This is a genomic window from Pseudomonas sp. Kh14 (assembly GCF_900291005.1).
GTDB lineage: Bacteria > Pseudomonadota > Gammaproteobacteria > Pseudomonadales > Pseudomonadaceae > Aquipseudomonas > Aquipseudomonas alloputida.
Window position 1 is genome coordinate 1 of sequence record NZ_OLKJ01000007.1, and the last position, 53,222, is coordinate 53,222.

At 60.3% G+C, this 53,222-nt stretch carries 64 protein-coding genes and 1 tRNA gene (1 of these 65 running past the window's edge); 49 read left to right on the plus strand and 16 right to left on the minus strand.

What is annotated here, in order from left to right; all coding sequences use genetic code 11:
- The 31 genes from tuf to bfr all read left to right on the plus strand — a co-directional run.
- A partial coding sequence (gene tuf, locus FQ668_RS01595) for an elongation factor Tu (protein ID WP_144179853.1) occupies window positions 1–1,142 on the plus strand: 1,142 nt, incomplete at its 5' end.
- Between the two features lie 141 nt (window positions 1,143–1,283).
- Window positions 1,284–1,595 (plus strand): 30S ribosomal protein S10, encoded by a 312-nt coding sequence (gene rpsJ / locus FQ668_RS01600; RefSeq protein ID WP_003186070.1) that lies wholly within the window; start codon window positions 1,284–1,286, stop codon window positions 1,593–1,595.
- An 80-nt stretch (window positions 1,596–1,675) separates the two neighbouring features.
- Window positions 1,676–2,311 carry a 50S ribosomal protein L3 gene (gene rplC, locus FQ668_RS01605; protein ID WP_003255486.1) on the plus strand — a complete coding sequence of 212 codons (636 nt, stop codon included), beginning with the start codon at window positions 1,676–1,678 and terminating at the stop codon, window positions 2,309–2,311.
- Window positions 2,312–2,323: 12 nt separating this feature from the next.
- The gene (gene rplD / locus FQ668_RS01610) at window positions 2,324–2,926 is read left to right on the plus strand and encodes a 50S ribosomal protein L4 (RefSeq protein ID WP_003255485.1); all 603 of its coding nucleotides are present in this window, start codon (window positions 2,324–2,326) and stop codon (window positions 2,924–2,926) included.
- Window positions 2,923–3,222 carry a 50S ribosomal protein L23 gene (gene rplW, locus FQ668_RS01615; RefSeq protein WP_003255484.1) on the plus strand — a complete coding sequence of 100 codons (300 nt, stop codon included), beginning with the start codon at window positions 2,923–2,925 and terminating at the stop codon, window positions 3,220–3,222. The genes rplD and rplW overlap by 4 nt, the downstream gene beginning before the upstream one ends.
- 14 nt (window positions 3,223–3,236) lie before the next feature.
- Window positions 3,237–4,061: a 50S ribosomal protein L2 gene (rplB, locus tag FQ668_RS01620; protein ID WP_003255483.1), complete on the plus strand. Its 825-nt coding sequence runs from the start codon at window positions 3,237–3,239 to the stop codon at window positions 4,059–4,061.
- Between the two features lie 16 nt (window positions 4,062–4,077).
- A complete protein-coding gene (gene rpsS / locus FQ668_RS01625) occupies window positions 4,078–4,353 on the plus strand; it encodes a 30S ribosomal protein S19 (protein ID WP_003255482.1) in 276 nt (91 codons plus the stop codon).
- A gap of 11 nt (window positions 4,354–4,364) precedes the next feature.
- A complete protein-coding gene (rplV, locus tag FQ668_RS01630) occupies window positions 4,365–4,697 on the plus strand; it encodes a 50S ribosomal protein L22 (RefSeq protein WP_003103908.1) in 333 nt (110 codons plus the stop codon).
- A gap of 13 nt (window positions 4,698–4,710) precedes the next feature.
- Window positions 4,711–5,397 carry a 30S ribosomal protein S3 gene (gene rpsC / locus FQ668_RS01635; RefSeq protein ID WP_003255481.1) on the plus strand — a complete coding sequence of 229 codons (687 nt, stop codon included), beginning with the start codon at window positions 4,711–4,713 and terminating at the stop codon, window positions 5,395–5,397.
- 12 nt (window positions 5,398–5,409) lie between these two features.
- Window positions 5,410–5,823: a 50S ribosomal protein L16 gene (rplP, locus tag FQ668_RS01640; protein ID WP_003255479.1), complete on the plus strand. Its 414-nt coding sequence runs from the start codon at window positions 5,410–5,412 to the stop codon at window positions 5,821–5,823.
- Entirely contained in the window at window positions 5,823–6,014 is a 192-nt protein-coding gene (gene rpmC / locus FQ668_RS01645; RefSeq protein ID WP_002555481.1) for a 50S ribosomal protein L29, read from the plus strand. The genes rplP and rpmC overlap by 1 nt, the downstream gene beginning before the upstream one ends.
- A 2-nt stretch (window positions 6,015–6,016) precedes the next feature.
- Entirely contained in the window at window positions 6,017–6,283 is a 267-nt protein-coding gene (rpsQ, locus tag FQ668_RS01650; protein WP_003255478.1) for a 30S ribosomal protein S17, read from the plus strand.
- A gap of 23 nt (window positions 6,284–6,306) precedes the next feature.
- A complete protein-coding gene (rplN, locus tag FQ668_RS01655) occupies window positions 6,307–6,675 on the plus strand; it encodes a 50S ribosomal protein L14 (RefSeq protein WP_002555479.1) in 369 nt (122 codons plus the stop codon).
- 11 nt (window positions 6,676–6,686) lie between these two features.
- Window positions 6,687–7,001 carry a 50S ribosomal protein L24 gene (gene rplX / locus FQ668_RS01660; RefSeq protein WP_003255476.1) on the plus strand — a complete coding sequence of 105 codons (315 nt, stop codon included), beginning with the start codon at window positions 6,687–6,689 and terminating at the stop codon, window positions 6,999–7,001.
- A 20-nt stretch (window positions 7,002–7,021) separates the two neighbouring features.
- Entirely contained in the window at window positions 7,022–7,561 is a 540-nt protein-coding gene (gene rplE, locus FQ668_RS01665) for a 50S ribosomal protein L5 (protein WP_003255474.1), read from the plus strand.
- Between the two features lie 13 nt (window positions 7,562–7,574).
- Complete coding sequence (gene rpsN, locus FQ668_RS01670) at window positions 7,575–7,880, plus strand: 30S ribosomal protein S14 (RefSeq protein WP_003255472.1); 306 nt, start codon at window positions 7,575–7,577, stop codon at window positions 7,878–7,880.
- A 208-nt stretch (window positions 7,881–8,088) separates the two neighbouring features.
- Complete coding sequence (gene rpsH, locus FQ668_RS01675; protein ID WP_003255471.1) at window positions 8,089–8,481, plus strand: 30S ribosomal protein S8; 393 nt, start codon at window positions 8,089–8,091, stop codon at window positions 8,479–8,481.
- Window positions 8,482–8,493: 12 nt separating this feature from the next.
- Complete coding sequence (gene rplF, locus FQ668_RS01680; protein WP_003255469.1) at window positions 8,494–9,027, plus strand: 50S ribosomal protein L6; 534 nt, start codon at window positions 8,494–8,496, stop codon at window positions 9,025–9,027.
- Window positions 9,028–9,037: 10 nt separating this feature from the next.
- Window positions 9,038–9,388, plus strand: a complete 351-nt coding sequence (rplR, locus tag FQ668_RS01685) for a 50S ribosomal protein L18 (protein ID WP_003255467.1) — start codon at window positions 9,038–9,040, stop codon at window positions 9,386–9,388.
- 3 nt (window positions 9,389–9,391) lie between these two features.
- Entirely contained in the window at window positions 9,392–9,892 is a 501-nt protein-coding gene (rpsE, locus tag FQ668_RS01690; RefSeq protein ID WP_003255465.1) for a 30S ribosomal protein S5, read from the plus strand.
- 2 nt (window positions 9,893–9,894) lie between these two features.
- Window positions 9,895–10,071 carry a 50S ribosomal protein L30 gene (gene rpmD / locus FQ668_RS01695; RefSeq protein ID WP_003255463.1) on the plus strand — a complete coding sequence of 59 codons (177 nt, stop codon included), beginning with the start codon at window positions 9,895–9,897 and terminating at the stop codon, window positions 10,069–10,071.
- Window positions 10,072–10,074: 3 nt separating this feature from the next.
- Window positions 10,075–10,509, plus strand: coding sequence for a 50S ribosomal protein L15 (gene rplO, locus FQ668_RS01700; RefSeq protein ID WP_003255461.1), 435 nt, complete (start codon window positions 10,075–10,077; stop codon window positions 10,507–10,509).
- Complete coding sequence (secY, locus tag FQ668_RS01705) at window positions 10,510–11,841, plus strand: preprotein translocase subunit SecY (protein WP_003257108.1); 1,332 nt, start codon at window positions 10,510–10,512, stop codon at window positions 11,839–11,841.
- A gap of 28 nt (window positions 11,842–11,869) precedes the next feature.
- A complete protein-coding gene (gene rpmJ / locus FQ668_RS01710) occupies window positions 11,870–11,986 on the plus strand; it encodes a 50S ribosomal protein L36 (RefSeq protein ID WP_002555468.1) in 117 nt (38 codons plus the stop codon).
- A 131-nt stretch (window positions 11,987–12,117) separates the two neighbouring features.
- Complete coding sequence (rpsM, locus tag FQ668_RS01715) at window positions 12,118–12,474, plus strand: 30S ribosomal protein S13 (protein WP_003255457.1); 357 nt, start codon at window positions 12,118–12,120, stop codon at window positions 12,472–12,474.
- An 18-nt stretch (window positions 12,475–12,492) separates the two neighbouring features.
- Window positions 12,493–12,882 (plus strand): 30S ribosomal protein S11, encoded by a 390-nt coding sequence (gene rpsK, locus FQ668_RS01720; RefSeq protein ID WP_003255454.1) that lies wholly within the window; start codon window positions 12,493–12,495, stop codon window positions 12,880–12,882.
- Between the two features lie 15 nt (window positions 12,883–12,897).
- On the plus strand, window positions 12,898–13,518 hold the full coding sequence (rpsD, locus tag FQ668_RS01725) for a 30S ribosomal protein S4 (RefSeq protein WP_003255453.1): 621 nt from the start codon (window positions 12,898–12,900) through the stop codon (window positions 13,516–13,518).
- A 22-nt stretch (window positions 13,519–13,540) separates the two neighbouring features.
- Window positions 13,541–14,542 carry a DNA-directed RNA polymerase subunit alpha gene (gene rpoA, locus FQ668_RS01730; RefSeq protein ID WP_003255452.1) on the plus strand — a complete coding sequence of 334 codons (1,002 nt, stop codon included), beginning with the start codon at window positions 13,541–13,543 and terminating at the stop codon, window positions 14,540–14,542.
- A 42-nt stretch (window positions 14,543–14,584) separates the two neighbouring features.
- Entirely contained in the window at window positions 14,585–14,971 is a 387-nt protein-coding gene (gene rplQ / locus FQ668_RS01735; protein ID WP_003255451.1) for a 50S ribosomal protein L17, read from the plus strand.
- Between the two features lie 172 nt (window positions 14,972–15,143).
- Entirely contained in the window at window positions 15,144–16,583 is a 1,440-nt protein-coding gene (locus tag FQ668_RS01740) for a catalase (protein WP_014589477.1), read from the plus strand.
- A gap of 163 nt (window positions 16,584–16,746) precedes the next feature.
- Window positions 16,747–17,211, plus strand: coding sequence for a bacterioferritin (gene bfr / locus FQ668_RS01745; protein WP_003255449.1), 465 nt, complete (start codon window positions 16,747–16,749; stop codon window positions 17,209–17,211).
- 72 nt (window positions 17,212–17,283) lie between these two features.
- Here the strand turns inward: bfr and uvrA are convergent, their stop codons facing one another.
- The gene (gene uvrA / locus FQ668_RS01750) at window positions 17,284–20,118 is read right to left on the minus strand and encodes an excinuclease ABC subunit UvrA (protein ID WP_178095657.1); all 2,835 of its coding nucleotides are present in this window, start codon (window positions 20,116–20,118) and stop codon (window positions 17,284–17,286) included.
- A 129-nt stretch (window positions 20,119–20,247) separates the two neighbouring features.
- On the opposite strand from uvrA, the gene FQ668_RS01755 reads away from it, so the two are divergent.
- Window positions 20,248–21,642, plus strand: a complete 1,395-nt coding sequence (locus FQ668_RS01755; RefSeq protein WP_019439162.1) for an MFS transporter — start codon at window positions 20,248–20,250, stop codon at window positions 21,640–21,642.
- A 9-nt stretch (window positions 21,643–21,651) separates the two neighbouring features.
- Window positions 21,652–22,197, plus strand: coding sequence for a single-stranded DNA-binding protein (locus FQ668_RS01760; protein ID WP_003255446.1), 546 nt, complete (start codon window positions 21,652–21,654; stop codon window positions 22,195–22,197).
- An 88-nt stretch (window positions 22,198–22,285) separates the two neighbouring features.
- Here the strand turns inward: FQ668_RS01760 and FQ668_RS01765 are convergent, their stop codons facing one another.
- Window positions 22,286–23,668: a PLP-dependent aminotransferase family protein gene (locus FQ668_RS01765; protein WP_019439163.1), complete on the minus strand. Its 1,383-nt coding sequence runs from the start codon at window positions 23,666–23,668 to the stop codon at window positions 22,286–22,288.
- Between the two features lie 200 nt (window positions 23,669–23,868).
- On the opposite strand from FQ668_RS01765, the gene FQ668_RS01770 reads away from it, so the two are divergent.
- From FQ668_RS01770 to FQ668_RS01810, 9 genes are all read left to right on the plus strand, one after another.
- Window positions 23,869–24,654 (plus strand): TSUP family transporter, encoded by a 786-nt coding sequence (locus tag FQ668_RS01770; protein WP_019439164.1) that lies wholly within the window; start codon window positions 23,869–23,871, stop codon window positions 24,652–24,654.
- A gap of 21 nt (window positions 24,655–24,675) precedes the next feature.
- A complete protein-coding gene (locus FQ668_RS01775; RefSeq protein WP_019439165.1) occupies window positions 24,676–25,437 on the plus strand; it encodes an SDR family NAD(P)-dependent oxidoreductase in 762 nt (253 codons plus the stop codon).
- 147 nt (window positions 25,438–25,584) lie between these two features.
- Window positions 25,585–28,653 (plus strand): formate dehydrogenase-N subunit alpha, encoded by a 3,069-nt coding sequence (gene fdnG / locus FQ668_RS01780; RefSeq protein WP_144179856.1) that lies wholly within the window; start codon window positions 25,585–25,587, stop codon window positions 28,651–28,653.
- A complete protein-coding gene (fdxH, locus tag FQ668_RS01785) occupies window positions 28,653–29,603 on the plus strand; it encodes a formate dehydrogenase subunit beta (protein WP_003255436.1) in 951 nt (316 codons plus the stop codon). The genes fdnG and fdxH overlap by 1 nt, the downstream gene beginning before the upstream one ends.
- Window positions 29,600–30,256 (plus strand): formate dehydrogenase subunit gamma, encoded by a 657-nt coding sequence (locus FQ668_RS01790; protein ID WP_011953329.1) that lies wholly within the window; start codon window positions 29,600–29,602, stop codon window positions 30,254–30,256. Before fdxH ends, FQ668_RS01790 begins: the two co-directional genes overlap by 4 nt.
- Window positions 30,257–30,260: 4 nt before the next feature.
- Window positions 30,261–31,187, plus strand: a complete 927-nt coding sequence (gene fdhE / locus FQ668_RS01795; RefSeq protein WP_014589485.1) for a formate dehydrogenase accessory protein FdhE — start codon at window positions 30,261–30,263, stop codon at window positions 31,185–31,187.
- A 139-nt stretch (window positions 31,188–31,326) separates the two neighbouring features.
- Window positions 31,327–32,754: an L-seryl-tRNA(Sec) selenium transferase gene (gene selA, locus FQ668_RS01800; RefSeq protein WP_019439166.1), complete on the plus strand. Its 1,428-nt coding sequence runs from the start codon at window positions 31,327–31,329 to the stop codon at window positions 32,752–32,754.
- Window positions 32,751–34,673 (plus strand): selenocysteine-specific translation elongation factor, encoded by a 1,923-nt coding sequence (gene selB / locus FQ668_RS01805; protein ID WP_119714300.1) that lies wholly within the window; start codon window positions 32,751–32,753, stop codon window positions 34,671–34,673. Before selA ends, selB begins: the two co-directional genes overlap by 4 nt.
- 6 nt (window positions 34,674–34,679) lie before the next feature.
- Window positions 34,680–34,775: transfer RNA gene (locus FQ668_RS01810), tRNA-Sec, on the plus strand.
- A 91-nt stretch (window positions 34,776–34,866) separates the two neighbouring features.
- Here FQ668_RS01810 and FQ668_RS01815 read toward each other — a convergent pair.
- Window positions 34,867–35,865: an asparaginase gene (locus FQ668_RS01815; RefSeq protein WP_119714199.1), complete on the minus strand. Its 999-nt coding sequence runs from the start codon at window positions 35,863–35,865 to the stop codon at window positions 34,867–34,869.
- Window positions 35,866–35,928: 63 nt separating this feature from the next.
- On the minus strand, window positions 35,929–37,371 hold the full coding sequence (locus FQ668_RS01820) for a sodium:alanine symporter family protein (protein ID WP_014589489.1): 1,443 nt from the start codon (window positions 37,369–37,371) through the stop codon (window positions 35,929–35,931).
- A 178-nt stretch (window positions 37,372–37,549) separates the two neighbouring features.
- Here FQ668_RS01820 and FQ668_RS01825 point away from each other — a divergent pair, with 178 nt between their 5' ends.
- Window positions 37,550–38,359: a helix-turn-helix transcriptional regulator gene (locus tag FQ668_RS01825; protein WP_014589490.1), complete on the plus strand. Its 810-nt coding sequence runs from the start codon at window positions 37,550–37,552 to the stop codon at window positions 38,357–38,359.
- Window positions 38,360–38,370: 11 nt separating this feature from the next.
- Here FQ668_RS01825 and FQ668_RS01830 read toward each other — a convergent pair whose 3' ends face one another.
- The 3 genes from FQ668_RS01830 to FQ668_RS01840 are packed head-to-tail and all read right to left on the minus strand — an operon-like array spanning window position 38,371 to window position 41,074.
- Window positions 38,371–39,216, minus strand: a complete 846-nt coding sequence (locus FQ668_RS01830) for an alpha/beta hydrolase (protein ID WP_014589491.1) — start codon at window positions 39,214–39,216, stop codon at window positions 38,371–38,373.
- 8 nt (window positions 39,217–39,224) lie between these two features.
- Window positions 39,225–40,016 carry a TSUP family transporter gene (locus FQ668_RS01835; protein ID WP_014589492.1) on the minus strand — a complete coding sequence of 264 codons (792 nt, stop codon included), beginning with the start codon at window positions 40,014–40,016 and terminating at the stop codon, window positions 39,225–39,227.
- Window positions 40,017–40,033: 17 nt separating this feature from the next.
- Window positions 40,034–41,074 (minus strand): TauD/TfdA family dioxygenase, encoded by a 1,041-nt coding sequence (locus tag FQ668_RS01840; RefSeq protein ID WP_076402483.1) that lies wholly within the window; start codon window positions 41,072–41,074, stop codon window positions 40,034–40,036.
- A gap of 258 nt (window positions 41,075–41,332) precedes the next feature.
- Here FQ668_RS01840 and FQ668_RS01845 point away from each other — a divergent pair, with 258 nt between their 5' ends.
- Window positions 41,333–42,217, plus strand: a complete 885-nt coding sequence (locus FQ668_RS01845) for a sugar nucleotide-binding protein (RefSeq protein ID WP_019439170.1) — start codon at window positions 41,333–41,335, stop codon at window positions 42,215–42,217.
- A complete protein-coding gene (locus FQ668_RS01850) occupies window positions 42,210–43,142 on the plus strand; it encodes an NAD-dependent epimerase/dehydratase family protein (RefSeq protein ID WP_014589495.1) in 933 nt (310 codons plus the stop codon). Before FQ668_RS01845 ends, FQ668_RS01850 begins: the two co-directional genes overlap by 8 nt.
- A 30-nt stretch (window positions 43,143–43,172) precedes the next feature.
- On the opposite strand, the gene FQ668_RS01855 is transcribed toward FQ668_RS01850, so the two are convergent.
- Window positions 43,173–43,616 (minus strand): helix-turn-helix domain-containing protein, encoded by a 444-nt coding sequence (locus FQ668_RS01855; RefSeq protein ID WP_014589496.1) that lies wholly within the window; start codon window positions 43,614–43,616, stop codon window positions 43,173–43,175.
- 103 nt (window positions 43,617–43,719) lie between these two features.
- Here FQ668_RS01855 and FQ668_RS01860 point away from each other — a divergent pair, with 103 nt between their 5' ends.
- Complete coding sequence (locus tag FQ668_RS01860; RefSeq protein WP_014589497.1) at window positions 43,720–44,925, plus strand: MFS transporter; 1,206 nt, start codon at window positions 43,720–43,722, stop codon at window positions 44,923–44,925.
- On the opposite strand, the gene FQ668_RS01865 is transcribed toward FQ668_RS01860, so the two are convergent.
- From FQ668_RS01865 to FQ668_RS01890, 5 genes are all read right to left on the minus strand, one after another.
- Entirely contained in the window at window positions 44,913–45,596 is a 684-nt protein-coding gene (locus FQ668_RS01865) for an OmpW family protein (RefSeq protein ID WP_014589498.1), read from the minus strand. The two genes, FQ668_RS01860 and FQ668_RS01865, sit on opposite strands and share 13 nt — an antisense overlap.
- 109 nt (window positions 45,597–45,705) lie before the next feature.
- Window positions 45,706–46,218 (minus strand): DUF3299 domain-containing protein, encoded by a 513-nt coding sequence (locus FQ668_RS01870; RefSeq protein WP_014589499.1) that lies wholly within the window; start codon window positions 46,216–46,218, stop codon window positions 45,706–45,708.
- Window positions 46,219–46,344: 126 nt separating this feature from the next.
- Complete coding sequence (locus FQ668_RS01880; RefSeq protein ID WP_019439172.1) at window positions 46,345–47,610, minus strand: ABC transporter permease; 1,266 nt, start codon at window positions 47,608–47,610, stop codon at window positions 46,345–46,347.
- On the minus strand, window positions 47,610–48,320 hold the full coding sequence (locus tag FQ668_RS01885; RefSeq protein ID WP_010951796.1) for an ABC transporter ATP-binding protein: 711 nt from the start codon (window positions 48,318–48,320) through the stop codon (window positions 47,610–47,612). The genes FQ668_RS01880 and FQ668_RS01885 overlap by 1 nt, the downstream gene beginning before the upstream one ends.
- Window positions 48,321–48,896, minus strand: coding sequence for a DUF2796 domain-containing protein (locus tag FQ668_RS01890; RefSeq protein WP_019439173.1), 576 nt, complete (start codon window positions 48,894–48,896; stop codon window positions 48,321–48,323).
- Between the two features lie 130 nt (window positions 48,897–49,026).
- Here FQ668_RS01890 and FQ668_RS01895 point away from each other — a divergent pair, with 130 nt between their 5' ends.
- Window positions 49,027–49,371 (plus strand): hypothetical protein, encoded by a 345-nt coding sequence (locus tag FQ668_RS01895; protein ID WP_003255407.1) that lies wholly within the window; start codon window positions 49,027–49,029, stop codon window positions 49,369–49,371.
- 317 nt (window positions 49,372–49,688) lie between these two features.
- On the opposite strand, the gene trxA is transcribed toward FQ668_RS01895, so the two are convergent.
- From trxA to FQ668_RS01910, 3 genes are read right to left on the minus strand one after another with little or no spacing between them, the layout of a single operon-like run.
- Window positions 49,689–50,561 (minus strand): thioredoxin, encoded by an 873-nt coding sequence (gene trxA, locus FQ668_RS01900; RefSeq protein WP_014589503.1) that lies wholly within the window; start codon window positions 50,559–50,561, stop codon window positions 49,689–49,691.
- A 31-nt stretch (window positions 50,562–50,592) separates the two neighbouring features.
- The gene (locus FQ668_RS01905; protein WP_014589504.1) at window positions 50,593–51,249 is read right to left on the minus strand and encodes a methyltransferase; all 657 of its coding nucleotides are present in this window, start codon (window positions 51,247–51,249) and stop codon (window positions 50,593–50,595) included.
- 3 nt (window positions 51,250–51,252) lie between these two features.
- Entirely contained in the window at window positions 51,253–51,699 is a 447-nt protein-coding gene (locus tag FQ668_RS01910) for a YbaY family lipoprotein (protein ID WP_014589505.1), read from the minus strand.
- A gap of 106 nt (window positions 51,700–51,805) precedes the next feature.
- On the opposite strand from FQ668_RS01910, the gene nrdR reads away from it, so the two are divergent.
- Complete coding sequence (nrdR, locus tag FQ668_RS01915; protein ID WP_003255402.1) at window positions 51,806–52,270, plus strand: transcriptional regulator NrdR; 465 nt, start codon at window positions 51,806–51,808, stop codon at window positions 52,268–52,270.
- Window positions 52,271–52,272: 2 nt separating this feature from the next.
- A protein-coding gene (gene ribD, locus FQ668_RS01920) for a bifunctional diaminohydroxyphosphoribosylaminopyrimidine deaminase/5-amino-6-(5-phosphoribosylamino)uracil reductase RibD (RefSeq protein ID WP_014589507.1) crosses the window boundary here: on the plus strand, window positions 52,273–53,222 show its 5' portion. The gene runs 181 nt beyond the window's last position; only the first 950 of its 1,131 coding nucleotides appear in the window; it begins with the start codon at window positions 52,273–52,275; the stop codon falls past the right edge of the window.

The window sequence follows — 53,222 nt, forward strand, 5'->3', positions numbered from 1 at the left end:
TCGTTGAGTTCGACAAGATCGACTCGGCTCCGGAAGAAAAAGCGCGCGGTATCACCATCAACACCGCTCACGTCGAGTACAACTCGAACATTCGTCACTACGCTCACGTTGACTGCCCAGGTCACGCTGACTACGTGAAGAACATGATCACCGGTGCTGCCCAGATGGACGGTGCTATCCTGGTTTGCTCGGCCGCCGATGGTCCGATGCCACAAACCCGTGAGCACATCCTGCTGTCCCGTCAGGTAGGCGTTCCGTACATCGTGGTCTTCCTGAACAAGGCTGACCTGGTAGACGACGCTGAGCTGCTGGAACTGGTCGAGATGGAAGTTCGCGACCTGCTGTCCACCTACGACTTCCCAGGCGACGACACTCCGATCATCATCGGTTCCGCTCGTATGGCCCTGGAAGGCAAAGACGACAACGAAATGGGCACTACCGCTGTCAAGAAGCTGGTAGANATCGGTTCCGCTCGTATGGCCCTGGAAGGCAAAGACGACAACGAAATGGGCACTACCGCTGTCAAGAAGCTGGTAGAAACTCTGGATGCCTACATCCCTGAGCCAGTTCGTGCCATCGACCAGCCGTTCCTGATGCCAATCGAAGACGTGTTCTCGATCTCGGGTCGTGGTACCGTTGTTACCGGTCGTATCGAGCGTGGTATCGTCCGCGTTCAGGATCCGCTGGAAATCGTTGGTCTGCGTGACACCACCACCACCACCTGCACCGGTGTTGAGATGTTCCGCAAGCTGCTGGACGAAGGTCGTGCTGGCGAGAACTGCGGCGTTCTGCTGCGTGGTACCAAGCGTGACGACGTTGAGCGTGGCCAGGTTCTGGTCAAGCCAGGTTCGGTCAAGCCGCACACCAAGTTCACCGCAGAAGTCTACGTCCTGTCGAAGGAAGAAGGCGGCCGTCACACTCCGTTCTTCAAAGGCTACCGTCCACAGTTCTACTTCCGTACCACTGACGTGACCGGTAACTGCGAACTGCCGGAAGGCGTTGAAATGGTAATGCCAGGTGACAACATTCAGATGACTGTTACCCTGATCAAGACCATCGCAATGGAAGACGGTCTGCGCTTCGCTATCCGTGAAGGCGGTCGTACCGTCGGCGCCGGCGTTGTGGCAAAAATCATCGAGTAATCACTCGACCGATTGAAAAAACCCCCGCTCAGCGGGGGTTTTTTTTATTGGGTTGACACTAATTGGGGGCGTCTATAGAATCACGCCTCCTTTTAGCGGGCGTAGTGCGTCCGTTGGGAACAGCCTGGAGTCTGAAATCCAATGCAAAATCAGCAAATCCGTATCAGGTTGAAGGCTTTCGACCATCGCCTGATCGACCAATCCACCCAGGAAATCGTGGAAACCGCGAAACGTACTGGTGCACAAGTGCGTGGTCCAATTCCACTGCCTACCCGCAAAGAGCGTTTCACCGTTCTGGTCTCCCCGCACGTCAACAAAGACGCGCGTGACCAGTACGAGATTCGCACTCATAAGCGTGTTCTGGACATCGTCCAGCCAACGGATAAAACCGTTGATGCGCTGATGAAGCTTGATCTGGCGGCAGGTGTGGAAGTACAGATCAGCCTCGGCTAAGACTTCGGTCTAGTCGTGTAACGCTCTGAAATGGGCGGCCATAGCGGGTGAAAGCCCCGTACACTCATGAGGTTTACAACATGACTATTGGTGTAATCGGTCGCAAGTGCGGTATGACCCGCATTTTCACCGAAGAAGGTGTCTCCATTCCGGTCACGGTCATTGAGATCGAGCCGAATCGCGTCACCCAGTTCAAAACTGAAGAAACCGATGGCTACCGTGCAGTGCAAGTCACTGTCGGCGAGCGTCGTGCTTCGCGTGTGACTGCCGCTCAGGCAGGCCACTTCGCCAAGGCCAACGTTGCCGCTGGTCGCGGTGTTTGGGAGTTCCGTCTTGAAGAAGGCGATTTCCAGGCTGGCGATCTGATCAAAGCTGAACTCTTCACTGCAGGCCAGCTGGTTGACGTTACTGGTCAGTCCAAAGGTAAAGGCTTCGCCGGTACCATCAAGCGCTGGAACTTCCGTGGTCAGGACAACACCCACGGTAACTCCGTGTCGCACCGTGTTCCTGGTTCCATCGGCCAGTGCCAGACTCCTGGTCGTGTGTTCAAGGGCAAGAAAATGTCCGGTCACATGGGCGCCGAGCGCGTGACTGTTCAGTCCCTGGAAGTAGTTCGCGTAGACGCTGAACGCAACCTGCTGCTGATCAAGGGTGCCGTACCTGGCGCTACTGGCGGCGACGTGGTTGTACGTCCAGCTGTCAAGGCTCGCGGTTAAGGGGAAACTGACATGCAACTTAATGTAAATGACGCTCAGGCGATCGAAGTTTCCGAACTGACTTTCGGTGGCGAATTCAACGAGACGCTGGTTCACCAAGCAGTCGTGGCCTACATGGCCGGCGGCCGTCAGGGCACCAAGCAGCAGAAGACCCGTTCCGACGTGGCTGGTGGCGGTAAGCGCCCATGGCGTCAGAAGGGTACTGGCCGTGCTCGTGCTGGTACCACTCGTGGTCCGATCTGGCGTGGCGGTGGTGTAACCTTCGCAGCTCGCCCTCAAGATCACTCGCAAAAGCTCAACAAGAAGATGTATCGCGCAGCTCTGCGCTCCATCCTCGCTGAGCTGGTGCGTAGCGACCGTCTGGTCGTGGTTCAGGACTTCGCTGTTGAAGCACCGAAAACCAAAGATCTGCTGAACAAGCTGAACGGCATGGGTCTGAGCGATGTACTGATCGTTTCCGACGCTGTTGATCAGAACCTGTACCTGGCTGCTCGTAACCTGCCGCACGTCGACGTACGTGACGTACAAGGTTCCGACCCGGTCAGTCTGATCGCATACGAGAAAGTGTTGATCACTGTCTCGGCCGTGAAGAAATTCGAGGAGCTGCTGGGATGAACCAGGAACGCGTATTCAAAGTCCTCCTTGGCCCGCACGTTTCCGAGAAGGCTACCGTTCTGGCTGAGAAAAAAGGCCAGTTCGTATTCAAGGTTGCTACTGATGCAACCAAGCTGGAAATCAAGAAAGCTGTCGAAGGCCTGTTCAACGTAAAAGTTGAAAACGTGTCGACTGTTAACGTTCTGGGTAAAACCAAGCGTACCGCACGTGGTCTGGGCAAGCGTAATGACTGGAAGAAGGCGATCGTCTCCCTTCAGCCAGGCCAAGATCTCGATTTCAGCAGCAGTGCTGAGTAAGGAAGGGGTGCATCATGGCAATCGTTAAATGCAAACCGACTTCCCCTGGCCGCCGTTTCGTGGTCAAGGTGGTCAACAAGGAGCTGCACAAAGGCGCTCCTCACGCACCGCTGATCGAGAAAAAATCGAAGTCTGGTGGTCGTAACAACAATGGCCGCATTACCACTCGTCACGTTGGTGGTGGTCACAAGCAGCATTACCGTCTGGTCGACTTCCGTCGCAACGACAAAGATGGCATTCCAGCCACTGTCGAGCGTATCGAATACGATCCAAACCGTACTGCTCACATCGCCCTGCTGTGCTACGCAGACGGTGAGCGTCGCTACATCATCGCGCCTAAAGGCGTGAGCGCTGGCGACCAGCTGATCGCAGGTGCCCTGGCCCCAATCAAGGCCGGTAACTCCCTGCAGCTGCGCAACATTCCAGTAGGTAGCACCATTCACGGCATCGAACTGAAGCCGGGTAAAGGTGCTCAGATCGCTCGTTCCGCTGGTGCTTCGGCTCAGCTGATCGCTCGCGAAGGTGTCTACGTGACCCTGCGTCTGCGCTCTGGTGAAATGCGTAAAGTCCTGGCTGAGTGCCGTGCGACCCTGGGCGAAGTCTCGAACTCCGAGCACAGCCTGCGTTCGCTGGGTAAAGCTGGTGCCAAACGCTGGCGCGGCGTTCGCCCAACCGTTCGTGGTGTTGCCATGAACCCGGTTGACCACCCACACGGTGGTGGTGAAGGTCGTACCTCCGGTGGTCGTCATCCGGTATCGCCATGGGGCTTCCCAACCAAGGGTGCTAAAACCCGTGGTAATAAGCGTACCGACAACATGATCGTCCGTCGTCGCAAGTAACTAGAGGGATACGACAGTGCCACGTTCTCTGAAAAAAGGTCCTTTTATCGATCTTCACCTGTTGAAGAAGGTCGAAGTGGCGGTGGAGAAGAACGATCGCAAGCCAGTTAAAACCTGGTCGCGCCGTTCGATGATCCTGCCACAAATGGTCGGTCTGACCATCGCGGTTCACAACGGTCGCCAGCATGTCCCAGTTCTCGTGAACGAAGACATGGTCGGCCACAAACTGGGCGAGTTCGCCGGTACCCGCACCTATCGCGGGCACGTGGCTGACAAGAAAGCCAAGCGTTAAGGGGTAAGGAAATGGAAGTAGCCGCTAAGTTGTCGGGCGCTCGCATCTCCGCCCAGAAAGCCCGCTTGGTCGCCGACCAGATCCGCGGGAAGAAGGTGGGCGAAGCGCTCAACCTGTTGGCCTTCAGCAGCAAAAAAGCCGCTGAAATCATGAAGAAAGTCCTCGAGTCGGCCGTAGCCAACGCCGAACACAACGAAGGCGCAGACGTTGATGACCTGAAGGTCTCCACCGTCTTCGTCAACGAAGGGCGTTCGCTGAAGCGCATCATGCCACGTGCCAAAGGCCGTGCTGATCGCATCGTCAAGCGGTCTTGCCATATCACTGTCAAGGTTGCGGACAAGTAACGGAGTCGATCAGATGGGTCAGAAAGTACATCCCACTGGCATTCGCCTGGGAATCGTCAAGGAGCACACCTCCGTCTGGTACGCAGACGGTGCTACTTACGCAGATTACCTGTTGAAGGATCTGAAAACGCGTGAGTACCTCCAAGACAAACTAAAAAGCGCGTCCGTAAGCCGTATCGATATTCATCGTCCGGCTCAAACTGCACGCATCACCATCCACACCGCTCGTCCCGGTATCGTTATCGGTAAGAAAGGTGAAGATGTCGAGAAGCTGCGTCAGGACCTGACCAAGCAGATGGGTGTGCCTGTGCACATCAACATCGAAGAGATCCGCAAGCCGGAACTCGACGCTATGCTGGTTGCGCAGAGCGTAGCTCAGCAGCTGGAACGCCGTGTAATGTTCCGTCGCGCCATGAAGCGCGCGGTACAGAACGCCATGCGTATTGGTGCCAAGGGCATCAAGATCCAGGTGAGCGGTCGTCTCGGCGGTGCTGAGATTGCTCGTACCGAGTGGTATCGCGAAGGTCGTGTGCCTCTGCACACCCTGCGTGCCGATATCGACTACAACACCTACGAAGCTCACACCACTTACGGTGTGATCGGTGTGAAGGTTTGGATCTTCAAAGGCGAAGTTATTGGTGGTCGCCAAGAAGAACTGAAACCACAAGCACCAGCGCCTCGTAAAAAAGCTGCTAAGTAAGGGGTACGCCAAATGTTGCAACCAAAGCGTACAAAATTCCGCAAGCAGATGACTGGCCACAACCGTGGTCTGGCACTGCGCGGTAGCAAAGTCAGCTTCGGCGAATTCGCCCTGAAAGCTGTTGCTCGCGGTCGCCTCACCGCTCGCCAGATCGAGTCCGCACGTCGTGCGCTGACCCGTCACGTTAAGCGTGGCGGTAAGATCTGGATCCGTGTGTTCCCGGACAAGCCGATCTCCAAAAAACCTCTTGAGGTTCGTATGGGTAAAGGTAAGGGCTCCGTGGAATACTGGGTTGCCCAGATTCAGCCAGGCAAAGTCCTGTACGAGATCGAGGGTGTTTCTGAAGAGCTGGCGCGCGAAGCTTTCGCCCTGGCTGCTGCAAAGCTGCCTCTCGCCACCTCCTTTGTTAAGCGGACGGTGATGTGATGAAAGCGAATGAACTTCGTGAAAAATCGGCACAGCAACTGAACGAGCAACTGCTCGGCTTGCTGCGCGACCAGTTCAATCTGCGTATGCAGAAAGCAACTGGCCAGTTGGGGCAGTCGCACCTGCTCTCGCAAGTTAAGCGTGACATCGCTCGCGTGAAAACTGTGCTCAACCAGCAGGCAGGTAAGTGATCATGGCTGAAGCTGAAAAAACCGTCCGTACGCTGACTGGCCGTGTCGTCAGCGACAAAATGGACAAGACCATCACCGTTCTGATCGAGCGTCGCGTAAAGCACCCGATCTACGGTAAATACGTTAAGCGTTCGACTAAGCTGCACGCGCACGACGAAGCCAACCAGTGCAAGATCGGCGACAAGGTTTCCATCCGTGAAACCCGTCCGCTGGCCAAGACCAAGTCCTGGGCACTGGTTGAAGTCCTCGAACGCGCTGTTGAAGTCTAAGGGCTAAGGGTCGGAGAAATTTTATGATTCAGACTCAATCCATGCTCGATGTGGCCGATAACAGCGGCGCTCGTCGCGTCATGTGCATCAAGGTACTCGGCGGTTCGCACCGCCGTTACGCCGGTATCGGTGACATCATCAAAGTAACCGTCAAGGAAGCAATTCCGCGCGGTAAGGTCAAAAAAGGCCAAGTGATGACCGCTGTCGTCGTACGTACCCGTCACGGTGTTCGTCGCGCTGACGGTTCCATCATTCGTTTCGACGGCAACGCTGCTGTTCTGCTGAACAACAAGCAAGAGCCGATCGGCACTCGCATCTTCGGGCCAGTGACCCGTGAACTTCGTACTGAGAAGTTCATGAAGATCGTCTCGCTCGCCCCTGAAGTGCTGTAAGGAGATCCGACATGCAAAAGATTCGTCGTGACGACGAGATCATCGTGATCGCCGGCAAAGACAAAGGTAAGCGCGGTAAGGTGCTGAAGGTTCTGGCTGATGACCGTCTGGTTATCGGTGGCGTGAACCTGGTCAAGCGTCATACCAAGCCTAACCCGATGGCGGGCGTACAGGGCGGTATCGTCGAGAAAGAAGCGCCTCTGCACGCTTCCAACGTTGCCATCTTCAACGGTGAAACCAACAAGGCTGACCGCGTTGGTTTCAAAGTAGAAGACGGTAAAAAAATTCGTGTCTTCAAGTCGACCCAAAAAGCGGTTGATGCTTGAACACTGCTAGGTAGAAGACCATGGCACGACTGAAAGAGATTTACCGGAACGAAATCGCTCCTAAGCTTAAGGAAGAACTTAAGCTGTCGAACGTGATGGAAGTTCCGCGCGTTACCAAGATCACCCTGAACATGGGTCTGGGCGAAGCGATCGGCGACAAGAAAGTCATCGAGCACGCTGTTGCCGACCTGGAAAAGATCACCGGTCAAAAGCCGGTCGTGACTTTCGCTCGCAAATCCATCGCTGGCTTCAAAGTCCGCGAAGGCTGGCCGATCGGCGTCAAGGTGACCCTGCGTAGCGACAAGATGTACGAATTCCTGGACCGCCTGCTGGCGATCTCCCTGCCTCGGGTTCGCGACTTCCGCGGCCTGAATGCCAAGTCCTTCGATGGTCGTGGCAACTACAGCATGGGCGTGAAAGAGCAGATCATCTTCCCGGAAATCGACTACGACAAGATCGATGCTCTGCGCGGTTTGGACATCACCCTGACCACCACTGCTCGTTCGGACGACGAAGGCCGCGCTCTGCTGCGTGCTTTCAAGTTCCCGTTCCGCAACTGATTGGAGTAGGAAAATGGCCAAGAAGAGCATGAAAAACCGCGAGCTGAAGCGTCAGCTCACGGTAGCAAAGTTCGCTAAGAAGCGTGCTGAGCTGAAAGCGACCATCGTCAACCTGAACGCCTCTCCAGAAGAGCGTTTCGCTGCCGTTGTCGCTCTGCAGAAGCAGCCACGCGACGCTAGCGCCTCGCGCCTGCGCAACCGTTGCCGCCTGACCGGTCGTCCTCACGGTGTATACCGTAAGTTCGGCCTGGGCCGTAACATGCTGCGTCAAGCTGCAATGCGCGGTGACGTACCAGGCCTGGTCAAGGCCTCCTGGTAATCGCTGCAGGCAAGGCACGGGTGGAAGGGGAGCAATCTTCCGACCGCCGGTGACCTTGCCAACAAACAAGCCCCTATATGGGGCTTGTTTCGTTTCTGCCTTGTGTCTAGAATGACCGGCTCACCTGAGCCTGGGTTTTTGCCCAAACCGTTCGGGTGGTTGTCATAGCCGCAAGGCTAATAATTCTTGTATCAGGAGCATCTAGCCCATGAGTATGCAGGACCCGTTAGCGGACATGCTAACTCGCATCCGTAATGCCCAGATGGCTGAAAAGTCCGTCGTAAGCATGCCTTCCTCTACCCTGAAGGTCGCGGTTGCCAAAGTTCTGAAGGACGAAGGTTACATCGCTGGCTACCAGGTAACTGGTGAGGCCAAGCCTTCCCTGTCGATCGAACTGAAGTACTTCGAAGGCCGTCCGGTCATCGAGGAACTGAAGCGCTCCAGCCGTCCAGGCCTGCGCCAGTACAAGGCCGTCACCGATCTGCCGAAAGTACGTGGCGGTCTGGGCGTGTCTATCGTCTCCACCAACAAAGGTGTGATGACTGATCGCGCTGCGCGCGCTGCCGGTGTCGGCGGCGAAGTTCTGTGCACAGTGTTCTAAGGGGGGATAGACATGTCTCGCGTCGCTAAGAACCCCGTTAAGCTGCCATCCGGTGTCGAAGTCAAATTCGCCGGCCAGCAGCTTTCGGTGAAGGGTGCCAAAGGTACTCTCGAACTGAACGTTCACTCGTCTGTTGAAGTTACCGAAGAGTCTGGTGAGCTGCGTTTCGTCGCTCGCAATGGTGACCAGCAAGCTCGTGCCATGGCCGGTACCACCCGCGCTCTGGTCAACAACATGGTCCAAGGCGTAAGCCAAGGCTTCGAGCGCAAGCTCCAGCTGGTCGGTGTTGGTTACAAGGCACAGGCTAAAGGCACCGTCCTGAACCTGGCCCTGGGCTTCTCTCACCCAGTGGACTACGAACTGCCAGCCGGTATCACCGCTGAAACACCTAGCCAGACCGACATCCTGATCAAGGGTATCGACAAGCAGCTGGTAGGTCAGGTGGCCGCTGAAATCCGCGACTTCCGTCCGCCAGAGCCTTACAAAGGTAAAGGTGTGCGTTACGCGGACGAAGTAGTCCGTCGTAAAGAAGCCAAGAAGAAGTAGGGCCTAGTAAATGACCGACAAAAAAGTTATTCGACTGCGTCGCGCTCGCAAAGCACGTCTCAAGATGCACGAACTCGAAGTCGTGCGCCTGTGCGTGTTCCGCTCCTCGCAGCACATCTACGCCCAGGTCATTTCGGCCGACGGCAGCAAGGTTCTGGCAAGCGCCTCGACCTTGGACAAAGACCTGCGTGATGGCGCCACTGGCAACATCGACGCGGCCACTAAGGTTGGCAAGCTGGTAGCTGAGCGTGCGAAAGCCGCCGGTGTATCTCAAGTTGCCTTTGACCGTTCCGGCTTCAAGTACCATGGCCGCGTCAAAGCGCTGGCTGATGCTGCTCGTGAAGGCGGGCTGGAGTTCTAAGTTATGGCAAATAACGATCAAAAGCGCGACGAAGGCTACATCGAGAAGCTGGTTCAAGTTAACCGCGTTGCCAAAACCGTAAAAGGCGGCCGTATCTTCACCTTCACCGCGCTGACCGTGGTTGGTGATGGTAAAGGTCGTGTTGGCTTCGGCCGTGGCAAGTCGCGCGAAGTACCAGCCGCGATCCAGAAAGCCATGGAAGCTGCTCGCCGCAACATGATCCAGGTTGACCTGAAGGGCACCACCCTGCAGTACGCCACCAAGGCTGCCCACGGCGCCTCGAAGGTTTACATGCAGCCTGCCTCGGAAGGTACCGGTATCATCGCCGGTGGCGCAATGCGTGCTGTCCTGGAAGTTGCTGGTGTTCAGAACGTTCTGGCCAAGTGCTACGGTTCGACCAACCCAGTGAACGTGGTTTACGCCACCTTCAAGGGTCTGAAAGCCATGCAATCTCCTGAATCCATTGCCGCCAAGCGTGGCAAGAGCGTCGAGGAGATCTTCTGATCATGGCAACCGTAAAAGTAACGCTGATCAAGAGCGTCTCGGGCCGTCTGCCTAACCACAAGCTGTGTGTTAAAGGCCTGGGTCTGCGTCGCATCGGTCACACTGTAGAAGTCCAGGATACTCCCGAGAACCGCGGGATGATCAACAAGGCTTACTACATGCTGAAGGTCGAGGGCTAATCGATGAAACTCAATGATCTGAGTCCAGCGCCGGGTTCCCGTCGCGAGAAGCATCGTCCAGGTCGTGGTATCGGTAGCGGTCTGGGTAAGACCGGCGGCCGTGGCCACAAAGGTCAGACTTCCCGTTCGGGTGGTTCGATCGCTCCTGGCTTCGAAGGCGGTCAACAGCCGCTGCACCGTCGCCTGCCGAAGTTCGGCTTCGTTTCCCTGAAAGCCATGGACCGCGCTGAAGTGCGTCTGTCCGAGCTGGCCAAAGTGGAAGGCGACGTGATCTCCGTGCAATCCCTGAAGGATGCCAACGTGATCAACCAGCACATTCAGCGTGTGAAAATCATGCTGTCTGGCGAAGTTACTCGCGCAGTCACCATCAAGGGTATCGCAGCCACCAAGGGTGCGCGTGCGGCTATCGAAGCAGCTGGCGGCAAATTCGAGGAATAAATGGCTAAGCAAGGTGCTCTCTCTTCGCTCGGTAAGGGCGGGATGTCGGAACTCTGGGCTCGTCTGCGCTTTCTGTTCATGGCGATCATCGTCTATCGGATAGGTGCGCATATCCCGGTTCCCGGCATCAATCCGGACCGTCTGGCGGATCTGTTTCGGCAGAATGAGGGGACCATTCTTAGCTTGTTCAACATGTTTTCCGGTGGCGCGCTCGAGCGCATGAGCATCTTTGCACTGGGGATCATGCCGTACATTTCGGCATCGATCATCATGCAGTTGATGACGGCGGTCAGCCCGCAACTGGAGCAGTTGAAGAAGGAAGGTGAAGCTGGCCGTCGCAAGATCAGCCAGTACACCCGCTACGGCACCGTTATCCTGGCACTGGTCCAAGCCATTGGCATGTCCATTGGCCTGGCCAACCAGGGCGTGGCGTTTTCTGTAGGCCTGGGCTTCCATGTCGTCGCTGTTTCCACTTTCGTGGCAGGCGCGATGTTCATGATGTGGCTGGGCGAGCAGATCACCGAGCGCGGTGTGGGCAACGGTATCTCGATGTTGATTTTCGCGGGTATCGTTGCCGGTCTTCCGAGAGCAATCGGGCAGTCTTTCGAGTCTGCACGCACAGGCGATATCAACATTTTCGCCCTGGTCGCCATCGGTCTGCTGGCAGTAGCGATTATCGGTTTTGTGGTGTTCATTGAGCGTGGTCAGCGTCGTATCGCCGTTCATTACGCCAAGCGTCAGCAGGGCCGTAAGGTCTTCGCTGCGCAGACTAGCCACTTGCCGCTGAAAGTGAACATGGCGGGGGTTATCCCGGCCATTTTCGCGAGCAGCATTCTGCTGTTCCCGGCTTCGCTGGGTGCCTGGTTTGGTCAGTCCGAAGGTATGGGCTGGCTGCAGGACATCTCGCAGTCGATCGCTCCTGGTCAGCCGTTGAATATTCTGCTGTTTAGTGCAGGGATCATTTTCTTCTGCTTCTTCTACACAGCGTTGATGTTCAACCCGAAAGACGTAGCGGAAAACCTGAAGAAGTCCGGTGCCTTTATTCCGGGTATCCGTCCTGGTGAGCAGTCGGCGCGCTACATTGATGGCGTTCTGACCCGTTTGACCATGTTCGGTGCTCTTTACATGATGGCCGTCTGCCTTCTGCCCCAGTTCCTGGTGGTGGCAGCAAATGTGCCGTTCTACCTTGGCGGGACCTCGTTGCTGATTGTGGTAGTGGTTGTGATGGACTTCATGTCCCAAGTACAATCGCACCTCGTTTCGCACCAGTACGAATCCCTGATGAAGAAAGCCAACCTGAAAGGCTACGGTGGCAGCGGTTTGCTGCGCTGATACGCCCCTAAGGTTCGAGGAGTCGGTAATGAAAGTTCGTGCATCGGTGAAAAAGCTGTGCCGTAACTGCAAGATCATCCGTCGCGAAGGCGTCGTACGAGTGATCTGCAGCGCGGAACCGCGTCACAAACAGCGCCAAGGCTGAGTGTGATCTGCGCTTCAAACCCAGCAGCTAGTGTGCTGCTGGGTTGATTATTCGTTTCTACAGCGATATTATCTCGCGCCCTATTTCTTGGCTTCCGGGGCGTAGGTAGCTGTCAATTGGAGTCCCACTGAATGGCCCGTATTGCAGGCGTCAACATTCCAGATAACAAGCATACTGTTATCTCGCTGACCTACATCTATGGTGTCGGTCGCACAACTGCACAGAAGATTTGTGCAGACGCTGGTGTAAACCCAGCCGCTAAGATCAAGGATCTGAGCGACGAGCAAATCGAAACCCTGCGTGGCGAAGTCGCGAAGTTCACCACCGAAGGTGACCTGCGTCGTGACATCAACATGAAGATCAAGCGCTTGATGGACCTGGGTTGCTACCGCGGCCTGCGTCATCGTAAAGGTCTGCCGGTTCGCGGTCAGCGCACCAAGACCAACGCACGCACCCGTAAGGGCCCGCGTAAGCCGATCCGCAAGTAATCGCCCAGGAATATAGACATGGCAAAACCTGCTGCTCGTCCTCGTAAGAAAGTCAAAAAGACAGTGGTTGATGGCATCGCCCACATCCATGCTTCTTTCAACAACACCATCGTGACCATCACCGACCGTCAGGGCAATGCTTTGTCCTGGGCGACCTCCGGTGGTTCGGGTTTCCGTGGTTCGCGCAAATCCACCCCGTTCGCAGCTCAGATCGCTGCTGAGCGTGCTGGTCAAGCTGCGCTGGAATACGGTCTGAAGAACCTCGACGTTAACGTCAAGGGTCCAGGTCCAGGTCGTGAGTCCGCCGTTCGTGCATTGAACAGCTGCGGCTACAAGATCGCCAGCATCACCGACGTGACGCCAATCCCGCACAACGGGTGCCGTCCGCCGAAGAAGCGTCGCGTGTAATCAGGAGACAGAAGAATGGCACGTTACATTGGTCCAAAATGCAAACTGTCTCGTCGTGAAGGCACTGATCTTTTCCTGAAGAGCGGCGTTCGCGCTCTGGAATCGAAGTGCAATATCGAAGCAGCCCCAGGTATCCACGGCCAGCGCCGTGGCCGTCAGTCCGACTACGGCACCCAGCTGCGTGAGAAACAAAAAGTCCGTCGTATCTACGGTGTTCTGGAGCGTCAGTTCCGCGGTTACTACCAAGCTGCTGCCTCGAAAAAAGGCGCAACCGGTGAAAACCTGCTGCAACTGCTCGAGTGCCGTCTGGATAACGTCGTTTACCGTATGGGCTTCGGCTCGACTCGTTCCGAGTCCCGTCAGCTGGTTTCGCACAAAGCGATCAGCGTCAACGGTAAGACTGTAAACATTCCATCCTACCAAGTTCGTCCGGGTGACGTGGTCGCAGTCCGCGAGAAATCGCTGGGCCAGTTGCGCATTGTTCAAGCCCTTGAACTGTGCGCCCAGCGTGGCCGCGTTGAGTGGGTTGACGTGGATGCTGCTAAAAAGTCGGGCGTTTTCAAGAACGTTCCTGCTCGCAGCGACCTGTCTGCCGACATCAACGAAAACCTGATTGTCGAGCTCTACTCCAAGTAAGGGCTAGAAAATAGGTGCATCCATGCAGATTTCGGTAAATGAGTTCCTGACTCCCCGCCACATTGATGTGCAGGTAGTCAGTCCGACCCGCGCCAAAATTACGCTCGAGCCTCTCGAGCGTGGTTTCGGCCATACCCTGGGCAACGCGCTGCGCCGCATCCTGTTGTCCTCCATGCCTGGCTGTGCAGTAGTCGAGGCCGAGATCGATGGCGTACTCCATGAGTACTCCGCGATCGAAGGTGTTCAGGAAGACGTAATTGAAATCCTGTTGAACCTGAAAGGTCTCGCTATCAAACTGCATGGTCGTGACGAAGTTACGCTGACCTTGTCGAAAAAGGGTTCGGGGGTGGTTACCGCTGCCGATATTCAGCTGGATCACGATGTCGAGATCGTCAACCCCGATCACGTAATCGCGAACCTGGCGTCGAACGGCGCTCTGAACATGAAGCTCACTGTAGCTCGTGGTCGTGGTTACGAGCCGGCCGACTCCCGTCAAACCGACGAAGACGAAAGCCGTAGCATTGGCCGTCTGCAGTTGGACGCCTCCTTCAGCCCGGTGCGTCGTATCGCCTATGTGGTCGAGAACGCCCGTGTTGAACAGCGTACCAACCTGGACAAACTGGTCATTGATCTGGAAACCAACGGCACCCTGGATCCTGAAGAGGCTATCCGCCGCGCTGCGACCATTCTGCAACAGCAGTTGGCTGCGTTCGTCGACCTCAAAGGTGACAGCGAGCCTGTCGTAGTCGAGCAGGAAGACGAGATCGATCCGATCCTGCTGCGTCCGGTTGACGACCTGGAACTGACTGTACGTTCGGCCAACTGCCTCAAGGCGGAGAACATCTACTACATCGGCGACCTGATTCAGCGTACCGAAGTAGAGCTGTTGAAGACTCCTAACCTGGGTAAGAAGTCCCTGACTGAAATCAAGGACGTTCTGGCCTCTCGTGGTCTGTCTCTCGGCATGCGCCTCGACAACTGGCCGCCTGCAAGTCTTAAGAAAGACGACAAGGCGACCGCCTGATCGTCGTAATCACCGAACGTAGTGTTTGGTAAGGAATGAATCATGCGTCATCGTAAAAGTGGACGTCACCTGAGCCGTACCAGCTCTCACCGCAAGGCTATGTTCCAGAACATGGCAGTGTCGCTGATCGAGCACGAGCTGATCAAAACCACCCTGCCGAAAGCCAAGGAACTGCGCCGCGTTGCCGAGCCGCTGATCACCCTGGCCAAGGAAGACAGCGTTGCTAACCGTCGTCTGGCCTTCGACCGTACCCGTTCGAAGTCCGCTGTTGGCAAACTGTTCAACGACCTGGGCAAGCGTTACGCCACCCGTCAGGGCGGCTACCTGCGCATCCTGAAGTGCGGTTTCCGCGCTGGCGACAACGCGCCTATGGCGTACGTCGAGCTGGTTGATCGTCCGGTCGGCGGTGCTGTAGAAGCTGCTGAGTAAGACGTTCTGTCTGCTACAGAAAACCGGGCCTAGTGCCCGGTTTTTTGTTTGTACATCTATTGTTTATCTCTATTGATTTAAGTCATGTAATGAATTTGTCCCTGTAATCTTGCTCGTCAATACTCTCTCTACAGCCGATTAGCCGGCCCTTGAAGAACGAAAAGGAGAGCCCATGAGCAAGATTCTCACCACCGCTAGCGGTGCACCTGTAGCCGACAACCAGAACTCCCGCTCCGCTGGCCCGCGCGGTCCGCTGCTGCTCGACGACTTCCACCTGATCGAGAAGCTCGCCCATTTCAACCGCGAGAACATTCCTGAGCGCCGCGTCCATGCCAAAGGCTCGGGCGCCTACGGTACCTTTACCGTTACTCACGATATCACCGGCTATACCAGCGCCAAGCTGTTCGAAGAGGTCGGTAAACAAACCGAGACTTTCTTACGGTTCTCCACCGTTGGTGGCGAGCGCGGCTCTGCAGATACCGAGCGTGACCCGCGTGGCTTCGCGGTGAAGTTCTACACCGAAGAAGGTAACTGGGACATCGTCGGTAACAACACGCCAGTGTTCTTCATTCGTGATCCACTGAAGTTCCCGGACTTTATCCACACCCAGAAGCGCCACCCGCAGTCCAACCTGAAGAATGCTCAGATGATGTGGGACTTCTGGTCGCACTCCCCAGAAGCGCTGCATCAGGTCACCATCCTGTTTTCCGACCGTGGCATTCCGGACGGCTACCGTCACATGCATGGCTTTGGCAGCCACACCTACAGCCTGATCAATGCAAAGGGTGAGCGCACTTGGGTCAAGTGGCACTTCAAGACCCAACAAGGCATCAAGAACCTCACCCCGGCAGACGCTGCACGCCTGGCAGGTACCGACCCGGACTACGCTCAGCGCGACCTCTTCGAGGCCATCGAGCGTGGCGACTACCCGCGCTGGACTGTCTGCATTCAGGTGATGAGCGAAGCCGAGGCTGCCAGCCGCGATGAGAACCCATTCGACGTGACCAAGACCTGGTCGCAGAAGGATTATCCGCTCATCGAGGTGGGTGTACTGGAGCTCAACCGTAACCCGCTGAACTATTTTGCGGAGGTCGAGCAGGCCGCGTTCGGGCCGAGCAATATGGTGCCCGGCGTCGGTCTTTCGCCGGACCGCATGCTGCAAGGCCGTGTATTCGCCTACGCTGACGCGCACCGCTATCGCGTGGGTACCAACCACCAGCAATTGCCAGTCAACGCGCCACGCTGCCCGGTGAACAGCTACCAGCGTGACGGCTCGATGGCCACCGGCAGTTACGGTAGTGCACCGAACTACGAGCCAAACAGCTACAGCGATGCCCCGAAACAGTCGCCACGTCATGTTGAGCCAGCATTGGCCATGAATGGTTCGGCTGATCGCTACGATCACCGCGAGGACACCGACTACTTCAGCCATGCCGGCGCTTTGTTCCGTTTGATGAACGATGAGCAGAAGGCCCTGCTGATCAGCAACATCGCCGGTACCATGGCGGGCGTCAGCGAAGACGTGATCCAGCGTCAGTTACAGTACTTCTTCAAGGCGGATCCGGCCTACGGCGAAGGAATTGCCAAGGCTTTGGGCATCAATCTCGCCTAAGTCGAAGTGATAAGAAGAACCGCCCTCATTTGGGCGGTTTTTCAATGAATATCACTACTGTTTAACCGATTTTTTGCGTCTAATTGCGCGTTTTTCAGTGACCATAGACAAAAGCTGGTTCACACTATGTGGCATAGACGTTTTCACATGGAGAATCAGGGCGATGCAAGGCCACCCGGATGTAATCAACTATCTCGTCACGCTGCTGAAGGGCGAACTGGCGGCACGCGACCAGTACTTCATTCATTCGCGCATGTACGAAGACTGGGGCCTGTCCAAGCTCTACGAGCGCATCAACCACGAGATGGAGGAAGAGACGCAACACGCCGATGCCCTGATGCGTCGTATCCTCATGCTCGAAGGGACCCCTGACATGCGAGCGGATGACCTGGAGGTCGGCAGCACCGTGCCGGAAATGATCGAGGCGGACCTCAAGCTCGAATACAAGGTGCGCGGTGCGCTTTGCAAAGGCATCGAGCTGTGCGAATTGCACAAGGACTACGTCAGTCGTGACATCCTGCGTGCGCAGCTGGCCGACACCGAAGAAGATCACACCTACTGGCTTGAGAAGCAGCAGGGCCTGATCAAGGCCATCGGGCTGGAAAACTACCTGCAGTCGCAGATGTAAGTTATCCACAGACTCAAGTAAAAGCCCCTGGCACCATCGGTACCAGGGGCTTTTTCATTGCGCTGGCAATACTCAGGCCCTATCCCGCTCCAGCAATGGTTTCAGGTAATGGCCGGTATATGACTGCTTCATCTCGCTCAGCTCTTCTGGTGTACCGCAGGCAATGATCTGCCCACCCTTGGAGCCGCCCTCAGGCCCCAGATCAACCAGCCAGTCGGCGGTCTTGATCACATCCAGGTTATGTTCGATCACCACCACGGTGTTGCCGTGGTCGCGCAGGCGATGCAACACGTCCAGCAGTTGCTGGATATCGGCAAAGTGCAGACCGGTGGTAGGTTCGTCGAGGATGTACAAGGTCTTGCCGGTATCGCGCTTGGACAGTTCGCGCGACAGCTTTACCCGCTGCGCCTCACCGCCGGACAACGTGGTCGCTGATTGCCCCAGTTTGATGTACGAGAGGCCCACATCCATCAACGTTTGCAGCTTGCGCGCCAGCGCCGGCACCGCATCGAAGAACTCGCGGGCATCCTCGATGGTCATTTCCAGCACCTCGTGGATGTTCTTGCCCTTGTACTTGATCTCCAAGGTTTCGCGGTTGTAGCGCTTGCTCTTGCACACGTCACACGGCACGTAGATGTCCGGCAGGAAGTGCATTTCCACCTTGATCAGGCCATCGCCCTGGCAGGCCTCGCAACGGCCACCCTTGACGTTGAACGAGAAACGCCCCGGGCCATAACCACGCGAGCGTGACTCCGGGACACCGGAGAACAGCTCGCGGATCGGCGTGAAGATGCCGGTGTAGGTCGCCGGGTTGGAGCGCGGCGTGCGGCCGATCGGGCTCTGGTCGATATCCACCACCTTGTCCAGGTGCTGCAGGCCGTCCATGCTGCTGTGCGGTGCGGCTTCCAGGCTGCTTGCGCCATTGAGGGCGGTGGCGGCCAAGGGGTAAAGGGTATTGTTGATCAGCGTCGATTTACCCGAGCCGGATACACCGGTCACGCAGGTCAGCAGGCCGATCGGTACTTCCAGGTCGATGTTCTGCAGGTTGTTGCCACGTGCGCCCTTGAGCTTGAGCTGCAGCTTCTTGTTGCGCGGTGTGCGCTTGGCCGGCACGACGATCTTCTTGCGCCCGGACAGGTACTTGCCAGTCAGCGAATCGGGATGGTCCATGACCTCCTGGGGCGAGCCCTCGGCGACGATCTGCCCACCGTGAACACCGGCGCCCGGGCCGATATCGACCACGTAGTCGGCCAGCCGAATGGCGTCCTCGTCGTGTTCCACCACGATCACCGTGTTGCCCAGGTCGCGCAAATGGTTAAGTGTGGCCAACAGGCGGTCGTTGTCGCGTTGATGAAGGCCGATGGACGGTTCATCGAGGATGTACATCACCCCCACCAGACCGGCACCGATCTGGCTGGCGAGTCGGATACGTTGCGCTTCGCCACCGGACAGGGTGTCGGCGCTACGATCCAGGGTCAGGTAGTCGAGGCCGACATTGACCAGAAACTGAAGTCGTTCGCAGATTTCCTTGAGGATTTTTGCCGCGATTTCGCCACGTCGGCCAGTAAGGGTCAGTTGACCAAAGTAGTTGCTGGCTTCACCGATCGGCATATTGGTTACAGCCGGCAGGGTCTTCTCGCCCACCCACACATGGCGCGCCTCGCGGCGCAGGCGCGTACCCCGGCAATCCGGGCACGGTTGCGTGCCAAGGAATTTGGCCAGTTCTTCACGCACGGTGGCCGATTCGGTTTCGCGGTAGCGACGCTCAAGGTTTGGCACAATGCCTTCGAACGGGTGCGATCGCTTGACGATGTCGCCTCGGTCGTTGAGGTACTTGAAATCGACACTCTGCTTGCCGCTGCCCTGCAGGATCACTTTCTGGTGTTCGGCTGACAGCTCGCCGAAAGGCTCCTCCAGGCTGAAGCCGTAGTGCGCAGCCAACGAACCGAGCATCTGGAAGTAGTACACGTTACGCCGGTCCCAGCCGCGGATCGCGCCTTCGGCCAAGGTCAGTTCGGTGTTGACCAGGCGTTTGGTGTCGAAGAACTGCTTGACCCCCAGGCCGTCGCAGGTCGGGCAGGCGCCAGCCGGGTTGTTGAAGGAAAAGAGCTTCGGTTCCAGCTCGCTGATCGCGTGGCCGCACACCGGACAGGCGAAGCGCGCGGAGAAGATCGTCTCTTCGCCTTGTTCGTCGTCCATCGGTGCCACCAGGGCAATACCATCGGCCAGCTTCAACGCGGTTTCGAACGATTCGGCCAGGCGCTGTTGCAGGTCGGCGCGGACTTTAAATCGGTCCACCACCACATCGATGCTGTGCTTCTTTTGCTTGTCCAGCTTGGGCAACTCATCAAGCTCGTAGAGCTTGCCGTTGACCCTGGCCCGCACGAAGCCCTGGGCGCGAAGCTCGTCAAACACCGCCAGGTGCTCGCCCTTGCGCTCGCGCACTACCGGCGCAAGCAGCATCAGCTTGCTGCCTTCCGGGCGCTCCAGCACCAGGTCGACCATCTGGCTGATCGTTTGCGCCTCCAGCGGGATATCGTGGTCCGGGCAGCGTGGAGTACCGACACGGGCGTATAGCAGGCGCAGATAATCGTAGATTTCGGTGATGGTGCCGACCGTGGAGCGCGGGTTGTGCGAGGTCGACTTCTGCTCGATCGAAATCGCTGGCGACAGGCCTTCGATGGTGTCGACGTCGGGCTTTTCCATCATCGACAGGAACTGCCGGGCGTAGGCCGACAGCGATTCCACGTAGCGGCGCTGGCCTTCGGCGTACAAGGTATCGAACGCCAGGGACGACTTGCCGGAACCGGACAAGCCGGTGATCACGATCAACTTGTCCCGGGGCAGGGTCAGGTCGATGTTCTTCAGGTTGTGGGTACGTGCCCCACGAATAAGGATCTTGTCCACTGCGGCCTCGCTTGGCGGGCATAAACAAGGAAGTATACGGCGCGCCAGTATGACGCGGCAAAGCGTCGCGTTGATGCCGTCAAGCTGTCGGACTGATAGAATCGCCGCCGGTTCACACGAGGTTAATCCATGTACGACACCCACAACGAGCGTATGAGTAGCGGCGAAACCCGCGCCGCTGGCGGCCTTGCCCTGGTCTTTGCCTTTCGTATGCTGGGCATGTTCATGGTCTTGCCGGTACTGGCCACCTACGGCATGGACCTGGCTGGCGCCACGCCTGCCCTGATCGGCCTGGCCATTGGTGCCTATGGCCTGACCCAGGCGGTATTGCAGATCCCGTTCGGGATGATTTCCGACCGCATCGGTCGCCGGCCGGTGATTTATCTGGGGCTGGTGATCTTCGCCCTGGGCAGTGTACTGGCGGCCCAAGCCGACTCTATCTGGGGCGTGATTGCCGGGCGCATCCTGCAGGGCGCGGGGGCAATTTCTGCTGCGGTCATGGCACTGCTGTCGGACCTCACCCGCGAACAACACCGGACCAAGGCCATGGCCATGATCGGCATGAGCATCGGCCTTTCGTTTGCTGTCGCCATGGTCGTCGGTCCATTGCTGACAAGTGCCTTTGGTTTGTCAGGTTTGTTCCTGGTCACGGCTGGGCTGGCCCTGGTCGGCATGCTGTTGATCGCGTTTGTCGTGCCCAACACCCACAGCATTTTGCAGCACCGCGAGTCGGGTGTGGCGCGCCAGGCCATCGGCCCGACCCTGCGCCATCCGGACCTTCTGCGCCTGGACGTAAGCATTTTCATCCTGCACGCCGTCCTCATGGCCAGCTTCGTTGCGCTGCCGCTGGCGTTCGTCGAGCGTGGCGGCCTGCCCAAGGAGCAGCACTGGTGGGTGTACCTGACCGCGCTGTTCATCTCATTTTTTGCAATGGTCCCGTTCATCATCTACGGCGAAAAAAAGCGCAAGATGAAACGTGTGTTGGCCGGCGCGGTCAGTGTCCTGCTGCTGACGGAGATATACTTCTGGGAGTGGGCTGACGGTTTGCGCGGACTGGTGATTGGCACCGTGGTATTCTTTACCGCATTCAACCTGCTGGAGGCTTCGCTGCCTTCTCTGGTGAGCAAGGTGTCGCCTGCCGGTGGCAAGGGGACGGCAATGGGAGTGTATTCCACCAGCCAGTTCCTCGGTGCAGCGTTAGGCGGGATTCTTGGCGGCTGGCTGTTCCAGCACGGTGGGCTGAACACGGTGTTCCTCGGTAGCGCGGTGCTGTGTGCTATCTGGCTGATCGTCGCCTTGCGCATGAACGAGCCGCCATATGTGACCAGCCTGCGCATGCCTCTGGCGCCTGAGGCGGTCCGGGAGGCCGGCCTGACCGAGCGCCTGATGGCCGTGCCGGGTGTGACCGACGCTGTGGTGGTGGAAGAAGAAGCCGCCATCTATATCAAACTGGATACGAAAATTTTGGACCGTGCGACCCTCGAGCGACTGGTGAATCCAGCCTCTTCGGCGTGCGAAGCCTAGGAGAACGTTATGGCCCGTGGGGTTAACAAAGTCATTCTGGTCGGTACCTGTGGCCAGGATCCCGAAGTCCGCTACCTGCCCAACGGTAACGCCGTGACCAACCTGAGCCTGGCCACCAGCGAGCAGTGGACTGACAAGCAGTCGGGCCAGAAGGTCGAGCGTACCGAGTGGCACCGTGTGTCGCTGTTCGGCAAGGTTGCCGAAATCGCTGGCGAATACCTGCGCAAGGGTTCGCAGTGCTACATCGAAGGCAAGCTGCAGACCCGCGAGTGGGAAAAAGACGGCATCAAGCGCTACACCACCGAGATCATCGTCGACATCAACGGCACCATGCAGCTGCTCGGCGGTCGTCCGCAAGGCCAGCAGCAGGGCGGCGACCCGTACAATCAGGGTGGCGGCAATTATGGTGGTGGCCAGCAGCAACAGTACAACCAGGCACCGCCACGCCAGCAGGCCCAGCGCCCGCAACAGGCCCCTCAGCGCCCAGCGCCGCAACAGCCTGCGCCGCAGCCGGCGGCTGACTTCGACAGCTTCGATGACGATATTCCGTTCTGATCAAAGCGGTAGGGCGTTCAGCAAGACGAAACCCAGGGCAGTTGCCCTGGGTTTTTTTATGGGCAGCACCGCGTATCTGGCATCGCTTTCAGTAGAACAACCGCGGTTCCGGCGAATCCAGCAGGCTTGCCAGCTTGGTCAGGGCAAAGCCCAGTGCCTGGCGGCTGGGTGCCATCAGAGCGATGCGCACACCGCTGGTGGCGTGGCTGCGTTCTGGCAGGAACTGGCTGCCGCTGACCACTGTTACGCCGTTGTCACGTGCCAGGTTGGCAAATTCGTCGCTGGTCCAAGGTTCTGGCAGCTCCAGCCAGATATGGAAACTGTGGGGCTGACTGCGGATCTTGTATTGGCCAAGAATCTCCCGGGCCATGTGCTGGCGCGCGGCCGCCTCCTGCTGCTGCATACGCACCAACTGGTCGGCCTTGCCGCTGTTGATCAGGTTACTGGCCAATTGCGCCATCAGAGGCGATGGCATCCACACGCTGCTGCGTACCATCGATGATAACCGCGACAGGGTTTGCGGCGGGGCGTACAGGTAGCCGATGCGCAGCGCCGGCAGCACGCTTTTGGACAGGCTGGTGAGGTATACCGAGCGTTCAGGCGCATACGCTGCAAGCGGCTTGTAGTCCGGGCTGGGCTCGAGAAAACCATAGATATCGTCATCCACGATGAACAGGTCGAACTCACGGGCGATCTCGGCGATAGCCTGGCGCCTTGCTGGGGGCATGATCGAGTTGGTCGGGTTCTGGTGCGTGGTGACGCACACCAGCAGGGAAGGGCGGTGTTCCAGGCAGGCCGCGCGCAATGCCTCCGGGATGAGCCCGTGTTCGTCCATGGCGACGCCGCGCAGGCGCCGGCCCAGGCTGTGGGCCAGGGATATGATGCCCGGGTAGCAGAGCGACTCGCACAGCACCACATCGTCACTCTTCGACAGGCTGCTGATGGCCACCAGCAGCCCATGTTGGGCGCCAGCGGTCAGTACTACCTGCTGCCAGCGAGCATCAGGCAGCCAGCGCTGTATCCAGGTCGCACCGGCTTGTTTGTGGGAGGTGTGACCACCCTCTGTCACATAGTCGAGTACCTGCCCCAAGTTCGAGGAGGAGGCCAGTTCGCTGATAGCCGTGCCTAGCCACTCGCTCATGTGAGCGTCGTTGGGCTTGATGATCGAGAGGTCGATCTGGTTACTCTCGCCGGCAACGGATGTGGGTACCGACGGGGCGGGTAATGGCTGCCGTAGTTGCCTGACAAATGTGCCCCGCCCTACCTCGCCAGCCACCAGACCACGCTTGGCTGCTTCGTCGTAGGCCCTGCCAACAGTGCCGGGGGTTACATTCAGCGCCTCGGCCAGGTCCTTGAGCGTGGGTAAGCGATCGCCTTCTGCAAGCCGACCACTTTCGATGTCCTGTTCAAGGGCATCAGCGATCATCAGGTAAACCGGCTGTGTTTGATGGCTGTATTGGGGGACCCACATGGAGATGGCACCAGGCTTTGCAAGAGCGCGAAAGCCTAGCATGAAAGCTCGGATGCAGGTAATGATGGTAATTGGCTAAATTGAGTTGAATTTATTTTAGATTGAATCGATTCAATTTTTGAAATTACAATCATCGCACCGAACAGGCCGGCCACACTCGGGCTGTGCCTGGCATAACGCTCCACTGGATGGACATCGCTATGGAAATGTTGGGTTCTTACTGGGCGGAGCACTGGTTGCTGGCAGTCCTCATACTTGGCGCGATCGCCTTCGTTGCGGGCTTCGTCGATAGCATTGCCGGTGGTGGTGGTTTGTTTCTGGTGCCGGGTTTTCTGCTGGTTGGCATGCCGCCCCAGGTGGCACTGGGTCAGGAAAAACTGGTCAGTACCCTCGGCACGCTGGCGGCTATCCGCAACTTCCTGGCCAACAGCAGGATGGTCTGGCAAGTAGCGTTGGTCGGGGTGCCGTTTTCGCTATTAGGCGCCTACCTGGGGGCTCACCTGATCGTGTCGATCTCGCAGGAAACGGTGGGCAAGATCATCCTGGCACTAATCCCCCTCGGCATTCTCATTTTCCTTACCCCCAAGGATCGTCCGGTCGAGGAGCGCAAACTGTCTTCGCGAATGCTGTACACGGTAGTGCCGTTGACTTGCCTGGCCATTGGCTTCTACGACGGCTTCTTCGGCCCCGGTACCGGCAGCATGTTCATCATCGCTTTCCATTACCTGCTGCGCATGGACCTGGTCTCCAGTTCGGCCAACTCCAAAACCTTCAACTTCGCTTCCAACATCGGTGCTTTGGTGGCGTTCGTCAGCGCAGGCAAGGTCGTCTACCTGCTGGCATTGCCACTTGTGGCCTGCAACATCCTTGGTAACCACCTGGGCAGTTCCCTGGCCTTGCGTAAAGGCAACGACGTGGTGCGCAAGGCGTTGGTGTTCTCGATGCTCTGCCTGTTCACCAGCCTGGGCGTGAAGTACCTGACCTGAGCCATTGATAGGAGATAACGAATGAAAACCGCATTTGTAACCGGTGCTTCCTCAGGCTTTGGCCGCGCCATCTGCTGCACCCTGATCGGCAAAGGCTACCGTGTGATCGGTGGAGCCAGGCGCATGGACAAACTGAAAGCACTGGAGGCCGAACTGGGCGTAAATTTCATTCCGCTGGCGCTGGATGTCACTGATTCAATATCGCTCGAGAAGGCGGTCGAGCAGATGCGTGAGGCGTCGCTGCAGATCGATCTGCTGGTCAACAACGCGGGGCTGGCGCTGGGCGTGGACCGTGCCCAAACCAGCAGTGCCGCAAACTGGCAGCAGATGATCGATACCAACATCACCGGCCTGGCCATGGTCACCCACAAGATCCTGCCGCAGATGGTGGCAGCCGATAGCGGCATGATCATCAACATCGGCTCGATCGCCGGCACTTACCCCTACCCGGGCGGTAACGTGTATGGCGCCAGCAAGGCGTTCGTCCGCCAGTTCAGCCTCAATCTGCGTGCCGACCTGGCTGGCACCCGGGTGCGGGTGAGCAACATCGAGCCGGGGCTGTGCTCCGGCACGGACTTCTCGGTGGTGCGCCTCAATGGCGACATGGACGCCGTGCAGGCTTTGTATCGGGATGTAGAGGCCCTTCTGCCGGAGGACATCGCAGCAACGGTAGCCTGGGTTGCCGAGCAGCCGGCGCACGTGAATATCAATACCATCGAGATCATGCCTGTGGCGCAGAGCAGTGCGGCGCTGAATGTGGTGCGCAACCTGCCACGTGCCTGATCGGGGCCGCACCACTGACCCAGGTCATCGCAGCTTCTGGATTCTTGACTAGTCTTATCCACTGGCGGCCATCAATTGGCCGCCACCGTGACTACCAAGAGGCGCCGGCAATGTTCCGCGCGTCCACCACCTGATCAGGAGTGCACGATGGACCTGAACCGTCGGCAGTTCTTCAAGGTCGCCGCCGTCGGCCTTGGAGGCTCGAGCCTTGCGGCGTTGGGCATGGCCCCAACGCCGGCATTCGCCGAGCAGGTGCGTCACTTCAAGCTGGCGCATACCAAAGAAACCCGTAACACCTGCCCCTACTGTTCGGTCGGCTGCGGCCTGATCCTGTACAGCCAGGGTGATGCGGGTAAGAACGTCAAACAGAACATCATCCATATCGAAGGGGACGCCGACCACCCGGTCAACCGCGGCACACTTTGCCCGAAAGGCGCCGGCTTGCTGGACTTTATCCACAGCCCGAGCCGCCTGCAGTACCCCGAAGTTCGCAAGCCGGGCAGCAAAGAGTGGGTGCGGGTCAGCTGGGACGAGGCGCTGGACCGCGTCGCCGACCTGATGAAGCAGGACCGCGATGCCAACTTCATCGAGAAGAATGCCCAAGGCCAAACGGTCAACCGCTGGCTCTCCACCGGTTTTCTTGCCGCTTCCGCCGCTTCCAGCGAGGCTGGCTACCTGACCCACAAGGTCATCCGCGCAACAGGCATGCTGGGGTTCGATAACCAGGCACGTGTCTGACATGGCCCGACGGTGGCAAGTCTTGCCCCGACGTACGGCCGTGGCGCCATGACCAACCACTGGTCCGATATCGCCAACGCGAATCTGGTTCTGGTGATGGGTGGCAACGCAGCAGAAGCGCATCCGTGCGGCTTCAAGTGGGTGACCGAGGCCAAAGCGCACAACAAGGCGCGGCTGATTGTGGTCGACCCGCGGTTTACCCGTACCGCTTCGGTGGCGGACTACTACGCGCCGATCCGTACCGGCACCGATATCGCCTTCATGGGCGGGCTGATCAACTACCTGCTCAGCAACGACAAGATCCAGCACGAGTACGTGCGCAACTACACTGACGTGTCGTTCATCGTCAAAGAGAACTATGGCTTCGAGGATGGGCTGTTCAGCGGCTACGACGAGGCCAAGCGTGTATACGCCGATAAGTCCGGCTGGGGTTACGAGCTGGGTGAGGACGGCTATGCCAAGGTCGACCCGACACTGCAACACCCTCGCTGCGTGTTCCAGCTGATGAAGCAGCATTACAGCCGCTATACCCCGGAACTGGCGAGCATGACCTGTGGTATGCCGCAGGACGCCATGCTGAAGGTCTGGGAAGAGATCGCCTCCTGCTCGGTTCCGGGCAAGACCATGACGATCCTTTATGCGCTAGGTTGGACGCAGCATTCGATCGGTGCGCAGATTATCCGCAGTGCGGCCATGGTCCAGCTGCTGCTCGGCAACGTTGGCATGCCCGGTGGCGGGGTCAACGCCCTGCGCGGACACTCCAACATCCAGGGCCTGACCGACCTCGGGCTGCTGTCCAACTCGCTGCCGGGCTACCTGACCCTCGCCGGTGACGCCGAGCAGGACTACGCCGCCTACATCGACAAGCGCGCTTCCAAGCCGCTGCGGCCTGGGCAGTTGTCGTACTGGCAGAACTACGGCAAGTTCCACGTCAGCCTGATGAAGGCCTGGTACGGCGCCAACGCCACGGCGGAAAACAACTGGGGTTATGACTGGCTGCCCAAACTCGATGTACCGGCCTACGACGTGCTGCGCATGTTCGAGATGATGGGCCAGGGCAAAGTCAATGGATATATGTGCCAGGGCTTCAACCCCATCGCCGCGCTGCCGGACAAAAACCGCGTCACTGCGGCACTGGGCAAGCTCAAGTGGCTGGTGGTTATGGACCCCTTGGCCACCGAGACCTCGGAATTCTGGCGCAACGCCGGGCCGTTCAACGATGTCGACACGGCCTCTATCCAGACCGAAGTGATCCGCTTGCCCACTACCTGCTTCGCCGAGGAAGACGGCTCGCTGGTCAACAGCAGCCGCTGGCTGCAATGGCACTGGAAGGGTGCAGACGGCCCGGGCGAGACGCGTACCGACGTGCAGATCATGAGCGAGCTGTTCCTGCGCCTGCGCCAACGTTACCAGGCCGAAGGGGGTGCCTACCCTGACGCGATAATGAATATCAGCTGGCCGTACAAGATCCCTGAAGAGCCCTCCCCGGAGGAGCTGGCCAAGGAGATGAACGGCTGGGCGGTGGCCGATGTCACCGACCCGACTGGCGCGGTGATCAAGGCGGGCCAGCAACTGGCGGGCTTCGGTCAGCTCAAGGACGACGGTAGCACCGCGTCTGGCTGCTGGATCTTCGCCGGTAGCTGGACCGAACAGGGCAACCAGATGGCTCGCCGCGACAACAGCGACCCGTATGGCATGCATCAGGTGCAGAACTGGGCCTGGGCCTGGCCGGCCAACCGCCGCATCCTTTACAACCGTGCCTCCAGCGACCCGCAAGGCAAACCGTGGGACCCGGAGAAAAAGCGCCTGGTATGGTGGAACGGCAAGGCCTGGACCGGCACCGACGTGCCGGACTTCAAGGTCGATTCGCCGCCCGAGGCGGGGATGAACCCCTTCATCATGAACCCTGAAGGCGTGGCGCGTTTCTTCGCCATCGACAAGATGGCCGAAGGCCCGTTCCCCGAGCACTATGAGCCCTTCGAAACACCGATCGGCATCAACCCGCTGCACCCGCAGAACAAGAAGGCCACCAGCAACCCGGCCGGGCGCATCTTCGATTCTGTGTGGGACACCCTCGGCACGCACGATGAGTTCCCTTATGCGGCGACCACCTACCGGCTGACCGAGCACTTCCACTTCTGGAGCAAGCATTGCCGGCTCAACGCCATTGCCCAGCCCGAGCAGTTCGTCGAGATAGGCGAGGTGCTGGCCAACGAGAAAGGCATCAAGGCCGGCGACCGGGTACGGGTGTCGAGCAAGCGTGGGCATATCGACGCTGTGGCGGTGGTGACCAAGCGGATTCGCCCGCTGCAGGTCAACAATCAGACCGTGCACCAGATCGGCATTCCGCTGCACTGGGGCTTCACCGGCGCTACCCGGCATGGCTACCTGACCAATACCTTGGTGCCGTTCCTCGGTGACGGCAACACGCAGACGCCAGAGTCCAAGTCGTTCCTCGTGAAAGTGGAGAAACTCTGATGGCCAGCCAAGACATCATCGCCCGCTCGGCCACCACTACCGTGCCGCCCTCGGTGCGTCAGCAGGAGGAGGTCGCCAAGCTGATCGACACTACCAAGTGCATCGGCTGCAAGGCCTGCCAGGTGGCGTGCTCGGAGTGGAATGAACTGCGTGACGAGGTTGGCCACAACCACGGCACCTACGACAACCCCCAGGACCTCACTGCCGAGACCTGGACACTGATGCGCTTTACCGAGCACGAGCGCGACGACGGCAACCTGGAGTGGCTGATCCGCAAGGACGGCTGCATGCACTGTGCCGACCCAGGTTGCCTGAAGGCCTGCCCGAGCCCGGGTGCGATCATCAAGCACGCCAACGGTATCGTCGATTTCAACCAGGACCACTGCATCGGCTGCGGCTATTGCATCACCGGCTGCCCGTTCAACATCCCGCGCATTTCGCAGAAAGACCACAAGGCGTACAAGTGCACCCTGTGTTCCGATCGCGTGAGCGTGGGGCTGGAGCCGGCGTGTGTGAAAACCTGCCCGACCGGGGCGATCGTGTTCGGCAGCAAGGACGAGATGAAAGTGCATGCAGCCGAGCGCATCGTCGATCTGAAGTCGCGAGGCTACGACAAGGCCGGGCTGTACGACCCGGACGGCGTCGGTGGTACCCACGTGATGTACGTGCTGCACCATGCCGACACGCCGAAGCTGTATGCCGGCCTGCCGGACCAGCCAGTGATCAGCCCGTTGGTGGGGTTGTGGAAGGGCTTCACCAAGCCGCTGGCGCTGTTGGCCATGGGCGCGGCGGTGCTGGCGGGGTTCTTCCACTATGTGCGGATCGGCCCACAGCGTGTCGAGGAGGATGAACACCCGACACCGCCGGACGAAAGCGTGCATCAAGTGGACCCGTCGGTCCATGTCTATGATCCGAAGCAGCCCGGTGGGCAAGGGGAGCAGCGGCCATGAACGACAACAAACCCATCCTGCGCTACAACGCCAACGAGCGTAGCAACCACTGGGTGGTGGCGATCCTGTTCATCCTGGCGGGGCTGTCGGGGCTTGCGCTGTTCCATCCGGCGCTATTCTGGCTCAGCAACCTGTTCGGCGGCGGGCCGTGGACGCGCATTCTGCATCCCTTCATCGGGGTAGCGATGTTCGTGTTTTTCCTCGGCCTGGTATTGCGCTTCTGGCGGGCCAACTTCATCACCGCCAATGACCGCCTGTGGCTGCGCCGGGTGGACCGGGTAATGCGCAACGAGGAGGAGGGCGTACCGCCGATCGGCAAGTACAATGCCGGGCAGAAGCTGCTGTTCTGGACCCTGCTGGTGTGCATGCTGGTATTGCTGGTCAGTGGCGTGGTGATCTGGCGTGCATACTTCAGCCATTGGTTTGGCATCGATGCCATTCGCTTGTCTGCGCTGCTGCATGCGCTGGCGGCCTTCGTGCTGATTCTCAGCATCATCGTGCATATCTACGCCGGCATCTGGATCAAGGGCTCGATCGGCGCCATGCTGCATGGCTGGGTCAGCCGCGCCTGGGCCCGCAAGCATCATGAGTTGTGGTACCGCGAAGTGACCGGCGACAAGACGCCGGGTGATCACGGACGAAAAGAAGGATAAGCGCTTGAGCACCCTACTCGAACCCGGGCAGATCGAAGCGTCGGCAGTCACGCCGCCATTTCTGCACCTGCCTGCCGCCAACCTGTTTGAACTGCGCGCCGCCCGCCTGGAGTATCTGGCCGAGGGCAACGCGCTTGGCGATTACCTGAGGCTGATTGCCCGTTTATGCCGCATCCAGCAGCAGCTTGTGGATAACCCGCCCAGCGGCTTGCCCGTGGCCGAGGAGCGTCAGCGCCTGTGCATGGATCATGGTTTGCCGCCGCTGGCGGCTGACAGCCTGGTGCGTGAAGGGCCGTGGCTGGTCTGGTTGCAGGCACTGCTAGAGCACCTCAGCGGCGAACGCAGTGGCCCGCTGGGTGAGGCGCTGCAGGTGCTACGAGGCAGTGATGACAATCAGCGCAAGGGCTGGGGCATTGCTTTGCTGGCAGGCCAGTACAATGGTGTGCCAGCAGCACTGGTGCCGTTCCTCGGGGCCGCGCTGCAGGCGGCCTGGTCCAGCTGGTTGCTGGCGCTGCCCGCACACCAGCTCGAGCCTGCCGGCAGCCTGGCCCAATGCCCGGCTTGTGGTTCGCCGGCGATGGCCGGGGTGGTGCGCAACCGTGGAAAGCACAACGGTTTACGTTACCTGGCCTGTTCGTTGTGTGCCTGTGAATGGCATGTGGTGCGGGTCAAGTGCGTGTACTGCGAGTCGAGCAAGGACTTGCGTTACACCAGCCTTGAGGATGATCGCCATGCGCCAGGCAAAGCGCCGCTACGCGCGGAATGCTGCCCCGGGTGCGACAGCTACCTGAAGCAGAACTACCTGGAGAACGATGCGGCGGCCGAGCCGCTGGCCGATGACCTGGCCACCCTGGCCCTGGATATACGCCTGGACGGGGAGGGGTTCCATCGCCTGGCGCCCAACCTGATGCTCGCCCCGGGTAGTGGCTGAGGGTCTACACTGAAACACCGACTTGCCTTCGTACCTACAGGTAATTGCGCCAACCTTCCGGATCACGCTGTACTTGTAGGAGCGGGTTCACCCGCGAATGGGCCAGCACAGACAACGGATCAGTCCAAGGTAGTACCGCATGTCCAACAGCCTTGCCAGCGACACCCCACGCCTGCCGTCCATCGATACCCTCCTTCGCCACCCGGCTTGCCTCCCTCTGATCGATCGCCACGGCCGTGACGCCGTGCTGAATACCCTGCGCCAGTTGCTCGATGACCTGCGCGAGCCCGCCCGTAATGGCGAACTCGGCAGCGCCGAACTGGCTCCGGAAATACTCCTTGGCCGCAGCGGCGAACGCCTCGCCCTCCAGCAACGCAGCCAGGTTCGCCGCGTGTTCAATCTCACCGGGACCGTGCTGCACACCAACCTGGGCCGCGCCTTGCTGCCGGATGAAGCCATCGAGGCCATGCAGACCGCCGCTCGTTACCCGCTCAATCTGGAATTTGACCTGGCCACCGGCAAACGTGGCGACCGTGATGACCTGATCGAAGGCCTGATCCGCGAGCTGACCGGCGCCGAAGCCGTCACCGTGGTCAACAACAATGCCGCCGCCGTGCTGCTAGCGCTCAACAGCCTGGGCGCGCGCAAGGAAGGCATCATCTCTCGCGGCGAGCTGATCGAGATCGGTGGTGCTTTCCGTATTCCCGACATCATGGCCCGTGCCGGCGTGAAGCTGCACGAGGTTGGCACTACCAACCGTACTCACGCCCGCGACTACGAGGCCGCCATCGGCCCGCGCACTGGCCTGCTGATGCGGGTGCATTGCAGCAACTACAGCATCCAGGGCTTCACCACCCAGGTACCTACTGCCAAGCTGGCACGTATCGCCCACCAACATGAATTGCCGCTGCTTGAAGACCTGGGCAGCGGTAGCCTGCTCGACCTTACCCGCTGGGGCCTGCCCGCCGAACCTACGGTACGCCAGGCCCTGGCCGATGGTGCCGATATCGTCACTTTCAGTGGCGACAAACTGCTGGGCGGGCCGCAAGCCGGGATTATCGTCGGCCACAAGGACTTGATCACCCGGATCAAAAAAAATCCGCTCAAGCGTGCCTTGCGCGTCGACAAGATCACCCTCGCTGCACTCGAAGCGGTGCTGGCGCTGTACCGCAACCCCGATCGCCTGGCCGAGCGCCTGCCCAGCCTGCGTCTGCTGACCCGCAGCCAGGCCGAAATCCAGGCCCAGGCCGAGCGCCTGGCGCCTGAGCTCCAGGCGCGCCTCGGCGAGCAATGGGCCATCCGTGTAGAGCCTGCGTTGGGCATGATCGGCAGTGGCAGCCAGCCGGTTGCACGCTTGCCCAGTGCCGCGCTGTGCCTGCGCCCGCAAGTGTCCAAGAAGTTGCGCGGGCGCAGCCTGCATGTGCTGGAGCGGGCCCTGCGCGACCTACCGGTGCCGGTGCTGGGCCGCATTGACGACGATGCCCTGTGGCTGGACCTGCGCCAGTTGGATGACGAAGCCCAGTGGCTGGCCCAGTTGCCAGCCCTGCAGCTGGGGCCGGTGCAGTGATCGTTGGCACCGCTGGCCACATCGACCACGGCAAGACCGCACTGCTGCTGGCGCTGACTGGCCAGGCCGGCGACCAGCGGCAAGAAGAGCGCGCCCGCGGCATGACCATCGACCTTGGTTACCGCTATGTGGCGCTGAGCGAAGGCGCGCCGCTGACCGGCTTCATCGATGTGCCGGGCCACGAGCGTTTTATCCACAACATGCTGGCCGGTGCCCATGGCATCGACCTGGTGCTGTTGGTAGTGGCGGCCGACGACGGGGTCATGCCGCAGACCCGTGAGCACCTGGCGATCATCGAGCTGCTGGGCATTCCCCAGGCCTTGGTGGCGATCAGCAAATGCGACCGGGTCGAGCCGTCGCGTCTGGCCGAGGTGCAGATGCAAGTCAGTGAATTGCTGGCGCCTGGGCCGTATGCCGATGCGCGGCAGTTTCCGCTGTCGAGCATCAGCGGGGAGGGTGTGGAAGCGTTGCGCCAGGCCCTGCTGGAGGCCGAAGCAGGTACACGGCAACGCAGTGTGCACGGTGGTTTTCGCCTGGCCGTCGACCGTGCCTTTGCGGTTACCGGCGCCGGAGTGGTGGTCACCGGCACGGCACTGGCCGGGCGGGTCAGTGCGGGTGATACGTTGTTGCTGGGCAAGGCCGGCAAGGTGGTGCGCGTGCGTGGCCTGCATGCACAGAACCAGGCCGCGTTGGTGGCAGAAGCAGGCCAACGGGTGGCGCTGAACATCGCTGCCGAGCGCCTGGCCGTGGAGCAGGTGCACCGGGGCGACTGGCTGGTGCCTGAATGGTTGCATGCGCCCAGTGTTCGGGTGGATATCGAGCTGAACCTGTTACCTGACGAGAAGCGTGCTTTCGAACATTTCAGTGCTGTGCATGTGCACCTCGGCACCCAGGATGTAACGGCCCGGGTCGCCTTGCTCGAAGGCGAAAGCCTGGCTGCCGGCCAACGCATGTTTGCCCAGTTGTTGCTCAATGCGCCGTTGCAGGCCGTGCACGGCGACCGCCTGGTGCTGCGCGATCAGCGCGCCCAACGCACACTGGGCGGCGGCAAGGTGCTCGACCCGTTCGCCCCAAGCCGCCAACGCCGCAGCGATACCCGTCTGCAGCAGTTGCAGGTGCTGCGCGATGCAGCGGATCTGGAGCAGGCACTGCCAGCACTGCTCGCCAGTGCACCGGGCGGCATTAGCCCGCAGCGGCTCGAGCGGCAGTTCAACCGCCTGCGGGAAACCTGGCAGTTACCGGACGATGTGCGGGTGGTGGCCACCCGGCAGGGCCAACTCCTGTTCGCCAACGCTCAATGGCAGGCGCTCAAGCAGCAGGTCCTGGAGCAACTTGCGCGCTTTCACGAGCAAGAGCCCGACCAGCTTGGCCCTGACCGTGATCGCTTGCGGCGATTTGTAGCCTTGCCCCTGGAACGGCCGGCTTTCGTCAGTTTGCTGGATGAACTGCTCGACGACAGCGCCATCGCCAGCAGCGGGCCATGGCTGCATCTGCCCGATCACAAGGTACAGTTGAGCGAAGCCGACAGTGCATTGTGGGCACGTCTGCAGCCGAAGTTGATCGCAGGGCAATTTGACCCACCCTGGGTCAGGGCGCTGGCGAGTGAGGAGAACCGTGCCGAAGCCGATGTGCGCCTGTTACTGCGCAAGTTGGCCCGGCTGGGCCTGGTGCATCAGGTGGTGCGCGACCTGTTCTATCCAGAGGCGACGCTACAGCGCATGGCAGCGTTGATGCTGGGGCAGGCCAGCGAAACGACGATAGTGCAGGTTGCCGCGTTTCGCGATATGTTGGGCATCGGTCGCAAGCGCAGTGTGCAGATTCTGGAATACTTCGACCGCATCGGCCTGACCCGGAGGGTGGCCGACCAGCGTCACATCCGCGCCGACAGCGCCCTGGCTCAACAGCACGCCAGGCACTGAGTTCAAGGAAGGCAATCGCGCCCGGTGGCGCGGCCGGGCTTCAAACCCGGTTGGGGACGGCAGCCGTTCCCGGGCAGGTTCGACTCCCGCTGCCTTCCGCCATTTTTTCACCCTTTAGGGCCTCTTCGCGGGTGAACCCGCTCCTACACAGGAAACGCTATCGTCGTAGCGAAGAGGCCCACAAGGGCGCTGATCAAGCCCGCTCGCCACACAAATCCAGGACAAACCAGCGGTCTGCTGCGTCAGCATCCAACCCTGCGCCCAGTAGCGCCATCATCTTGCCCAGCGCCGCTTCACGGGTCATGCCACCGCCACTGACCAGCCCGGCCCCGCGCAAGCGGTTGCCCGCTGCATAGGTGTCGAACACCACCGAGCCTTCCGGGCACTGGCTGATAGCCGCCAGCATCACGCCGCGCTGGCGCGCTGTGCTCAGCACATTCAGCAGCGCCTGGTCATCCGACGGCCCGGTACCGCTGCCGTAGCACTCCAGCAGCAAACACTGCACACCACTGTCGATCAAGGCCTGCAAATGCCCGGCCTGAAGCCCCGGGAACACCGGCACAACCGCCAGGTTGACCGGTTTGCGCGGTTGCTTGTAGCCCAGCTCGGCAGGGATCGTATCGGCCCGCTCAGCGTCACGATGGCGCGGCAGCTCAGCAAAGGCATCGAACGCTTCGCTACGCAGCTTCGACGCCCGGCAGCCATGCAGCAGCTGACCGTGGAAGTACAGTTGCACGCCATCTTCCAGGCCGTGCTCGAACTGGCGCAATGCGCCGCACAGGTTGTCCCAGGCATCGCTGTCCGGGGCACCTGCCGGCAGCATCGAGCCGGTCAGCACTACCGGTGCTGGCAGGCCCAGCAACAGGAACGACAAGGCTGCAGCGCTGTAGGCCATGCTGTCGGTACCGTGCAGCACCAGCACGCCATCGTGGCCCGCTACATCCACCGCCGCGACGATGGCATCGCGCATCGCCAGCCAGTTGTGCTGTTGCATGTTGGCGCTGTCGAGCAGCGGGTTCAGCTCGTGCAGTGTCCATTGCACCTGGGGTGCATTGGCCATCTGGGCAAAGTGTTCACGCATCCGCGCGTCAAAACCACCGGCCGGTGCCAGGCCTTCGGGGGTTTCGAGCATGCCGATGGTGCCACCGGTATAGAGAACGAGAAGATTCTTTACTGCGCGCATGGAAAGCATCCGTAGCGGTGAGCGGACAAAGAAAAGCCGCCCGCGGAAGGGGCGGCTGGGCAGGGGAGGATATCAGCGCTGCGTCTGAACTTGGCCGACTGCTTTGTCAGTGGCTGTTTCCACCTGAGGATTGGCAGGCCAGGCATTGCGGTCCAGGTCCAGGTCGGCAAACTTGGACGAGTCGAACACAGGCTGCTTTACACCGGCCTTGCGCTGCTCGTCATAGTCGCGCATGACTCGCAGGCCGACCTTGAACAGCAGGGCCAGGGCCACCAGGTTGACGAAGGCCAGGCAGGTCATGGTGATGTCGGCGAAGGCGAACACGGTCGACAGGTCTTGCATCGAACCCCACACGACCAGTGCCAGTACCAGGCCACGGAACACCATCAACACTACGCGGTTACGGCTGAGGAACTGCAGGCTGTTCTCGCCGAGGTAGTAGTTGTAGAGGATGCAGGTAAAGACAAACAGCGACAGCGCCACGCTGACGAACACGCGACCCCAGTCACCGACTACGGCGGCCAGCGAGTTCTGGGTCAGGACAATGCCGTCGCCCTCGAAGCCCGGGGTGTAGAAGCCCGAAAGCAGGATCAGCAGTGCGGTGCAGGTGCAGATCAAGAAGGTGTCGAGGAACACGCTGAAAGCCTGGACCACGCCCTGCGCGCCCGGGTGTTTCACCGCGGCCACGGCAGCGACGTTCGGTGCACTGCCCAGGCCTGCTTCGTTGGCGAACACGCCACGTTTCACGCCCATGACGATGGCGCTGCCGAGCAGGCCGGCAAACGCCGGATCGAGGCCGAAGGCGCTCTTGAAGATGGTTTCCAGCATGGCTGGCACGTGTTCGATCTGGGTGCCGATCACGTACAGGGTCACGCCGATGTAGGCCAGGGTCTTGACGGGTACCAGCAGGTCCGACACTGCCGCGATGCGCTTGATACCGCCGATGAAGGTGATGGCCAGCAGCACGGCCAGGACAATACCGGTGTGGCTTGGGTCAAAGGCAAAGGCATTCTGCAGCGAGTGGGTTACGGTGTACGACTGCAGGCCGATGAAGGCGAAGCCGTAGGTGACCAGCAGCAAGATCGAGAACACGATGGCCATGCTCTTGCGCTTCAGCCCGTGCTGAATGTAGTAGGCCGGGCCGCCACGGTACAGGCCGTCGCCATCAGCGCGCTTGTACACCTGGGCCAGGGTGCATTCGAAGAAGCTGCTGGACATGCCCACCAGTGCGGTGACCCACATCCAGAACACGGCACCTGGGCCGCCAAGAGTCACTGCGATACCGACACCGGCGATGTTGCCGGCGCCCACGCGGCCGGCCAGGCTCAGCATCAGGGCCTGGAAGGAGCTCAGCTGGCCTGCCTGGCCACGCAGCGATTCCTTGAACACGCTGAACATATGGGTGAAGTGGCGGAACTGGACGAACCGGGAGCGGATGGTGAAGTAGCTACCCAGCCCTACGATCAGCACGATGAGGAGTTTCCCCGAAAGGAAATCGTTGATTACTTCGAGCATTGGAAAATGACCTCGATTCTTATTCTTCGTGTGGAAAGACCAGCGGACGGCAGGCGCACCGCTATTCGTTGGGGCGCATGGTTGGCTATGACAAGAGTGGTTACAATTTCGCGGATTGCTCTGACTTGATGCGACTTGATGCTACAATGGCGTCATTCGCGTCACCTGGACTCCGTATATGAGCGATCACTTCGCCACAAACCTCAAACTTGCCTGTAGCCACTACCGCTCTATTTCCGAAGTTTGCCGCCAGCTGTCGATCAACCGCGCGCAGTTCAACAAGTACCTGAGCGGGCAAAGCCGTCCGACGGCTTTCAACCTGAAACGTATCGGCGACTTTTTCGGTGTCGAGGATTACGAACTGAACCTGCCCGCCGAGCAGTTCGCCCGTCTGATCGGTGCGCGGGTATCGCCCCAGGCCCAGCAGCCCAGTGACCCGATCAGCGAGTTGTTCCGCCCGTTGCACGAACATGGCGGTAACCTTTCGCGCTATTGCGGTTACTACTTCGAGTACTCCAACTGCATGTCGGTGCCCGGCACGATCCTCGTGTCGCTGGTGCACCTGTGGGAAGAACGCGGCCGTTTTCTGTTCGAGCGCCAGGAACGGCAGGAGCGCTCCAGCGCCACCGATCAGCATGCCGAGGTACGCTGCCGCTACCTGGGGGCGGCGTTCCAGCTGCAGGACCGGATGTTCCTCATCGACTACGAGTCGCTGACATTCAACGAAATGAGCCAGACCATCCTCATCCCCAGCTTCAAAAGCCGCATTACCCGGCTGAATGGCCTGAAGGCCGGCGTATCCAGCGGCGACCGGCGCAACCCGGCCTGTACCCGAGTGGTGTGGGAGTACCTGGGCGAGGAGATCAATCGCATCAATGCGTATCGACAGGTGAAACTCTACCGGCCGGATGATCCGCGCATAGATGACGATGTGCGTGAGCGATTGAGCGTGGCGCCATTGCGCAATGGTCTGTTCGAGATCGAGTAATGCTAAACGCCTTAAGCATTGTCGAGGATGAACGTTGCGACCGTGTCGGCAACCTGGTCCGCTATTGCCGGAGTACTGCGCAAATGTGCCGCGATGCCATGGTCGCAGTCGGTAAGAAACAGGCATTGCAAACGTGACGCTGGAACTGCTCGCATCAAGGCGAGGTTAACTTCTTCAGGAATCGGGCTATAGCGTTCAGTGCCGGCAAGCCACAGGTTGCCCGCGCTGGTGCCGGGGCCTTTGCCGAATCGCTGGGAGTTGAGCCCGTCGTACTCACCGATCACCATCAATACTCTTCCGCGAAACTGGTTGAGGAAGGTATAGCTATCGCTCTCCAGAAAACCGAAAGGCTTGTTGATGGCCGCAGTGAATGCCGGGCCGAACGGCGCCTGGTGGGCATGGTCTGGATAAACTGCGGGGCAGATCAATACGATGCTGTCCACTTGTGGCAACTGCGCTGCGAGCTTAAGCGTAATTGCCGCGCCAAGGCTGTGGCCTATTAGCGTTCGGCATTGAGGCGCGATATGCGCATGGAAACGCTGTGCTTCATCAAGGTTCGTAGCCAGTGACGGCGCCATTGCGCCTGGCTCGCTGGCGAGGCTATGACCTGACAGATTGCCAGTGAGTGAACCAATGCCCGCGGCTTGCAGGCGATAAAGCAGGGGGTTGAGCCGGGTAAAGTCGGAACGCGCGCCCCCCAAAACGAATGCGGGAGCTGCGCGCTCGATATCAGGTACCAGCAATCGCGCCTGTTGCTGGTAGTTTCCAAAGACTTCATTGATGAACAGTTCTTTGCCCGGGGCGGGCTCGTCAAACTGCCACTTCACGCGCTGTGGGGAAGCCTTTTGAATGTGCATGGTGCTCTCTAGAAGAACTGGTTGAGCCATTCGCCGAGCGGGTTGCCGGTATCGAGCAGCAGTTTGAGTGCCATGATGCAGCAGACGCTGACCAGCAGCGGTTTTATGAGGCGAGAGCCGAAGCGAACTGCGCAGCGAGCCCCCAATTGTGCGCCCATAAAGGCGGCGAGCGCCATTGCCAGCGCCAGCGGCCAGATGATCGCCCCGCTGAGAGAAAAGACTGATAATGCGCCCAGGTTACAGGCCGCGTTCAAAAGCTTGCTGGTGCATACGGCTTGAATGAGGTGCTGGCCCAAGAGGACCACGCAGGCCAGCATGAAGAACGAGCCGACTCCAGGGCCGAAGATGCCGTCATAAAAGCCAATGATCGGTGCAGCCGTCACGCAGAATAGGCTAGTCGATACCTTTGCCTTGCGCGCTTGTTCATTCGGCTTTGGACTGAAGGCAAAGTAGGCGGCGATCAGGATCAGCAGTGGTGGTACGCACGCCTGCAAAACGCTTTTGGGGACGTAAGTTATCGACAAGGCCCCCAGCGCCCCACCGATAAACGCCATGACAGCCATGGGACTGCCTCGTCTCCAGTCGATCATGCCTTTGCGGGCGAAGGCGCACGTAGCCGAAACCGTAGCCGAAGCTGCCTGGAACTTGTTAGTGGCAATAGCTGCCAAGGGCTCTACACCGGCAATAAACAACACCGGGAGCGTGATAAGGCCACCGCCGCCGGCGATAGCATCAAAAAAGCCGGCCATCAGTGCAACCAGTGCGAGTAGCAGAACAAACGTCAAGTCGATTTCGATCATGGAGTATTTTCCTGTGCTCAACCACGGACCAGCAGCGGGTCTTCAGCGAGCACCAACGGTACGGCGAAGGGGGAGTATCCGAATTGACGGATAAGCAGGCGCCGGTTGTCCTGGACCTTGTCGCGGCCGTGCAAGGCTCGGCTGTTGTTGATCAACAATGCACTGTCAGGTTGCAGGGCAAACGTCAGCGGTTGTGCAGTGCTCAGTGCTTTTTGAAAGGCGTTGAACGCGCGCGCCGCAGCGCTGCAGGCACGTTCATTCAGACTGAAGCGATAGCTGTTGTATCGAACAGAGAAACCGCCATTGGGCTCGAACTGCAGCATTGAAACTGCTTTGCCAGCACTGCCCTGTCCCTGAGCGAAGCAGTCACTGCGTGTGAAGTCGAAAGACTTTGAAGTCAGCGCAAGTGTGTCCAGGCTACTCAAGCGTTCGATGATTTCCCGGAGTGGGAAGACATTCGTAGGTTCATTGGCTGGGTTCCAGCGCGCAGTGAGAATCAGTGCTGAGGGAGCAGGGGAGTGAGCGTTGCTGGCGTTTGTTGAGCAGTTGTAAGGTGCTTCAGTGTGTGGCCCTAAGCGCAAGCCCGCATGCGAGCTGGTTTCAACCTCCAGGCAGGGATCTTCGTCGGGTCGCGGGACGCGGCCACCGCCCTTGAAGTTGCCGACCAGGCGGACCTGTTTGCCATCGTTGTCGATATCGAAGGCGAAACTGCGGTGGCGTACGAGCTCCAGCAGGAGTTGATTGCGCGAGGCAAGGTATTGGCAGCGAGGGCTTTGCGCCAGGGCGGTAATGTCGGGTAGGTATTCTGGTATTGGCTCGTTGGCACAGTGCATCTGCCTGTACATCAAGGCAGATAGATGGCCTTCACTGAAGCGCAGTAGGAGCGCACGCTGTTCTTCACTCAAGGCTTTTTCGAGTTGATCGGCGAATATACGAGCCTGAAGTGCTACTCCTTTAGCCTCCGGTCCACCCAAATCAGCAAGGGTCTGGCTTGCAAAGGTTATGGCCTGGCTTTGTTCTGGGTAGAAATCCAGGTAGGCAGCTTCCGAATGAGGCATTGAACGTTCCTTGTCGTTTTTGTGTGAAACTCCCTGGCCGGCAAGTGGGGAGTCGACTATTCAATGCAGTTATGCCGTGACGTGGTAGTCAGCCCATTCCTCGTATGTCGTAGGAAATTTCTGTCTGTGGCGGTATTGAGCGGTGAAACTGTGGAATCACGCCCTGTGGCATCGAACGGGTCCGGTGTTGGACTTCCCGGGCAGGAAACCGCAAAATGACTCTTTTTTCTCATCAACCTCTCCGGATCTGCTGACTCTATGCGTATGCGCCTAATGCTGTTGGGTGGTGGCAATGCCCTCGGGCAAGCGCTGATTCGTCTTGGGGCCGAGGAGGACATAGCATTCCTGGCACCGCGCCCGCCCGAGAACGGCTGGGCGCCCTCAAGCCTCACTCAGCTGCTCGATGACCATCGCCCCGACGCCCTGGTCAACCTGGCCTACTACTTCGACTGGTTCCAGGCCGAGTCGGTCAGCGAGCAGCGCCTGGCCCAACAGGAGCGGGCGGTGGAGCGGTTGGCAGAGCTGTGCCAGCACCATCAGATCACCTTGGTGCAGCCATCCAGCTACCGTGTGTTCGATGGTTCGCGGGCCACGGCCTATAGCGAAAAGGACGAGCCAGTGCCGCTGGGCATGCGTGGCCAGGCCCTATGGCGCATCGAGCAGAGCGTGCGTGCGGCCTGCCCGCAGCATGTGTTGCTGCGCTTTGGCTGGTTGCTGGACGAGAGCATTGATGGCGCATTGGGCCGCTTCCTGACCCGTGCCGAGCAACCACAGGAGCTGCTGCTGGCCGATGATCGACGTGGCAACCCGACGCCGGTCGATGATGCCGCCCGAGTGATCCTGTCGGTACTCAAGCAACTTGATTGCAATGCGCCGCTGTGGGGCACCTACCATTACGCCGGCAATGAGGCGACCACGCCGCTGGCGCTGGGCCAGGCAATCCTCGCCGAGGCCGGTCAATACCGTCAGCTGGCCGTTCAGGCCCCCACGCCGCAGGCCCATGCTGCGCGCCCGGATGCCAGCGAAGAGCCACAGCACGCGGTACTGGCCTGCAAGAAAATCCTTCATACCTTCGGTATCAAGCCGCGTGCCTGGCGCGCTGGCTTGCCACCTCTACTGGACCGGTTCTACCGCCATGGCTGACGCCCCCATCCTGATCACCGGCGGTGCCGGCTTCATTGGCTCCCACCTGTGCGATGCGTTGTTGGACAAAGGCTACGCCGTACGCATTCTCGACGACTTCTCCACCGGCCGGCGAAGCAATCTGCAGGTCGATCACCCACGGCTGGAACTGATCGAAGGTGATGTTGCCGATGCAGGGCTGGTCACTCAGGCGGCGGCTGGCTGCCGTGCTGTGGTGCATCTGGCAGCAGTAGCGTCGGTTCAGGCCTCGGTCGAAGACCCGGTGCGCACCCACCAGAGTAACTTCATCGGTACCCTCAACGTTTGCGAAGCCATGCGTGTGCATGGCCTGCGCCGGGTGCTGTTTGCCTCCAGCGCAGCGGTGTACGGCAACAATGGTGAAGGGGAGTCGATTTCCGAAGACACGCCCAAGGCGCCGTTGACCCCTTATGCCGTGGACAAGCTGGCCAGTGAGCAGTACCTGGACTTCTACCGTCGCCAGCATGGTCTGGAGCCGGTGGTGTTTCGCTTCTTCAATATCTTCGGGCCACGGCAGGACCCTTCCTCACCGTATTCCGGGGTGATCAGCATCTTCTGCGAGCGTGCTGTGCAGGGCTTGCCGATTACAGTGTTCGGTGACGGCGAACAGACCCGGGACTTCCTTTATGTGGGCGACCTGGTGCAGGTGATGGTGCAGGCACTGGAGCAGCCGCAGGTCGAGGAAGGTGCGGTGAACATCGGGCTGAACCAGGCGACCTCACTGAACCAGTTGCTGGCCGCGCTGGGGAAGGTTGTGGGGAGCTTGCCAGCGATCAGCTATGCGGCGGCGCGATCGGGTGATATCCGCCATTCGCGAGCAGATAACCAGCGGTTGTTGGCGCGGTTCGAGTTTGTGCAAGTGACGCCGATGGTTGAAGGCCTGGCAAAACTTCTCGGTAAAGGCTGAACCCCTCGGGGCTGCTCAGCAGCCCTGACATCACCCATGCCGCACCCTTCTGCGCTGGCAATCTTCGGGATGTAAAACCCGCCCATCCTGGCCACGGACCTGCAATATCTCAAGCGCCTGCCCCGTCACGCCGTCCACCAGCTCCGAACGCGCTTCACCCGCCTCGAACAGAAACCGCTCCCCCCACTGCCTCAAACCAACCACCACTGGAAACACCGACCGCCCTTTATCGGTCAGCACATACTCTTTGTAGGCACTGCCATCCGACGCCGGCTGTGTCATCAGCAACCCACTTTCCACCAACAGCTTTAGCCGCGAGGTGAGGATGTTCTTCGCCAGCCCCAGGTTCTTCTGAAATTCACTGAAACGCCGTAGGCCGTCGAAGGCATCGCGCAGGATCATCAGCGCCCAACGGTCACCCAGCACCTCCAGAGCCCGGGCCACGGGGCACTGCGCATTTTTTTCATCGAGCATGGGGCAAGCCTGTCTTGTTTATCTGGTTGCAGATTAAAACCACATTTGCTAAATAGCCAGCATGTGGTTTCAAATTAAAACCAGATTCCAGAGGCTTTGCCCGATGACACCTTCGCTGACACGCTGGATAACCCTGTTGCTTGCCACCACCAGCGCAATGGCGGTGGCGACGGTGTACTTCGCTCAACCGCTGCTTGAGTCGATGGCTGCTGAGTTGGGGGTGGCGCAGCAGCAGATTGGCTGGGTAGTCGGCGCGACCCAGGCGGGCTACGCCCTGGGGTTGCTACTGATTGTGCCGCTCGGGGACTTGGTCGACCGTAAACGTCTGTTGCTTGGCCAGTTGCTGTTCGCGGCGCTTGCGCTGGTCGGCGTTGGCATGGCGCCGAACTGGGCAATATTGCTGCTGGCTCTGGCGATCACAGGGTTGATGGCAGTCATGGTGCAGGTGATGGTGGCTCATGCGGCGAGCCTGGCCTCACCTGGCCAGCAAGGGCAGGCGGTAGGCACTGTCACCAGTGGTGTGGTGCTGGGCATTCTGCTGGCACGGCTGGCTTCGGGCGGGCTGGCCGACCTGGCCGGTTGGCGGAGTGTGTACCTGGTCGCCGCAGGGCTGTTGATGTTGCTGGCGCTGGTGCTGTGGCGCAGTCTGCCCGGCGGGCAGCCGATGGGGAGCCGGCCGGGTTACCGGGCGCTGATCGTGGCCCAGTTCAGCCTGTATCGGCACGACAGGTTGCTGCGCCAGCGCGGCGTGTTCGGTGTGTTGATCTTCGCCGCATTCAGCGTGCTGTGGAGTGCCATGGTCATGCCACTCAGCGCTGCGCCGCTGACACTGAGCCATACCGAGATCGGCCTGTTTGGCCTGGCAGGTGTGGCGGGCACGCTGGCGGCTTCGCATGCCGGTCGTCTGGCCGACCTGGGACGGGGTGAGCGTACGACCGGGGTGTCGTTGGCCCTGCTGACGCTATCGTGGCTGCCAACAGCGTTCGTCGAACATTCATTGCTGGCCTTCGTGCTGGGTGTGCTGATGCTGGACTTTGCCGTGCAGGCAGTGCATGTCACCAACCAGAGCCTGTTGCTGGCCGGGCGTGGTGCGATGGCTAGCCGTTTGATCGGCGCCTACATGTGTTGCTATTCGCTGGGCAGCGGTTTGGGGGCGGTGTTGGCGAGCTGGGTGTTTGCACACTGGGGCTGGGTTGCGGTGTGTGGGCTTGGCATGGGCATCAGTGCCGCCGCACTGTGCTACTGGCTATGGCTGCAACGCGCGAGGGCGGCCGAGGCCGCCCTGCAATGTTCAGGTCAGAACTTGTAGCCAAGGCCGACCATGTATACCCAAGGGTCGACGTCGACGTCGACCTTGGTCTTGCTGTAGCCAAGGGCGGTCGGGCCGTTGACGCTGGCCTTGGTGTCGATGTCGACGTACCAGACCGAGGCGTTTACCAGCAGGTTGTCGGTCAGCATGTAGTCCATGCCCAGTTGGCCGGCGATACCTACCGAATCCTGCAGCTTGAGGTTGCTGAAGCCTTGTTGCTTGCGTGCGCTGCTCAAATCTTCGTCAAAGAACAGGGTGTAGTTGATACCGACGCCAGCGTACGGCTGGAAGCGCGAATTCGGTTCCATTGGGTAGTACTGCAGCGACAGCGTCGGTGGCAGTTGCTTGATGTCTGCCAGCTTGCCGTCCAGCCCGCCGCCCAGACCTTTTACGCCGACGGTGTGCTTGAACGGGGTAGCTGCCAGCAGCTCCAGGCCGATGTGGTCGGTGAGCATGTAGGCAAAGGTCAGGCCCAACTGGGTATCGCTGTCCAGGGTCGCCTTGGTGCCAGACACCTTGTTACCGTCAAACTTGAGGTCGCCGCTGCTCTCGTTCGGGGCGGTGGTGATGGCGCCTGCGCGCAGGATCATGTCCCCCGCCTGATAGGCGTGGGCGGCAGGGGCGGCGAGCGCAAGGGCCACAAGCGAGGCACCCAGCAAGGACTTGTTCATGGAAGCTCCCAAAGGACGTTATTAATCGAGTAGTCCAATGGTACGGAGCTGGTTAAACAGAAAGTTTGACCCAGCTCAAAGAAGCGTCTTCACGAATTCGAAACAGTTCTCATCTCAGCTCATAAGCGTAGATTTTCTCGGCTTCCATCTGGTAGCCGGCGTCGGCCAACTCGCTACTGGAAGCTCTAACCTGCATCTTTCCCTCGATCCAGTAGGGCTGGTAGAGGTCTTCGATGCGCACGCCCATCTCGCTGAAAATGTGCACGATCTGGTTCGGCGGTGGCGGCGGCACGTGGATGCACGCGCCATAGTAAGGGACCAGCAGGAATTCGGTGGTGCGGCCTTCTTCGCTGACCTCCAGTGGCACGATGTAGCCGGGTAGTTTGACCTGTTGGCCGTCGAGGCTTTTTACCACCGGCGCGTCGGGCGCCTGTTGGCGCGCGGGTGGGGCGGATTCGGCAGACAGGGCGTTGCTGAGCTGTGACATGTCGTGCAGCGGGGTGAGTTGCGGCGGGATGACCGGGGCACCTTCGGGGATCAGGGCGGGCCAGTCCAGCTCCTTGGGTTCGGCGGCCCATAGAGGCATCGCTACCAGCAACAGCAGGGCCAGCAGCATGTGCATTGCCGGCCTCTTCGCGGGCATGCCCGCTCCCACAGGTACTGCACAAGCTCCGAAGCCTGCGGGGCTCCCTGTGGGAGCGGGCGTGCCCGCGAAGCAGGCGGTGAGGTGTTTGATCATTACGCGCACTCAGAGGTGTATGGACAGGCCGTCGGCCAGCGATTGCCGGTAAGCCCGCCACGCCGGCACGCTGCCCATCAGCACCGCGGCCCCCAGGATGATAGCCAGCAAGGTCCATTCATGGGGACTCGGCAGAGCCAGTGGTAAATACAAACCATAGTTGGCCTGCACGTACCCCTGTGCCAGGGCGATACCCGCATATAGCAAGCCAAGCCCGGCCACGATCCCGACCGAGGCCAGTGACAGTGCTTCCAGTACCAGCAACCCCGCAATATGCCAAGGCCGGGCCCCGACCGAACGCAAGATCGCCATCTCCCGGCGGCGTTCGTTGAGGCTGGTGAGAATCGCCGTGAGCATGCCGATCAAACCGGTCAGCACCACGAATAGCGACACTACGAACAATGCCTGTTCTGCAGTGCCCATCAGGCTCCACAGCTCCTGCAGGGCGACCCCTGGCAGGATCGCCAGCAGCGGCTCGCTGCGGTACTCGTTGATCTCTCGCTGCAAACTGAAGGTTGCGATCTTGCTGTTCAGACCAAGCATGAACGCAGTGATGGCGGCAGGTTGCAGGTCCATCGTACGGGCCTGTTCGGCGCTGATGCGCCCGGCGCCACGGGCGGGTACGCCGTTGTGCCAGTCGATATGGATCGCCTCCATGCCGCCCAGGCTGATATGCAAGGTGCGGTCGACGGGGGTGCCGGTGCGCTTGAGTACGCCGACCACGGTAAACGGCTTGTCGTCATGCTTGACCAGACTGATTGCGGCCACGCCGTGGGCCAGCACCAACTTGTCACCCAGCTTGTAGTGCAATGCCTCGGCCACTTCGGCGCCGAGCACTACCTCGAACGGGTCGTTGGCAAACTCACGCCCTTGGCTCAGTTGCAGAGGCTGGCGGCGGCCGTACTGGTAATGGCTGAAGTAATCTGTGGTGGTGCCCATCACTCTGTAGCCACGGTGCGAGTCGCCCAGCGAGATCGGGATTGCCCACTTCACCCGTGGGTCCTGTGCATAGTGCTGGAAGCTGTCCCAGCGGATGTTATTGGTCGCATTGCCAATGCGGAACACCGAGTACAGCAGCAGGTTCACCGAGCCGGAGCGTGCGCCGACGATCAGATCGGTTCCGCTGATGGTGCTGGCGAAGCTGGCACGGGCTTCGGTACGGACCCGCTCAACAGCCAGCAGCAGGCACACCGACAGGGCAATGGCAAAGGCGGTCAGAAACGCAGTGAAGCGGCGGTTGGCCAGGCTGGCCAAGGCAAGGCGGAGCAGGTACATCAGGCCTCCCGGGGCTTGGCGGCGCGGTTCAGTTCGGCAAGCGACAGGTGGCGGTCGAACAGCGGTGCCAGGCTCTGGTCGTGGCTGACGAACAACAGGCTGGCACCGGCGGCCCGGCACTCATCGAACAGCAGGCGGATGAACGCTTCGCGGGTGTCTGCATCCAGTGCCGAGGTCGGTTCGTCGGCAATCACCAGTTCAGGCTGGCCGATCAGTGCGCGGGCGGCGGCGACCCGCTGCTGCTGGCCGATCGACAGGCTGTCGGCGCGGCGGGCGAGCATGGCAGGGTCGCCCAGGCCCAGGTGGGTCAGCAGCGTGCTGGCCGCCTGGTCAACACTGCCATGGCGCTGCTCGGCGCGCGCCTTGCGGCTGCGCGAGAAGCGGCAGGGCAGTTCGACGTTTTCACGTACCGAGAGGAACGGCAGCAGGTTGAACTGCTGGAAGATATACCCTGTGTGATCGACCCGAAAGCGGTCGCGGGCGCCCTGGCTCAGGCTGCCGAGGTCCTGACCGAGCAACTGGATGCGGCCCTGGACCGGCACGTTCACCCCGCCCAGCAGGCCCAGCAAGGTCGTCTTGCCACTGCCGCTAGGGCCCTTGAGGAACAATGCTTCACCAGCGTCCAGGCGCAATGCCGGAATATCCAGCAGCGGCGGGTGACCTGGCCAGGCGAACACCAGGTCATGCAGATCGATCAACGGCTGGTTCATTCAGAAGGCGACCGCTGCCTTGGCCGGCGTGGTTTCCACGCCTTTCTGGCCATTGGGGCCGATCAGTTGCACGTTGATTTTCTGGGTGGCGGGGAAGGCCTTGAACAGCGGCGCCAGGTCCAGCTCTGTCAGTTTGTCGGGGTTGGCGCAAGTCAGCTGATAATGGGCGCCGATGTCGCTGTGCTGATGGCCGTGCTCGTCACCCTCGTCGTCGGCCTTGGAGGCGTCACCGAAGAGAGGGCTTTCCAGTGCCTGCTGGTCTTCCTTGCAGCCTGCGGCGGCGGAAAGGCCGAACAGCTTCAGTGGTTGTTCAAGTTGCTGGCGCACGGCGGCGACTTTGGCCTTGTCGGCATCGCTGCTGGCGGCATGCTCGAAGCCGACCAGGTTCATTGCCGGGCTGTCCAGTTCCAGTTCCAAGGTATTGCCATCGAGCACTGCGTTGAGCTTGGCTACGCCATGCTCGTGGGCGCCGAGGGAGCCGTGGGCATGATCATGGTCATGGTCATGGTCATCGTGAGCATGGGCCACGGCCAGTGGCAGCAAAGCGAAGGGCAGGGCGAGCAGCAGGCGGCGCATGGACGACTCCGGAGCGGGCTGAAAGATCGAGTTATGTTATAACAACTTCTCGGCGTGCCGCCAGCCTGTGTGGCGCATGTTTCATGTTGCGGTAGCATGGCTGCATTGACTTGGGCTCAAGGAATGCATCATGAGAATTCGTGGACAGATTGGTGACTGGCCGGTGGACCTGACCATCGAGCTGACGCCTGAAGAGTGGGCGCAACTGGGGCGGCAGACCGAGGTGCCGATGGTAGCCCAGGCGGCCGCGACAGCTGCGGTGGTCGCGCCGCGCCAAGATGACGGTCAGTGGGCTGCGGCGCGTGATGTGTTGCGTCTGGCAGGACAGATGAGCGGGCCGGAATTGCTGGACCGGCTGGAAGGGTTGGCGGGGAGTACGGCGGCGGGTAAACGGTTGCTGGTGCGCTTGCGGCACAGCAGTGAGGTAAAGGTAGAAAGTGGCGTGGATGCGCCGATGTATCACTGGGTGGGGTGAGTGCTGTTTTCGCTGTTGGAGCCAAGCCTGCGCGCTCGCCTGTAGGAGCGGTTTTACCCGCGAACACCGGCAGAGCCGGTGCCCTCCACCGTGTTGCTTCCTTCGCGGGCATGCCCGCTCCCACAGGTCCAGCGTAGGTTTCAAGGTCACTCGGTACCTGCAGAAGCACCCGTCTTGCTCAAAATCTGAAAAGCCTGCGTGCTCGCCTGTAGGAGCGGGTTTACCCGCGAACACCGGCAGAGCCGGTGCCATCCACTGTGTCGGTTTCTTCGCGGGCATGCCCGCTCCAACAGGTCCAGCGCAGGCTTCAAGGTCACTCAGAACATCGCCGCCGACAGCTTGCGACGATAAACACCAACCAGCGGGTGATCGCCACCCAGCAACTCGAACACCTGCAACAGCGCCTTCTGCGGCAGCCCGTTCTCGTAGCCACGGTTACGCTGGAACAGCTTCAGCAGCCCCTCCAGTGCCGCCTCATACTGCTGGCGCGCCAGTTGCTGAATGCTCAGCTGATAAGCCGCCTCGTCGTCTTGCGGATTCTGCGCCAGACGGCTTTTAAGGTCAGCCACTTCCGGCAGGCTGGCAGCCTGGCGCAGGAAGGTCAGCTGGGCCTTGGCACCGGCCAGTGCAGCTTTGTGTTCGTCAGTCTTGACCGCATCCAGCACCACTTGCGCTTCGCCCAGCTCGCCACGCTCGGCCAGGCAGCGGGCATACAGGATCAGCGCCTCGACATTGCTGTTGTCCTCACCCAGTAGCGCCTGCAACAGCGCTTCGGTTTCGGCAAAACGGCTTTCGGCAAACAGCGCCTTTGCCTGCTCCAGTGGCGCGGCGGTGGGCGCGGCTGGCATTTGTACATGCGGCTCGAGCATGGCGCGGATCGCCGACTCCGGTTGCGCCCCGGCAAAACCGTCCACCGGCTGACCGTCCTTGAACAGCACCACTGTCGGCAGGCTACGGATGCCGAACTGGGCAACCACCTGTTGCTCGACATCGCAGTTGATCTTGGCCAGCAGCAGTTCGCCCTGGTAACCCTCGGCAATCTTTGCCAGCAATGGCATCAGCGCCTTGCACGGCGCGCACCACTCGGCCCAGAAGTCCACCAGCACCGGCTTGTGGAAGGAGTTCTCGATCACCAGTTGCTGGAAGTTGGTATCGGTGGCGTCGAAAATGTAAGGCGTGTCTTGGGTCATCGCGACTCTCGCAAACTCGTGTATGGCTCCACTATAAGGTGTCGCGGCTGGCGTGGTACAGGCTGACCCGGCGGAATTCGTGTGGCTCGGCCAGGTCCGGCAGGGTCAGTGCTTCGAGCACGCCCAATTGCTGGTACAACGGGTGGCGAAAGTCGCGTACCCGCGAGTCGGCCACCAAGGCCTGCCGACCGCGGCTCAGGAAGGCATCCAGCAGCGGCAGGTTGGCGCGGTCGTACAGCACATCGGCAACCAGGATCAGGTCGAAGCGGTCTTCCTCGGCAAAGAAATCGCTGCTGTAGCTTAATGTCACCCCGTTCAGTGCTGCATTCGCACGGCAGGCATCGAGGGCCAGCGGGTCGAGGTCGCAAGCCACCACTTCCCGTGCACCGGCGCGTGCAGCAGCAATGCCGGCGATACCAGAGCCGGCGCCAAAGTCCAGCACGCGCTTGCCTGCCACCCATTCCGGGCGTTCAGCCAGGTAGCGGGCCATTGCCAGCCCACTGGCCCAGCAGAAGCTCCAATAGGGAGGCTCTTCAAGAATGCGCCGGGTTTCTTCGCTGCTGAAGGCGCGATCCATATTCTGGTCGTCGATCAGCCATAGCTTCAGGTCACAGTCGGGCAGTTCGCTGACGATCAGGCGCGCTTCGCCGATCAGGCCGCTGAGGGCTTGTTGCAGGGCCAGCGGCATCACTTAAGGCGCCTTCTCGAAACGCAACGGGCCGGTGGCCTGGGTTTGTGCCTGGGTAATGCGCACCGGGGGCAGGTGCATGATCAGCTGGCCGGAGTTGCTGGCGCGGCCACGCAGTTCGACCCGGGCACCGGGCGGGAAGGCTTCGGGGTTGAAACGCAGGTGGTAGGGCAGCGCCTGGCCGGTGCCGGTCAGGTTGCTGCTGGCCAGCAGGCGCTGCGGGCGGTCGCGTTCGTCGATCACCAGCAAGGCCAGTTCCACCTCGGCACCCGCCGGGATTTCCAGCAAGGTGCCGCTCAGCTCGCGCTGGTAGGCCGGCAGCGGGCCCAGTACTTCGGCCTTGGCCGAGGGGGCGGGCGCGGGCACCGGGTTGTCGGTCTTTGGCCTGTTGCTGCCGCAGGCGGCAAGCAGAGCGGCGCAGCACAGCACGACGAGCGCTCGGTAGTGCATGGGGGAGTCCTTCACGGGCATATTTCCCATGGATGTTAACCCCTTTGGCTTGTCTTGCCAGTGCAATGCGCTACCATGGCCCTCCCTTTTTTTGTTGCCTGCCACCATGCACTGTCCCTTTTGCGGTGCCAACGACACCAAGGTCATCGACTCTCGCCTCGTCGCCGAGGGCGAGCAGGTGCGCCGCCGCCGTGAATGCGTGGCCTGCGGCGAGCGCTTCACCACCTTCGAAACCGCCGAGCTGGTGCTGCCCCGGCTGATCAAGCAGGACGGCACGCGCCAGCCCTTCGACGAAGAAAAGCTGCGCGCCGGCATGCAACGGGCCCTGGAAAAGCGTCCGGTCAGCGTCGAGCGCCTGGAAGCTGCGCTGGCGCACATCAAGAGCCGGCTGCGTGCCACGGGCGAGCGCGAAGTCAAATCGCTGGTGGTCGGTGAAATGGTCATGGCCGAGTTGCGCAAACTCGATGAAGTGGCCTATATCCGCTTTGCCTCGGTGTACCGGCGCTTCCAGGACCTCGACGAGTTCCGCGAAGAAATCGACCGCCTGGCCCGTGAGCCAGCTAAAGAGTGAACATGCCCAGCCAAGCTGCCATCCTTGACGCCCACTACATGGCCCGTGCGCTGGAGCTGGCGCGTAAAGGCCTGTACACCACCCACCCGAACCCGCGCGTAGGCTGCGTGATCGTGCGCGATGGCGAAGTGGTTGGCGAAGGCTGGCACGTGCGCGCCGGCGAGCCCCATGCCGAAGTGCATGCCCTGCGCCAGGCCGGTGAACTTGCCCGCGGTGCTTGTGCCTACGTCACCCTGGAGCCATGCAGCCACCATGGCCGTACGCCGCCGTGTGCCGAAGCGCTGGTCAAGGCCGGCGTGGCGCGTGTAGTAGCAGCCATGCAGGACCCTAACCCGCAAGTGGCGGGGCAGGGCCTGCGGCGCCTGGCCGAAGCCGGAATCGAAGTGGCCAGCGGGGTGCTCGAAGCCGAGGCCCGCGCCCTCAACCCAGGCTTCCTCAAGCGCATGGAGCACGGCCTGCCGTTCGTTCGCGCCAAGCTGGCCATGAGCCTGGACGGCCGCACCGCCATGGCCAGTGGTGAGAGCCAGTGGATCACCGGCCCGGCCGCCCGCTCAGCCGTGCAGCGCTTGCGCGCCCGCTCCAGCGTGGTGCTGACCAGCGCCGCCAGCGTGCTGGCAGACAACGCACGCATGACAGTGCGTGGTGCCGAGCTGGGCCTGGATGCCGAAACTACTGCCCTGGCTCTTAGCCGCACACCCTTGCGCGTGCTGGTCGATGGCCGTCTGCGCCTGTCACTGGCGTCGCCGTTCTTCCAGGCTGGCCCGGCTCTGGTGGTGACTGCTGTCGCAGATGACCCGCGCTATGCCGCTGCCGGCCACGAATTGCTCAGCTTGCCGGGCGACAATGGCCAGGTCGACCTGGGGGCGCTGCTCCACGCCCTGGCCGCCCGCGGCGTCAACGAAATCCTGTTGGAAGCCGGTGCCGGCCTGGTTGGCGCCTTCGCACGGCAAGG

Excerpts from the sequence above, each read along its gene's own strand:
- rpsJ (WP_003186070.1), top strand. The coding sequence starts at position 1,284 with ATGCAAAATCAGCAAATCCGTATCAGGTTGAAGGCTTTCGACCATCGC.
- rplC (WP_003255486.1), top strand. The coding sequence starts at position 1,676 with ATGACTATTGGTGTAATCGGTCGCAAGTGCGGTATGACCCGCATTTTC.
- rplD (WP_003255485.1), top strand. The coding sequence starts at position 2,324 with ATGCAACTTAATGTAAATGACGCTCAGGCGATCGAAGTTTCCGAACTG.
- rplW (WP_003255484.1), top strand. The coding sequence starts at position 2,923 with ATGAACCAGGAACGCGTATTCAAAGTCCTCCTTGGCCCGCACGTTTCC.
- rplB (WP_003255483.1), top strand. The coding sequence starts at position 3,237 with ATGGCAATCGTTAAATGCAAACCGACTTCCCCTGGCCGCCGTTTCGTG.
- rplV (WP_003103908.1), top strand. The coding sequence starts at position 4,365 with ATGGAAGTAGCCGCTAAGTTGTCGGGCGCTCGCATCTCCGCCCAGAAA.
- rpsC (WP_003255481.1), top strand. The coding sequence starts at position 4,711 with ATGGGTCAGAAAGTACATCCCACTGGCATTCGCCTGGGAATCGTCAAG.
- rplP (WP_003255479.1), top strand. The coding sequence starts at position 5,410 with ATGTTGCAACCAAAGCGTACAAAATTCCGCAAGCAGATGACTGGCCAC.
- rpmC (WP_002555481.1), top strand. The coding sequence starts at position 5,823 with ATGAAAGCGAATGAACTTCGTGAAAAATCGGCACAGCAACTGAACGAG.
- rpsQ (WP_003255478.1), top strand. The coding sequence starts at position 6,017 with ATGGCTGAAGCTGAAAAAACCGTCCGTACGCTGACTGGCCGTGTCGTC.
- rplN (WP_002555479.1), top strand. The coding sequence starts at position 6,307 with ATGATTCAGACTCAATCCATGCTCGATGTGGCCGATAACAGCGGCGCT.
- rplX (WP_003255476.1), top strand. The coding sequence starts at position 6,687 with ATGCAAAAGATTCGTCGTGACGACGAGATCATCGTGATCGCCGGCAAA.
- rplE (WP_003255474.1), top strand. The coding sequence starts at position 7,022 with ATGGCACGACTGAAAGAGATTTACCGGAACGAAATCGCTCCTAAGCTT.
- rpsN (WP_003255472.1), top strand. The coding sequence starts at position 7,575 with ATGGCCAAGAAGAGCATGAAAAACCGCGAGCTGAAGCGTCAGCTCACG.
- rpsH (WP_003255471.1), top strand. The coding sequence starts at position 8,089 with ATGAGTATGCAGGACCCGTTAGCGGACATGCTAACTCGCATCCGTAAT.
- rplF (WP_003255469.1), top strand. The coding sequence starts at position 8,494 with ATGTCTCGCGTCGCTAAGAACCCCGTTAAGCTGCCATCCGGTGTCGAA.
- rplR (WP_003255467.1), top strand. The coding sequence starts at position 9,038 with ATGACCGACAAAAAAGTTATTCGACTGCGTCGCGCTCGCAAAGCACGT.
- rpsE (WP_003255465.1), top strand. The coding sequence starts at position 9,392 with ATGGCAAATAACGATCAAAAGCGCGACGAAGGCTACATCGAGAAGCTG.
- rpmD (WP_003255463.1), top strand. The coding sequence starts at position 9,895 with ATGGCAACCGTAAAAGTAACGCTGATCAAGAGCGTCTCGGGCCGTCTG.
- rplO (WP_003255461.1), top strand. The coding sequence starts at position 10,075 with ATGAAACTCAATGATCTGAGTCCAGCGCCGGGTTCCCGTCGCGAGAAG.
- secY (WP_003257108.1), top strand. The coding sequence starts at position 10,510 with ATGGCTAAGCAAGGTGCTCTCTCTTCGCTCGGTAAGGGCGGGATGTCG.
- rpmJ (WP_002555468.1), top strand. The coding sequence starts at position 11,870 with ATGAAAGTTCGTGCATCGGTGAAAAAGCTGTGCCGTAACTGCAAGATC.
- rpsM (WP_003255457.1), top strand. The coding sequence starts at position 12,118 with ATGGCCCGTATTGCAGGCGTCAACATTCCAGATAACAAGCATACTGTT.
- rpsK (WP_003255454.1), top strand. The coding sequence starts at position 12,493 with ATGGCAAAACCTGCTGCTCGTCCTCGTAAGAAAGTCAAAAAGACAGTG.
- rpsD (WP_003255453.1), top strand. The coding sequence starts at position 12,898 with ATGGCACGTTACATTGGTCCAAAATGCAAACTGTCTCGTCGTGAAGGC.
- rpoA (WP_003255452.1), top strand. The coding sequence starts at position 13,541 with ATGCAGATTTCGGTAAATGAGTTCCTGACTCCCCGCCACATTGATGTG.
- rplQ (WP_003255451.1), top strand. The coding sequence starts at position 14,585 with ATGCGTCATCGTAAAAGTGGACGTCACCTGAGCCGTACCAGCTCTCAC.
- FQ668_RS01740 (WP_014589477.1), top strand. The coding sequence starts at position 15,144 with ATGAGCAAGATTCTCACCACCGCTAGCGGTGCACCTGTAGCCGACAAC.
- bfr (WP_003255449.1), top strand. The coding sequence starts at position 16,747 with ATGCAAGGCCACCCGGATGTAATCAACTATCTCGTCACGCTGCTGAAG.
- FQ668_RS01755 (WP_019439162.1), top strand. The coding sequence starts at position 20,248 with ATGTACGACACCCACAACGAGCGTATGAGTAGCGGCGAAACCCGCGCC.
- FQ668_RS01760 (WP_003255446.1), top strand. The coding sequence starts at position 21,652 with ATGGCCCGTGGGGTTAACAAAGTCATTCTGGTCGGTACCTGTGGCCAG.
- FQ668_RS01765 (WP_019439163.1), bottom strand. The coding sequence starts at position 23,668 with ATGTGGGTCCCCCAATACAGCCATCAAACACAGCCGGTTTACCTGATG.
- FQ668_RS01770 (WP_019439164.1), top strand. The coding sequence starts at position 23,869 with ATGGAAATGTTGGGTTCTTACTGGGCGGAGCACTGGTTGCTGGCAGTC.
- FQ668_RS01775 (WP_019439165.1), top strand. The coding sequence starts at position 24,676 with ATGAAAACCGCATTTGTAACCGGTGCTTCCTCAGGCTTTGGCCGCGCC.
- fdxH (WP_003255436.1), top strand. The coding sequence starts at position 28,653 with ATGGCCAGCCAAGACATCATCGCCCGCTCGGCCACCACTACCGTGCCG.
- FQ668_RS01790 (WP_011953329.1), top strand. The coding sequence starts at position 29,600 with ATGAACGACAACAAACCCATCCTGCGCTACAACGCCAACGAGCGTAGC.
- selA (WP_019439166.1), top strand. The coding sequence starts at position 31,327 with ATGTCCAACAGCCTTGCCAGCGACACCCCACGCCTGCCGTCCATCGAT.
- FQ668_RS01815 (WP_119714199.1), bottom strand. The coding sequence starts at position 35,865 with ATGCTTTCCATGCGCGCAGTAAAGAATCTTCTCGTTCTCTATACCGGT.
- FQ668_RS01820 (WP_014589489.1), bottom strand. The coding sequence starts at position 37,371 with ATGCTCGAAGTAATCAACGATTTCCTTTCGGGGAAACTCCTCATCGTG.
- FQ668_RS01825 (WP_014589490.1), top strand. The coding sequence starts at position 37,550 with ATGAGCGATCACTTCGCCACAAACCTCAAACTTGCCTGTAGCCACTAC.
- FQ668_RS01830 (WP_014589491.1), bottom strand. The coding sequence starts at position 39,216 with ATGCACATTCAAAAGGCTTCCCCACAGCGCGTGAAGTGGCAGTTTGAC.
- FQ668_RS01835 (WP_014589492.1), bottom strand. The coding sequence starts at position 40,016 with ATGATCGAAATCGACTTGACGTTTGTTCTGCTACTCGCACTGGTTGCA.
- FQ668_RS01840 (WP_076402483.1), bottom strand. The coding sequence starts at position 41,074 with ATGCCTCATTCGGAAGCTGCCTACCTGGATTTCTACCCAGAACAAAGC.
- FQ668_RS01845 (WP_019439170.1), top strand. The coding sequence starts at position 41,333 with ATGCGTATGCGCCTAATGCTGTTGGGTGGTGGCAATGCCCTCGGGCAA.
- FQ668_RS01850 (WP_014589495.1), top strand. The coding sequence starts at position 42,210 with ATGGCTGACGCCCCCATCCTGATCACCGGCGGTGCCGGCTTCATTGGC.
- FQ668_RS01855 (WP_014589496.1), bottom strand. The coding sequence starts at position 43,616 with ATGCTCGATGAAAAAAATGCGCAGTGCCCCGTGGCCCGGGCTCTGGAG.
- FQ668_RS01860 (WP_014589497.1), top strand. The coding sequence starts at position 43,720 with ATGACACCTTCGCTGACACGCTGGATAACCCTGTTGCTTGCCACCACC.
- FQ668_RS01865 (WP_014589498.1), bottom strand. The coding sequence starts at position 45,596 with ATGAACAAGTCCTTGCTGGGTGCCTCGCTTGTGGCCCTTGCGCTCGCC.
- FQ668_RS01870 (WP_014589499.1), bottom strand. The coding sequence starts at position 46,218 with ATGCACATGCTGCTGGCCCTGCTGTTGCTGGTAGCGATGCCTCTATGG.
- FQ668_RS01880 (WP_019439172.1), bottom strand. The coding sequence starts at position 47,610 with ATGTACCTGCTCCGCCTTGCCTTGGCCAGCCTGGCCAACCGCCGCTTC.
- FQ668_RS01885 (WP_010951796.1), bottom strand. The coding sequence starts at position 48,320 with ATGAACCAGCCGTTGATCGATCTGCATGACCTGGTGTTCGCCTGGCCA.
- FQ668_RS01890 (WP_019439173.1), bottom strand. The coding sequence starts at position 48,896 with ATGCGCCGCCTGCTGCTCGCCCTGCCCTTCGCTTTGCTGCCACTGGCC.
- FQ668_RS01895 (WP_003255407.1), top strand. The coding sequence starts at position 49,027 with ATGAGAATTCGTGGACAGATTGGTGACTGGCCGGTGGACCTGACCATC.
- trxA (WP_014589503.1), bottom strand. The coding sequence starts at position 50,561 with ATGACCCAAGACACGCCTTACATTTTCGACGCCACCGATACCAACTTC.
- FQ668_RS01905 (WP_014589504.1), bottom strand. The coding sequence starts at position 51,249 with ATGCCGCTGGCCCTGCAACAAGCCCTCAGCGGCCTGATCGGCGAAGCG.
- FQ668_RS01910 (WP_014589505.1), bottom strand. The coding sequence starts at position 51,699 with ATGCACTACCGAGCGCTCGTCGTGCTGTGCTGCGCCGCTCTGCTTGCC.
- nrdR (WP_003255402.1), top strand. The coding sequence starts at position 51,806 with ATGCACTGTCCCTTTTGCGGTGCCAACGACACCAAGGTCATCGACTCT.